49 protein-coding genes (1 of these 49 cut by a window edge) are annotated in these 57671 nt (G+C 51.9%); 22 read left to right on the top strand and 27 right to left on the bottom strand.

Features of this window, described 5'->3' with window-relative positions:
• Positions 1-446 precede the first annotated feature (446 nt).
• Complete coding sequence (locus HRU78_03815) at positions 447-1157, top strand: TetR/AcrR family transcriptional regulator (protein ID QOJ22883.1); 711 nt, start codon at positions 447-449, stop codon at positions 1155-1157.
• Positions 1158-1160: 3 nt separating this feature from the next.
• Positions 1161-2213, top strand: coding sequence for a metal-dependent hydrolase (locus tag HRU78_03810; protein QOJ22882.1), 1053 nt, complete (start codon positions 1161-1163; stop codon positions 2211-2213).
• Positions 2214-2311: 98 nt separating this feature from the next.
• Here the strand turns inward: HRU78_03810 and HRU78_03805 are convergent.
• The 4 genes from HRU78_03805 to HRU78_03790 all read right to left on the bottom strand — a co-directional run bounded on the left by HRU78_03805 (position 2312) and on the right by HRU78_03790 (position 5694).
• Positions 2312-3069 (bottom strand): IS5 family transposase gene (locus HRU78_03805; protein QOJ24904.1). Its coding sequence is split into 2 segments (ribosomal slippage): positions 2312-2754 and positions 2754-3069, totalling 759 coding nucleotides; the frame shifts between segments, so codons are not numbered across the junction.
• 39 nt (positions 3070-3108) lie between these two features.
• The gene (locus tag HRU78_03800) at positions 3109-3525 is read right to left on the bottom strand and encodes a DUF86 domain-containing protein (GenBank protein QOJ22881.1); all 417 of its coding nucleotides are present in this window, start codon (positions 3523-3525) and stop codon (positions 3109-3111) included.
• On the bottom strand, positions 3513-3968 hold the full coding sequence (locus tag HRU78_03795; protein ID QOJ22880.1) for a nucleotidyltransferase domain-containing protein: 456 nt from the start codon (positions 3966-3968) through the stop codon (positions 3513-3515). The genes HRU78_03800 and HRU78_03795 overlap by 13 nt, the downstream gene beginning before the upstream one ends.
• Positions 3969-3987: 19 nt before the next feature.
• On the bottom strand, positions 3988-5694 hold the full coding sequence (locus tag HRU78_03790; protein ID QOJ22879.1) for a glutamine--tRNA ligase/YqeY domain fusion protein: 1707 nt from the start codon (positions 5692-5694) through the stop codon (positions 3988-3990).
• 230 nt (positions 5695-5924) lie between these two features.
• On the opposite strand from HRU78_03790, the gene rplM reads away from it, so the two are divergent.
• The 6 genes from rplM to erpA all read left to right on the top strand — a co-directional run bounded on the left by rplM (position 5925) and on the right by erpA (position 9560).
• Positions 5925-6359 carry a 50S ribosomal protein L13 gene (gene rplM / locus HRU78_03785; protein ID QOJ22878.1) on the top strand — a complete coding sequence of 145 codons (435 nt, stop codon included), beginning with the start codon at positions 5925-5927 and terminating at the stop codon, positions 6357-6359.
• 5 nt (positions 6360-6364) lie between these two features.
• Positions 6365-6757, top strand: coding sequence for a 30S ribosomal protein S9 (rpsI, locus tag HRU78_03780; protein ID QOJ24903.1), 393 nt, complete (start codon positions 6365-6367; stop codon positions 6755-6757).
• 103 nt (positions 6758-6860) lie between these two features.
• Positions 6861-7889, top strand: a complete 1029-nt coding sequence (locus tag HRU78_03775; protein ID QOJ24902.1) for an N-acetyl-gamma-glutamyl-phosphate reductase — start codon at positions 6861-6863, stop codon at positions 7887-7889.
• Positions 7890-7952: 63 nt separating this feature from the next.
• Entirely contained in the window at positions 7953-8687 is a 735-nt protein-coding gene (locus HRU78_03770) for a hypothetical protein (protein QOJ22877.1), read from the top strand.
• Positions 8688-8697: 10 nt separating this feature from the next.
• Positions 8698-9156 (top strand): polymer-forming cytoskeletal protein, encoded by a 459-nt coding sequence (locus HRU78_03765; GenBank protein QOJ22876.1) that lies wholly within the window; start codon positions 8698-8700, stop codon positions 9154-9156.
• Positions 9157-9215: 59 nt separating this feature from the next.
• Positions 9216-9560, top strand: a complete 345-nt coding sequence (gene erpA, locus HRU78_03760; protein QOJ22875.1) for an iron-sulfur cluster insertion protein ErpA — start codon at positions 9216-9218, stop codon at positions 9558-9560.
• A 34-nt stretch (positions 9561-9594) separates the two neighbouring features.
• On the opposite strand, the gene HRU78_03755 is transcribed toward erpA, so the two are convergent.
• Together HRU78_03755 and HRU78_03750 are read right to left on the bottom strand one after the other, a co-directional pair.
• Positions 9595-10695 carry an anhydro-N-acetylmuramic acid kinase gene (locus tag HRU78_03755; GenBank protein QOJ22874.1) on the bottom strand — a complete coding sequence of 367 codons (1101 nt, stop codon included), beginning with the start codon at positions 10693-10695 and terminating at the stop codon, positions 9595-9597.
• 95 nt (positions 10696-10790) lie between these two features.
• The gene (locus HRU78_03750) at positions 10791-12128 is read right to left on the bottom strand and encodes a peptidoglycan DD-metalloendopeptidase family protein (GenBank protein QOJ22873.1); all 1338 of its coding nucleotides are present in this window, start codon (positions 12126-12128) and stop codon (positions 10791-10793) included.
• Between the two features lie 155 nt (positions 12129-12283).
• On the opposite strand from HRU78_03750, the gene HRU78_03745 reads away from it, so the two are divergent.
• The 4 genes from HRU78_03745 to HRU78_03730 all read left to right on the top strand — a co-directional run bounded on the left by HRU78_03745 (position 12284) and on the right by HRU78_03730 (position 15909).
• Complete coding sequence (locus tag HRU78_03745) at positions 12284-13486, top strand: tyrosine--tRNA ligase (protein QOJ22872.1); 1203 nt, start codon at positions 12284-12286, stop codon at positions 13484-13486.
• 273 nt (positions 13487-13759) lie between these two features.
• Entirely contained in the window at positions 13760-15187 is a 1428-nt protein-coding gene (locus HRU78_03740; protein QOJ22871.1) for a DEAD/DEAH box helicase, read from the top strand.
• Positions 15188-15310: 123 nt separating this feature from the next.
• On the top strand, positions 15311-15493 hold the full coding sequence (locus HRU78_03735; protein ID QOJ24901.1) for a type II toxin-antitoxin system HicA family toxin: 183 nt from the start codon (positions 15311-15313) through the stop codon (positions 15491-15493).
• 11 nt (positions 15494-15504) lie between these two features.
• Positions 15505-15909: a type II toxin-antitoxin system HicB family antitoxin gene (locus HRU78_03730; GenBank protein QOJ22870.1), complete on the top strand. Its 405-nt coding sequence runs from the start codon at positions 15505-15507 to the stop codon at positions 15907-15909.
• Between the two features lie 102 nt (positions 15910-16011).
• Here the strand turns inward: HRU78_03730 and HRU78_03725 are convergent, their stop codons facing one another.
• From HRU78_03725 to rfbA, 4 genes are read right to left on the bottom strand one after another with little or no spacing between them, the layout of a single operon-like run.
• Positions 16012-16785, bottom strand: coding sequence for a ceramidase domain-containing protein (locus HRU78_03725; protein QOJ22869.1), 774 nt, complete (start codon positions 16783-16785; stop codon positions 16012-16014).
• Positions 16786-16820: 35 nt separating this feature from the next.
• Positions 16821-18170 (bottom strand): DNA repair protein RadA, encoded by a 1350-nt coding sequence (radA, locus tag HRU78_03720; protein QOJ22868.1) that lies wholly within the window; start codon positions 18168-18170, stop codon positions 16821-16823.
• 9 nt (positions 18171-18179) lie between these two features.
• A complete protein-coding gene (gene rfbC / locus HRU78_03715) occupies positions 18180-18728 on the bottom strand; it encodes a dTDP-4-dehydrorhamnose 3,5-epimerase (protein QOJ22867.1) in 549 nt (182 codons plus the stop codon).
• Positions 18729-18750: 22 nt separating this feature from the next.
• On the bottom strand, positions 18751-19644 hold the full coding sequence (gene rfbA, locus HRU78_03710) for a glucose-1-phosphate thymidylyltransferase RfbA (GenBank protein QOJ24900.1): 894 nt from the start codon (positions 19642-19644) through the stop codon (positions 18751-18753).
• 153 nt (positions 19645-19797) lie between these two features.
• On the opposite strand from rfbA, the gene HRU78_03705 reads away from it, so the two are divergent.
• Positions 19798-21462: an ATP-binding cassette domain-containing protein gene (locus HRU78_03705; protein QOJ22866.1), complete on the top strand. Its 1665-nt coding sequence runs from the start codon at positions 19798-19800 to the stop codon at positions 21460-21462.
• A 42-nt stretch (positions 21463-21504) separates the two neighbouring features.
• Here the strand turns inward: HRU78_03705 and HRU78_03700 are convergent, their stop codons facing one another.
• The 9 genes from HRU78_03700 to HRU78_03660 all read right to left on the bottom strand — a co-directional run bounded on the left by HRU78_03700 (position 21505) and on the right by HRU78_03660 (position 30942).
• On the bottom strand, positions 21505-22266 hold the full coding sequence (locus HRU78_03700) for an amidohydrolase (protein QOJ22865.1): 762 nt from the start codon (positions 22264-22266) through the stop codon (positions 21505-21507).
• Positions 22256-23632: a dipeptidase gene (locus HRU78_03695; GenBank protein ID QOJ22864.1), complete on the bottom strand. Its 1377-nt coding sequence runs from the start codon at positions 23630-23632 to the stop codon at positions 22256-22258. The genes HRU78_03700 and HRU78_03695 overlap by 11 nt, the downstream gene beginning before the upstream one ends.
• Before the next feature lie 71 nt (positions 23633-23703).
• Positions 23704-24279: a hypothetical protein gene (locus tag HRU78_03690; GenBank protein ID QOJ22863.1), complete on the bottom strand. Its 576-nt coding sequence runs from the start codon at positions 24277-24279 to the stop codon at positions 23704-23706.
• A 53-nt stretch (positions 24280-24332) separates the two neighbouring features.
• Positions 24333-25505 (bottom strand): hypothetical protein, encoded by a 1173-nt coding sequence (locus HRU78_03685; protein QOJ22862.1) that lies wholly within the window; start codon positions 25503-25505, stop codon positions 24333-24335.
• A gap of 70 nt (positions 25506-25575) precedes the next feature.
• On the bottom strand, positions 25576-26850 hold the full coding sequence (locus tag HRU78_03680) for a hypothetical protein (protein QOJ22861.1): 1275 nt from the start codon (positions 26848-26850) through the stop codon (positions 25576-25578).
• A 58-nt stretch (positions 26851-26908) separates the two neighbouring features.
• The gene (locus HRU78_03675) at positions 26909-27466 is read right to left on the bottom strand and encodes a hypothetical protein (protein ID QOJ22860.1); all 558 of its coding nucleotides are present in this window, start codon (positions 27464-27466) and stop codon (positions 26909-26911) included.
• A gap of 2 nt (positions 27467-27468) precedes the next feature.
• Entirely contained in the window at positions 27469-28755 is a 1287-nt protein-coding gene (locus HRU78_03670) for a hypothetical protein (GenBank protein QOJ24899.1), read from the bottom strand.
• Between the two features lie 85 nt (positions 28756-28840).
• On the bottom strand, positions 28841-29857 hold the full coding sequence (locus HRU78_03665; protein ID QOJ22859.1) for a hypothetical protein: 1017 nt from the start codon (positions 29855-29857) through the stop codon (positions 28841-28843).
• A 56-nt stretch (positions 29858-29913) separates the two neighbouring features.
• Entirely contained in the window at positions 29914-30942 is a 1029-nt protein-coding gene (locus HRU78_03660) for a hypothetical protein (protein ID QOJ22858.1), read from the bottom strand.
• A 546-nt stretch (positions 30943-31488) separates the two neighbouring features.
• Here HRU78_03660 and HRU78_03655 point away from each other — a divergent pair.
• On the top strand, positions 31489-31824 hold the full coding sequence (locus HRU78_03655) for a helix-turn-helix transcriptional regulator (protein QOJ24898.1): 336 nt from the start codon (positions 31489-31491) through the stop codon (positions 31822-31824).
• A gap of 73 nt (positions 31825-31897) precedes the next feature.
• Here HRU78_03655 and HRU78_03650 read toward each other — a convergent pair whose 3' ends face one another.
• The 3 genes from HRU78_03650 to HRU78_03640 all read right to left on the bottom strand — a co-directional run bounded on the left by HRU78_03650 (position 31898) and on the right by HRU78_03640 (position 36107).
• A complete protein-coding gene (locus HRU78_03650; protein QOJ22857.1) occupies positions 31898-33793 on the bottom strand; it encodes a polysaccharide biosynthesis protein in 1896 nt (631 codons plus the stop codon).
• Positions 33794-33809: 16 nt separating this feature from the next.
• A complete protein-coding gene (locus tag HRU78_03645) occupies positions 33810-34787 on the bottom strand; it encodes a glycosyltransferase family 4 protein (protein QOJ22856.1) in 978 nt (325 codons plus the stop codon).
• Between the two features lie 102 nt (positions 34788-34889).
• The gene (locus tag HRU78_03640; GenBank protein QOJ22855.1) at positions 34890-36107 is read right to left on the bottom strand and encodes an alanine--glyoxylate aminotransferase family protein; all 1218 of its coding nucleotides are present in this window, start codon (positions 36105-36107) and stop codon (positions 34890-34892) included.
• A 402-nt stretch (positions 36108-36509) separates the two neighbouring features.
• Between HRU78_03640 and HRU78_03635 the strand changes: the two genes are divergently transcribed.
• Genes HRU78_03635 through HRU78_03625 form a run of 3 tightly spaced genes read left to right on the top strand, consistent with a single transcriptional unit; the run spans position 36510 to position 43008 of the window.
• On the top strand, positions 36510-37937 hold the full coding sequence (locus tag HRU78_03635) for an AAA family ATPase (protein QOJ22854.1): 1428 nt from the start codon (positions 36510-36512) through the stop codon (positions 37935-37937).
• Entirely contained in the window at positions 37871-39754 is a 1884-nt protein-coding gene (locus HRU78_03630; protein QOJ22853.1) for a hypothetical protein, read from the top strand. The genes HRU78_03635 and HRU78_03630 overlap by 67 nt, the downstream gene beginning before the upstream one ends.
• A 20-nt stretch (positions 39755-39774) precedes the next feature.
• Positions 39775-43008, top strand: a complete 3234-nt coding sequence (locus HRU78_03625) for an NAD(P)-binding protein (protein ID QOJ22852.1) — start codon at positions 39775-39777, stop codon at positions 43006-43008.
• Between the two features lie 175 nt (positions 43009-43183).
• Here the strand turns inward: HRU78_03625 and HRU78_03620 are convergent, their stop codons facing one another.
• Positions 43184-43837, bottom strand: coding sequence for a PEP-CTERM sorting domain-containing protein (locus HRU78_03620; GenBank protein QOJ22851.1), 654 nt, complete (start codon positions 43835-43837; stop codon positions 43184-43186).
• A gap of 346 nt (positions 43838-44183) precedes the next feature.
• On the opposite strand from HRU78_03620, the gene HRU78_03615 reads away from it, so the two are divergent.
• From HRU78_03615 to HRU78_03595, 5 genes are read left to right on the top strand one after another with little or no spacing between them, the layout of a single operon-like run.
• A complete protein-coding gene (locus tag HRU78_03615) occupies positions 44184-45632 on the top strand; it encodes an amino acid permease (GenBank protein ID QOJ22850.1) in 1449 nt (482 codons plus the stop codon).
• 13 nt (positions 45633-45645) lie between these two features.
• Positions 45646-46371 carry an urea carboxylase-associated family protein gene (locus tag HRU78_03610; GenBank protein QOJ22849.1) on the top strand — a complete coding sequence of 242 codons (726 nt, stop codon included), beginning with the start codon at positions 45646-45648 and terminating at the stop codon, positions 46369-46371.
• A complete protein-coding gene (locus HRU78_03605) occupies positions 46368-47027 on the top strand; it encodes an urea carboxylase-associated family protein (GenBank protein ID QOJ22848.1) in 660 nt (219 codons plus the stop codon). The genes HRU78_03610 and HRU78_03605 overlap by 4 nt, the downstream gene beginning before the upstream one ends.
• A 20-nt stretch (positions 47028-47047) precedes the next feature.
• Positions 47048-50650 carry an urea carboxylase gene (gene uca, locus HRU78_03600; GenBank protein ID QOJ22847.1) on the top strand — a complete coding sequence of 1201 codons (3603 nt, stop codon included), beginning with the start codon at positions 47048-47050 and terminating at the stop codon, positions 50648-50650.
• Positions 50651-50670: 20 nt separating this feature from the next.
• Positions 50671-51333, top strand: coding sequence for a thiopurine S-methyltransferase (locus HRU78_03595; GenBank protein ID QOJ22846.1), 663 nt, complete (start codon positions 50671-50673; stop codon positions 51331-51333).
• A gap of 21 nt (positions 51334-51354) precedes the next feature.
• On the opposite strand, the gene HRU78_03590 is transcribed toward HRU78_03595, so the two are convergent.
• The 4 genes from HRU78_03590 to mrdA all read right to left on the bottom strand — a co-directional run.
• Positions 51355-54681 (bottom strand): PAS domain S-box protein, encoded by a 3327-nt coding sequence (locus HRU78_03590; protein ID QOJ22845.1) that lies wholly within the window; start codon positions 54679-54681, stop codon positions 51355-51357.
• A 481-nt stretch (positions 54682-55162) separates the two neighbouring features.
• Entirely contained in the window at positions 55163-56134 is a 972-nt protein-coding gene (locus tag HRU78_03585) for a septal ring lytic transglycosylase RlpA family protein (GenBank protein QOJ22844.1), read from the bottom strand.
• Positions 56131-57231 (bottom strand): rod shape-determining protein RodA, encoded by a 1101-nt coding sequence (gene rodA, locus HRU78_03580; protein ID QOJ22843.1) that lies wholly within the window; start codon positions 57229-57231, stop codon positions 56131-56133. Before rodA ends, HRU78_03585 begins: the two co-directional genes overlap by 4 nt.
• A gap of 37 nt (positions 57232-57268) precedes the next feature.
• Positions 57269-57671: the final stretch of a penicillin-binding protein 2 gene (gene mrdA, locus HRU78_03575; GenBank protein ID QOJ22842.1), read on the bottom strand. 1511 nt of this gene lie beyond the right edge of the window; only the last 403 of its 1914 coding nucleotides appear in the window; its start codon lies off the right edge, out of view — the gene reads right to left on this strand; its stop codon occupies positions 57269-57271.

Genomic DNA, 57671 nt, shown 5'->3' with positions numbered 1-57671 from the left:
CGTCAGCATCGTTTGCAATAAAAGCGATTGAGCTTTCATGATGTTTTCTCCTAATCCTTAAAATGGATGTAACGAGTATTCATTGCGTCGCAGTTAAGCGATCAACAAACCGCCCGTCTCATCCTGAATGTAACCACAGTAAAAATCTTCTTGTTTTTGTGCACGGCACTTTGTGTCAGATCTCACGACAATCATGCGAAATAAATTATACATTCATCAGATTACGAATACGTAAGAAAAAACTGATGTTCGCTTATCAAAAGATAATGCCCAAAAATACGCACACGCCCATAATTATCATTAAAACATAAAGATAACCATAGTTGACACTTCCCGTTTTACCAGGATATTCGTCATACTTTCGGGTATCGAAGTATTTTGAGTATGTTATAGTGACACCGGCAACACATCATGCCACTCCTATTAATGCTATATGGAGGATCAAGATGAAGAAAAGCAAATCTGAGCTACGTGAAGCGATCGTAGATACAGCTGTTACCATTGCGGAACGCTCCAACTGGGAAGCGGTTCGTTTGTTTGACGTAGCCACTGAACTAAACATTACGCTGGACGACATCCGCGTTTATTTCCGCGAAAAGGAGGATCTGGTCGATGCTTGGTTTGACCGGGCCGACCATCAAATGCTGCAGGCGGCGGAAACTGTCGAATTCCTGTCACTATCGTCGTGCGGACGTTTGCAGTACCTCATCATGTCCTGGCTCAATGCTTTGGCCGCGCATCGCAAGGTCACACGGCAAATGATCGGCGCCAAATTGGAGCCCGGTCATTTGCATATCCAGATTCCCGCCATCATGCGCATCAGCCGTACCGTGCAATGGATGCGCGAAGCTACGCACCGCGACGCCACCTTCGTGCGCCGCGCGCTGGAAGAAACCGCACTGACGACGATATATCTGGCAACTTTCGCCTACTGGATGCAAGACGACTCGGAAAATTCACAGAACACACGTGAATTTCTGGCGCACAAGCTGAAAATGGCCGAATCACTCGATCACATGGTATATAGAACCGGATATGAAGAAAACGAAGCCCATCCTTCCACTGAACCGGAACCAATCCCCGAAATCGCCGCCACATTTGAGTCTGCGCCAATAAGCGAAGCGGTTACGCAAGAAAGACAGGCAAAATCCGGCTAGACCGTGGATCCGCTTACGCATGCACTCAGCGGCGCTTTATTGGCGCGCGCCGCAGTGCAAACGCACGCGAAACAAACCGGCTTGCCGCTGCGCCTGCGTGTCGCCGCCGGTTTCGCCGCCGCGGCGTTTCCCGATGTGGATTTTGCGCTGCGGTTGATCGATACGCTCACGTACTTACATTGGCATCAAGGTCCGACGCATTCGCTGATTTTATTGCCGTTTTGGGCGTGGCTGCTGGCGCGTTCATTCGCGTGGCTTAGTCGCGGGCGTTATGGCTGGCGGTTGTTTTATCAACCGGTTAGCCTTGGTATCGCCATTCACATCGTCGGAGATCTGATCACATCGTATGGGCTAATGCTGTTCGCACCGTTCTCGATCGAGCGTTTTTCACTGCCGCTGGTATTTGTCATCGATCCGTGGTTCAGTTTGATCATCATCACCGGTCTGATCGCTTCATGGCGTTATCCGCAACACAGAATCCCGGCTATCGCGGCATTGCTTGTGTTATGCGGTTATGTCATCTTCTTGTCCACGTTGCACCGGCAAGCCATTCAACTAGCACAAGATTACGCAAAAAAGCAAAGCTTGGTAAATCCGCAGATCAGTGTATTACCCCAGCCGCTATCGCCGTTCCATTGGAAAATCATCATCCGGCAGAATGAAACGTACCACCTGGCCGATGTGAACCTGCAGCAATCCGGCAGTGAACCGCATACCGGCTCTTCTGCCTGGCTACCGGCCAGAATGGCGGCCGCCTATCGTCCCGTCGCAGAACATGACTGGCATATTCAACCGCAGTTCGGCAACAACCCGGCATACACCACTTTAGCCCGAGAAGCGTGGCACGACCCTGCTTTTACCCCTTTCCGTGCCTTCGCGCAGTTTCCGGTATTGGATTCCGTGGATACTCAGGAACATGGATTCTGCGCGTGGTTCTACGACCTGCGCTTCAAATTCCCGGAATTGCCGCCGTCGTTTCGCTACGGTGCGTGCAGAGAGAACGATCACGCGATTTGGCAGATGGTGCGGCAGCGGGGAGTGTTTTATATTGACTAAATTGATTTATCTTTACTATTGCAAGCTGCTTTCAAGGGAATAATCGGTCATAAGTACTCCCGTATTCACCCAAGTTTCTTGATTAGGGCCTGTTAACACTACCTAAGTGCTTCGACGATGAGAGCGAAATGGATGAATGAGAGAAAAATGACATCCAGTTTGTCGAATCTGGAGAATATTCGACGGAATCCCTTGAGTCTGCGGAATAATCTTTCGATCTCATTGCGTTTTTTGTACATGGCGCGGTCATATTCCCAGAGCTCCAGCCGATTAGTTTTGGGTGGGACAACCGGGATATAACCGAGCTCCAATGCAAGCTGTCTGGTTTGATCACCCTCATAAGCGCGATCCATCAGCAGATGAGTAGGAGAAGAGACGGGGCCGAGTGCTAACAGGAGTTGTCGTCCTTCCGGTGCGTCATGTGTATGCCCCGGAGATAAGGAAAAAGTTATGGCTGTTCTGGTATCTGCGGCAACCAGATGAATTTTAGTGGTCCAGCCACCTCGGGATTTGCCGATGGATTGCGGGCCGTTTTTTTTAATGCACCAGTACCATCAGGGTGCACTTTGATGCTGGTGCTATCCATCGAAACGGCTTCAATCTTGATGCGAATGATTTGTTGATGCTGCAGCTGCTCAAAAACTTTTTGAAGCACGCCGCTTTTCGTCCATCGATTCATTCGAGTGTAGATGGTATGCCAATTACCGAAACGCTTGGGTAGTCCGCGCCACTTGCAACCATGCTCGGTAACATACAGAATAGCATTGAGAATTTGTAGATTGGAATGACTGACATTGCCACGCTGGCGCGGCATGCAGTGTTCGATCTGTTGATATTGAGTTTCGGTGATTTCCATCACCATATTATATCAAATAGTGTTAACAGGCCCTAGTCACTACAAAACCGCATACCGGCAAATCTCCTGCGCAAACTGACGAAAATCCCGTAAAGAATTCCGGCAGATGGCATATACGATTTCCCAATTGATCACTTCGTAGTTGTGCACCGCAATGTTTCTGAAACCAACGGCTTTTTTTAAGCGCTCGCTGGTATCCAGTGAAATAGCGCCGAGTTCTTGCAACTTCGTAAAGACATCCCCCATCGTTTGCGGCATCGGCTGATTCGCCGAGCTGATGATATGACTGCCAATATCAATACTGATCTGCACAGCGCGGGTAAGATTGACAACCAGGATATCCTGCAAATCGATATCTCGAACCAAACTGCCGATATCCTTCGGTGTTTTATCTTCGATACGCTGCACGCAGCGCCGTAGCGACTCCAGTTTCTCTGCGAGAATCACTTGATCCATCGGTTACGTCTCTCCGTCAATATTCTTTGCTGTAGCGGAAAAAAATCGGCAACGTTCAGTAGATGCCGGTACAACAAGTTACCGCATACAGTATCGTCGCCCAGCAAGCGTATTCCACTGAGAGCCTGACCGGTGATCGGCTCCGGCACATGATACAGATCGACGATATCAACCGGACGGCCGAATTTGGCTCCAACCGTTTGCATCAATTGCAACTTGAAGTCTGCGCTGAGTGGCGCTTGCGCCAGGATACCGAGATCGATATCGCTGTCCGGGTGTACGTTACCACTTGCCTGCGAACCGAACAATAGCGCCAATTTGATCTGCGGAAATTGCAGCAATAGTGTAGTAAGCTGATCGATAAAGTTCTGATCACTTCCTCTATCAGGCTTGGGATGAACAGTAGAATGCTGATTATGCGTATGGCGAATCTGCCGGGTCATTGCTCACACACTCCATTTTTTAAGAACCGGCATCTTTCCCCCACGAATCGCGCAACGTCACGGCGCGATTGAATACCGACTTACCGGGTTTCATGTCGATACGGTCGGCAACAAAGTAGCCGTTACGCTCGAACTGAAAGCTTTGCTCCGGTGGCGCTTCGCATAAAGCCGATTCGACATACGCGCTGATGATCCGTTTGGAATCGGGATTCAGTGCGGTTTTGTAATCCTTGTCGCCGCTATCCGGATGCGGATCGGTGAATAACCGGTCGTACAGGCGCACTTCCGCCACATGCGCATGTTGGGCGGATAGCCAGTGGATGTTGCCCTTGACTTTGCGGCTGTCCGCGCCGGGCGTGCCGCTTTTGGTATCGGGATCGTAGGTGCAGTGAATCGCTTCAATCCCGCCTTGAGCATTTTTTTCGATACTGATGCACTTGACCAGATAGGCGTAACGCAAGCGCACTTCTGCGCCCGGCGACAGGCGAAAATAGCCTTTGACCGGCGTTTCCATGAAATCGTCGCGTTCGATATACAGCACTTTGGAAAACGGAATCGTGCGTTTACCCCACTCCGTTTTTTGCGGATGATTCGGCGCAAAGCAATCCTCTTGCTGATCATCCGGATAATTGTCGATGATCAGCTTCAACGGCTTGAGAACGGCAATGCGGCGCGGCGCATGCTCGTTCAGGTCGTCGCGCAGGCAATCTTCCAGCACATTCATGTCAATCCAGGAATCCGCTTTGCTGATGCCGATGCGTTCGGCGAACAAGCGGATCGAGCGCGGCGTGAACCCGCGGCGGCGCACACCGGCCAGCGTACTCAAACGGGGATCGTCCCAGCCGTCGACCAATTTCTTCTCCACTAACTCGATCAGTTTGCGCTTGCTCATCACGGTGTAGGTCAGATTGAGGCGGGCGAACTCGATTTGCTGCGGATGGCACGACACCTTGTCTACCAACTGATCGAGCACCCAGTCGTACAACGGGCGGTGATCCTCGAATTCCAGCGTGCACAAGGAATGCGTGATGCGTTCCAAAGCATCGGAAATGCAATGCGTGTAGTCGTACATCGGGTAAATGCACCACTGATCGCCGGTACGCTGGTGATGCACATGGCGGATACGGTAAATCACGGGATCGCGCATGTTGATGTTGGGTGACGCCATATCGATCTTGGCGCGCAGCACGTATTGTCCGTCAGCAAACTCACCGGCTTTCATGCGGCGGAACAAGTCGAGATTCTCGGCGATCGGGCGATCGCGATAAGGACTGTTTCTGCCGGGATTGGTCAATGTGCCGCGATATTCGCGGATTTCATCGGCCGACAAACTTTCGACGTAGGCTTTACCTTGCGTAATCAGGAATTCGGCAAATTCGTACAACTGCCCGAAATAATCCGACGAGTAATACAGGTGCTGGCCCCAATCGAATCCCAGCCAGGATACGCTGTCGCAAATCGAATCGACGTATTCCTGCGCCTCCTTCTCCGGATTGGTATCGTCGAAACGCAAATGACACACGCCGCCATAATCATGTACGATGCCGAAATTCAGACAGATACTTTTGGCATGACCGATGTGCAGATAGCCGTTCGGTTCCGGCGGAAAACGCGTTTCCACACGGCCGTTCCATTTACCGGTGCGATTATCCTCGTCGATGATATTGCGGATGAAATTGGTTGGGATTACCTCAACGGATGGATTGGTTTCTGATTTTTCTTTCAAAGCGGGTCTCTCGGCATGTGATTGATACGTTCAAATAGAGCGAACATCTCCAATTGATGAGATTATAGCGGCGATTAGCTTAAAATCCATCATTCTTAAACGAATCGCATCAATTCCGAGTCATGGAAAAATACGCCAACCCGGCAAAAAACAACGCATTTTGCGTTTGACTTTTGTTGCTGTCTGACTTAAAATTCGCGGCTCTTTTTGAATACGCAGGACAGGTTTTCGTGAAAACATTTTCAGCCAAACCACACGAAGTAAATCATGACTGGTTTGTCATCGATGCGACCGACAAAGTATTAGGCCGCCTTGCTTCGCAGATTGCTCACCGTTTACGTGGCAAACACAAACCCATCTATACACCGCATGTCGATACCGGCGACTATATTATCGTAGTCAATGCCGACAAATTGCGTGTGACGGGTAATAAAGCCGAAGATAAAATTTATTACCGTCATAGCGGCTACCCTGGCGGGATCTATGCAACCAGCTTCAAGAAAATGCACGCGCGTTTTCCAACTCGTCCGCTTGAGAAAGCCGTTAAAGGCATGTTGCCGAAAGGTCCGTTGGGATACGCGATGTTAAAGAAATTGAAAATATATGCGGGCGATACGCATCCTCACGCCGCGCAACAACCTAAACCACTCGAAATTAGAGCTTAATGTCTATGGCGACTCAATACAATTATGGCACTGGCCGGCGTAAAAGCGCAGTAGCGCGTGTTTTCATCAAACCCGGAAAAGGCGCGATCATCATCAATAATAAACCGATTGATGTTTATTTTTCCCGCGAAACGGGTCGCATGATTGCGCGGCAGCCGCTGGAACTGACAAATAATGCCAATACTTTTGATATCATGGTGAACATTCACGGTGGCGGCGAGTCCGGTCAAGCAGGTGCGGTACGTCACGGCATTACTCGTGCATTGATTGATTACGATGCAACCTTAAAGCCTGCGCTCAGTAAAGCGGGCTTGGTTACCCGTGATGCACGTGAAGTGGAAAGAAAGAAAGTCGGTTTGCGTAAGGCACGGCGGCGCAAACAATTCTCCAAACGTTAATTTTATACGTATGGATTACAAAAAGCCGCCTCTTCTCAGGCGGCTTTTTTATTGATTGTCAGGTAATACATCTGAACCAACTGGAAATATTGCGGGAGTGACAATGATCAATATCGGCATTGTAGGTGGAACAGGCTACACAGGTGTGGAGTTATTGCGCTTACTGGTGCAGCATCCGAAAGTCAAAATCAAAGCAATCACCTCGCGCAGCGAAGCAGGCATGAGCGTTACGGAATTATTCACCAATCTGCGCGGACATATCGATCTCAAGTTCAGCGATCCGGCCGATGCCAAACTCACCAAGTGCGATCTGGTATTTTTCGCCACACCGAATGGCATTGCCATGCAGCAAGCGGAATCCTTGCTGAAAGCCGATGTTAAAGTGATCGATCTGGCTGCTGATTTTCGCATCAAGGATGTCGCGGAATGGGAAAAATGGTACGGCATGCAGCACGCCTGCCCTGATCTGGTAGCCGAAGCCGTGTACGGCTTACCGGAAATCAACCGTGCGCAAGTCAAGAACGCGCGCTTAATCGCCAATCCGGGGTGTTATCCGACGGCAGTGCAACTGGGTTTCCTGCCGCTGATAGAAGCCGGTGTCATCGATATCAAGCACCTGATCGCCGACGTCAAATCCGGCGTTTCCGGCGCAGGACGGAAAGCCGAAGTGCATACCCTGCACGCTGAAGCATCGGATAATTTCAAAGCCTATGGCGTCCCGGGACACCGGCATCTGCCCGAGATTAAACAAGGACTTGCCAATGTCGCCCAAAAACCGGTCGGCTTAACATTCGTTCCGCACCTGGTACCGATGATTCGCGGCATTCACGCGACACTATATGCCAAACTGACCAAGAAAGTTGATTTGCAAGCGCTGTACGAGAAGCGTTACCAAGACGAAGCATTCGTCGATGTGCTGCCTGCCGGTAAACATCCGGAAACCCGCTCCGTGCGCGGCTCCAATCTGTGCCGTATCGCCGTGCATCAGCCGCAAAACAGCGACACGGTGGTAATCCTCTCGGTCACCGACAATCTGGTCAAAGGCGCGGCGGGCCAGGCGATACAGAATATGAACATCATGTTCGGTTTGCCCGAAACCCTCGGCATCAATCAGATTCCGCTCCTGCCTTGAGAACGTGCCACACCCCGGCTGTCGGGCACGGCTAGATCAAATACCGGCCGGTAAGGTATCGCAGTGTTGAAGATTTTTCAGAAAAAACCTCAGATTCTGTCCCCGCGCGTTGTAGTCCGCCCGCACCGTTCGTGGCAATTTTATTTGCTCACCGCTGCTGCAGTCTGCTCCTTGCTGATGTTGCTCTCCTGGGGTATGTACGAAGCCGGCAGACAATCGGTAAACGGTCACAATGATACGATCGTGGAAAAATCAACGTATTTATTCGATCCAGGCAGTTGCCGGCAAACCAAAAAACAGCAATTGTGCACGCAGATCGGTGACCTGGCTCAGCAATTGCAAATCAGCACGACTGCCAGTCAGAATCTCGCCGAAGAAGTAAAGTCGCTGGCCAGCGAAAACGATCAGTTGAAAGAAAAGCTGGTATTTTTCCAGCATCTGGTTGCCAGCAACACAAAAAGCGGGATTTCCATTTACCAGTTCAACCTAAAAGAAACGGAAACAGCGGGAAAATACCGCTACGCGCTCACCCTCATTCAGAGCGGGGAAAGGCCGAGCGATTTCAAGGGAAGCCTAAGGTTTAAGGTAAAATTGACACAAAACGGTCATAGCAAGCTAGTGCCCCTTACCAGCAACAATTCCAAGCAAGACTTTCCGGTTAATTTCAAATTTTTCCATCGACTGGAAGAACATTTCCAAGTAGCACCGGATACCGCGATAGAAAGTATCCAAGTGCAAATTTATAAAAATGGCGATAAAAAACCCTTGGTAACTGAAACTGTCCAACCGGCATCATGAAGGAGAAAAAATGTTCGGTCGAAAAAAGAAAAACCAGCTCCACCACCATATCGATACGCTGATTGGTGCAAACACAACGATCACGGGTGATATTCATTTTACCGGCGGCTTACGGATCGACGGGCACATTACCGGCAATGTCATATCTGCAGACGACGAGCAAAGTACCTTGGTTCTGAGTAATGCAGGCAGTATCAAGGGTAAAATAAAGGCTGCCAATATCGTCATTAACGGCACCGTCACCGGCCCGATCGATGCACCGGGGTATTTGGAATTACAGGAAAAAGCCAAGGTCTATGGTGATGTACAGTACGGTTCGATCGAAATTCAACTCGGCGCTTCCGTTGATGGAAAAATGATCCACCAAAACAAACCGGAAGCCGAGCCTGCGCAGCAATCCGAGAAAATGATAACATTGCTGCCACCCTCGTCCGATCAACCGCACATCCCGACTGAACAGGATGCATGATACGATCAGCTTACCGGCTGCCGATCTGCAACACCGATTAACTATGATGAGAAACGACTATGAGTACTGAAAATCACGCTCCTCTTTCATTTACTGAAAATGCCGCTCTCAAAGTCAAACAACTGATTGAAGAAGAAGGCAACAATAATCTTAAGCTGCGCGTCTTTATCAGCGGTGGCGGTTGTTCCGGCTTTCAGTATGGTTTTACCTTCGACGAAACGATCAATGAGGATGACACCGTAATGGAAAAAAGCGGCGTCAAGCTGCTGGTCGATCCGATGAGTTTTCAGTATCTGATCGGCGCTGAAATCGACTATCAGGAAAACTTGCAAGGTGCCCAATTCGTCATCAAAAATCCTGGCGCTACCAGCACATGCGGTTGCGGTTCATCGTTTTCGGTATAAATTTTATCCCGGCATTTCTAGCCGGATTGCAAATTCAAGCGGGATAAATCGCGCCTAAAATTCTGCTCCCTTTGGCTCCGGTAACTTCCGCCAAGTTGCCCGTTTTACGCAACATCGTTTGCTGCGCCAGCCAGGCAAATGCGAATGCTTCCACCCAATCCGCCGCCACACCCAACTGATCGGTCAGTGTTACAGGCCTTCCAGGCAAGCTATCAATCAAGCGATGCCGCAGCAGCCCGTTATGCGCCCCGCCACCGCAGAGATAAACTTCTGCAGCAGACGGGCAATGCACTTGTATCGCCCGGGCAATGGCTGTAGCGGTGAATTGCAGCAGAGTCGCCTGAATATCCTGCGGCGCTTCGTCACCACAAATCTTTTTCTCCAGCCACTGGGTATTGAACAAATCCCGGCCAGTGCTTTTGGGCGGTTGGCGTGCAAAAAAATCGTCCGCCAACAAATCCTCCAGTAAAGCGGGAATTACCCGGCCGATAGCGGCCCACTGCCCGTCTTCGTCGTATGTTTTTCCGGTATGACGCAAGCACCATGCATCCATCAGCAGATTTCCCGGGCCGCAATCGAAACCGATGACCGGCCCGGCGGGATCAAGACTGGTGATGTTCGCGATGCCGCCGATATTGACGATGACTCTATGGTACGTTGCATGTTTAAAAACAGCAGCGTGGAATGCCGGAACCAGCGGGGCACCCTGCCCTCCCGCGGCGATATCGCGGCTTCTGAAATCCGCAACCGCGGTAATCCGTGTCAATTCCGTCAGCAAGGCCGCATTGATCAGTTGTATGGTGTAATGCTTCCCGGCTTCGGGGCAATGCCGGATCGTTTGACCGTGGCAGCCGATGGCCGCGATCAGCTGCGCCGGTATGCCGGCTTTTTCCAGCAAATCCATCGTCGCTTGCGCATAGAGCCGGGACAATCGATTGCCAAGTACCGCGGCACGATCCAATTCATTGTGACCGGGTTGATGCAGAGCTAATAACTGCTCGCGTAATTCGGCGTCATAAGGACAAAAATGAGTTTGCAGCAAAACTGGAGCAGCCTGAGCGGAATCGACCAGAACGGCATCCACCCCGTCCAGGCTTGTACCCGACATGATGCCGATAAAATAAGCAGATTCCAATGATTTCTTACGGTATTAGCAGTGTTTCGGCGCGATAACAAAGCCACCAAGGGTTCATAGCGATAAACCGCTTGGTGGCGACATTCAAAGCGGTGTTATTCCAATGCAGCGAGATGAATACTGCGCATGATATTCAGGCGCGCCACCAAGGCATGAGTTTCCTTCTGAAAGGTGTTCAAGTCGCGCTTTGCAATCGGCGGAGCGGACGGTAAAACCACTTTCGTCGGATCGCGCTGCACGCCATCCACGCGCAATTCGTAATGCAAGTGCGGACCGGTCGCCATACCCGTCGAACCGACATAACCGACCACATCGCCTTGATTCACACGCTTGCCTTTGCTCATTCCGCTGGCAAAGCGCGATAAATGACCGTATGCCGATTCGAATTTGCCGTTATGCTTCAGCACCACCAGATTACCGTATCCTTTTTGTGAACCCGAGAACGCGATGATGCCGTTTGCCGTGGCTCTAACCGGTGTACCGGTCGGAGCGGCATAATCGATACCTTTGTGAGCGCGCCATTCTTTAAGAATGGGATGAAAGCGCGCATGCGTAAAACCGGAGGTGATGCGCGAAAAAGCAAGCGGTGACAGCAGGAATGCTTTACGCAGACTTTCTCCTTCCGGGGTGTAGTAACCGTCCGCGCCATTGGTAGCTTTGAAATAAATCGCTTGATACGATTTTCCCTTATTGACAAACTCAGCCGCTAAAACACGGCCGGTTTTGGCGCGTTTGCCATTATCGTTTGCAAACGTTTCGTAAACTATAGTAAAACGATCGCCCTGGCGCAAATCACGGTAAAAATCGATTTCCGAAGCAAATATTTCGGTCAGTTGCATCGCGATACTATTGGGGATGCCTGCATTGTCGGTTGCCGCAAACAGCGAACTGGTGATCTCGCCGGATTTCATATGAATGCGCGTATCCAGCTCGACCGGCTGCTCGCTCATTCTGAATTCATCGTCTGTTTTTTCCATCAAAAACAGTTCTTCGTTGCCGAAGAAATAGCGCAGTGTCAGCAGCTCACCGTCGGCTGTGGTTTGCGCATATACGGTTTGCCCCGGTTTCAATTGACGCATCGCACGGCTACCGCGCGCAGCTTGCAGGAAATCCGTCGAATCCTGATCACTGACATCCAGGCGGTTTAGAATGGCGGCAATCGTATCGCCGCGACGGATACTTTCCTGGCGCCAGAAAGTCTGATTATTCTGAGTTTCAGCGGTAACTTCGGCGATAGGCAGATCCAAAACCACTTCTTCAACCTGAATTTCTTCAAAAACGGGAGAATTAGGGGCGATGCCGAATGCCGTGACGATACCGAATAAGGGAATGCTGGATAAAGTTACCAGCCAGCGAATTGATTTTTTTGTTAGTTTTGATGATGATTTTTGAGCTAGAATCCTTTGCTTACTGCTAAGAAGTGTATTTAGCATCTATGAAGTACCTCCAGTCATTTGTCTCATTTTTGCAAACAGGCGCGAGTCTAACATGAAAATAGTTAATTTGTACTAGAAAACAACCAATTTTGTACTAAAAAGTTATCACAAATTATAATAATTTTAATAAAAATCATTAATTTAGCATTATCGTGAAAAAATCAATATTATCTGATCTTGAAATTATAAAACGCGGCAGTCACGAACTATTGGTAGAAACAGAGCTGGAAAGTAAGCTCATTTCCGGAAATCCATTACGCGTTAAGGCGGGTTTCGACCCGACCGCACCGGACCTGCACCTGGGCCATACGGTTTTACTGAACAAATTACGTCAGCTGCAGGAGATGGGACATCACATCCTGTTCCTGATCGGCGATTTCACCGGCATGATCGGCGACCCCAGCGGGAAAAACAGCACCCGCCCGCCGTTGACGCGCGAACAAGTCGCGGAAAATGCCAAATCCTATACCACGCAAGTTTTCAAAATCCTCAAACCGGAACATACCGACGTTGTGTTCAATTCCACTTGGATGGATAAACTGAATGCCGCCGATCTGATCAAACTGGCCGCCACGCATACCGTTGCACGGATGCTCGAGCGCGACGATTTCGATAAACGCTACCGCAACAACCAAGCAATCGCTATTCATGAATTTCTTTATCCGCTCATTCAGGGTTACGATTCGGTGGCGCTGAAAGCCGATCTGGAGTTAGGCGGCACCGATCAAAAATTCAATTTGTTAATGGGCAGGGAATTGCAAAAACATTTCGGGCAATCGCAGCAATGTATTCTGACGATGCCGCTGCTGGAAGGATTGGACGGTGTCAACAAAATGTCCAAATCGCTGAATAATTACGTCGGCATCACGGAAAACCCGCGGGATATTTTCGGCAAATTGATGTCGGTATCCGATCAACTGATGTGGCGCTACCTCGAATTATTGTCTTTTGAATCGCTGCAAACGATCCGCCAATGGCGCGAAGAAGTGGAAGCAGGCCGCAATCCGCGCGATATCAAAGTCAAGCTCGCGCAAGAAATCGTCGCGCGTTTCCATAGCCAGAAAGATGCCGAGGAAGCGCTGGCGGATTTTGAAGCGCGTTTCCGGCACGGCGCGTTGCCCGATGACATGCCGGAAAAAATCATCCAAACAGCAGATAGCGAAGTAGCGCTGGTGCAATTATTAAAACAAACCGGATTAACGGCGAGTACCAGCGAAGCGCTACGCATGATCGAACAAGGCGCAGTTAAACTGGATGGCGAAAAAGTGGAAAACAAATCGACCCAAATCAAACGCGGCGAAACCATCGTCGTCCAAGTCGGCAAACGAAAATTCGCCAAAGTCATCATCCAGTAATCTCACGCTGGAAAATTATTTGCGGGTCGCAACAGAATCCAGTATACTGCTCTGCCAAAGTCGATCCAGATATTTTCACGAATTGATCGACTTTGTCTATTCTCATCGTTCCTGGCCTCTCTTCAATTTTTCAAGTTTTTTCCAGAAAAATGTGCGGCACCTTTGGTTAGCGGCGATGCTTTTTTAATTGCGCTGGCAGGGTTATACACCGCTACTTTTTTGGCAATTTTTTCTTGCCGCTGCGCACTATTTTCATTTTTTTAGGAAAACAACGTGTCTTTTGAAGATTTAAAACTCCACCCTTCTATTATCAAAGCCATTAGCGATGCGGGATACACCGTCCCAACCCCGATTCAGCAGCAAGCAATACCCGAATTGCTATCCGGTCACGACATCATGGCATCGGCACAAACCGGAACCGGTAAAACCGCTGCCTTCATGCTGCCCGCATTGCATCTACTGGCAACACCGTCACAAGCGCGCAGCCGCGGACCGCGCATTTTGGTATTGACGCCAACCCGCGAACTGGCATTGCAAGTTTCCGAAGCTGCCAAAAAGTACGGTAAATATCTGTCGCGCATCAATGTCGTCAGCATTCTCGGCGGCATGCCATACCCGTTGCAAAATAAACTGCTGTCGCAACCGGTTGATATCCTGGTGGCCACGCCCGGACGGCTGATCGATCATATTCAACGCGGCCGCATCGATTTCAGCCGCCTGCAAATGCTGGTTCTGGATGAAGCCGACCGCATGCTGGACATGGGTTTTATCGAAGACGTCGAAACCATCGCCGCCGCGACACCGGCCACACGCCAAACCTTGCTGTTTTCCGCCACACTGGACAATGCCGTCGACAAAGTCGCCGCGAAACTGCTGAAAACACCGCAGCGCATCCAAGTGGCTTCGGCAAAAACCAAGCTCGACAACATCGAGCAACGGCTGCATTACACCGATGACATGTCGCACAAAAACCGCCTGCTCGATCACGTGCTGCGCGATGAAAAACTGAAACAAGCGATTGTATTCACCGCCACCAAGCGAGATGCCGACACCTTGGCCGACAACTTGTTCGCGCAAGGCTTTGCCGCCGCGGCGTTGCACGGCGACATGAACCAGCGCGAACGCAACCGCACGCTGAAACGGCTCCGCAGCGGCGGCTTACGCGTATTGGTGGCAACCGACGTCGCTGCGCGCGGCATCGATGTCGCCGATATCACGCATGTCATTAACTTCGACCTGCCCAAATTCGCCGAAGATTACGTGCACCGCATCGGACGTACCGGCCGCGCGGGCGCAGCCGGCGTGGCCGTCTCATTTGCATCCGTGAAGGACAGCCTCCACCTGTCAAGAATTGAACGCTACACCGGCCAGCGCATCGCGTCGCATATCATCCCCGGCCTGGAACCGCGCATCAAACCGCGTTTCCAGAGTAATGGCCCGAGAAATGCACCCAGCGTGACACAAAAACGCAAACGCTCACCCTTTGCAGGGCACGACAATCGCCCCGGCTTTGGCGCAACTACCCAAGAACCCGGCAGAAGCCGCAACGGCCAGCGTGGCAGGTCTTTCGATGACGATCGTTCCAATGGACAAAACCGTTCATTCGGACAGAATCGCCCATTTGAAAACGGCAATCGTGGCAATGCTTTCCGCAATAATGGCGGCAATAAAACCGGCTACCAGTTTGCACGTACGAAATAATCACCCTTAAAGTCGCTTTGCTCTGCTACAGTGGAGCAAAGCGATTCATCAAATCACATTTTCTCAACGCCAATAGTCGTCCGTTAACATCACTTCTTATTCATAGTGTGTATACTACACATGATGAATAGCGCAGAGATCATCAAGCAGCTCGAAAAAGCAGGATGGGTTTTACGTAGCGTTAAAGGTTCGCATCACATCTATACACATCCTGAACGAAACGGCCATATCACTATTCCTCATCCGAAAAAAGATTTAGGTATAGGTCTTGTTAATAAATTATTGAAACAAGCAGGGTTGAAATAAAGGAGCAAAAAATGAGATTTCCTATTGCGATTGAACCGGGTAATGAAAAACATGCTTTCGGTGTCGTTGTTCCCGATCTGCCGGGTTGTTTTTCAGCCGGTGATACTTTGGACGAAGCCATCGATAACGCCAAGGAAGCCATCGAATTGTGGCTGGAAGAAACTATCGACAACGGAGGCGCCATACCCGGGCCGCATCCCATCGCTGAACATCAATCCAATCCTGAATACTCAGGCTGGATATGGGCGATTGTTACGATTGATCTATCGGAATTATCGGATAAAGTGGAAAGGGTCAATATCACACTCCCTGCCCGCGTATTGCGCCGCATCGATGCGGCGGCGAAAGCAGCGGGGGAATCACGTTCGGGATTTATTGCCCGCCGGACACTACAGGAGGATTTGCATTTGGGGTGATGGCTATGACGAAATCAGAATAATTGGAAATAACTCATGACCGAATTCGAAAAATTTCATCGCATTAAACGGAACTCCCGATAATACCTTTCTCGTCAATCATCACTTCACTGCCTCTCTTTTCCGCAATATCTGCACAATCCTATAAGCCGCATATGCGGCAATCAAGTGCTTGAGCGTATGGCCGCTGATCCAGCCGTCTGTCCAGGCAAAAATTTGCGCATCCAGCATTTCAAATACCTTTGCGACCGCGTATAGCGCGATGATCTGATAGATGCCGTTGCCATGCGTGTAACGGGACGGAAAGCGCAAGCTGATCCAAACGATTAGCAGGATCGGATAAAACTGCATGACGATATAAAAATTCAGGTTACCCGCACCTTGCTGTTCCGTCCAGTACCAATACAACACGCTTAGCGCAGCCAGTGCAACGAGTAGCGGTAATATCCCAAGCCCTGCGGCTCGGCTTACGCGCTCAACCAGCGTGGCCGATAACAGCGCGGTTATGGCGACGACGATAGGCAGGCGATCCCATAGCAAGTGGTCGATATCCGGTGTCCAGTGGTAGTAAATGGAACCGCAGGCGACGGAAGCGATACCTGAGAACAGCACCCAATAAGGCAAACTTTCCCTGCGATCTTGAAAAGTGGTTTGCGCAGGATCTTGATGCACGCACCATAGAAATATCAAACCGGCGGCGCCGCTGAACAGAAAAGCCAGATTGGAGGCCACATCATTGAAATTCGGAATGCCAAGAAAACTGCGCCGGTCGGCGAAATGATGGTAGCCGGCAGGCTGTGCAAACGGCGGCAGCAACAGGGCGGTTACGATGATCAGAATCGATATTCCCGTCAGTATCCAGATGTGCCGGTTCATGGGTTTATGCGCACGGAAATTTTCAACGGCGGCTACTAATGCATGGACGCCACCGCATCCCTGATCCGCGCCACCGGAATGATGTTCATACCGGCAATCGCTTGTTTGGGTTTATTCGCCAGCGGAATAATGGCCTGTTTAAAACCCAGTTTCGCGGCTTCTTTCAGCCGTTCCTGCCCGCGCTGCACCGGGCGGATTTCCCCGGCCAAGCCGACCTCACCGATGACGATCATTTTTTCTGCCAGTGGTTTGTTTTTCAGCGACGACACCACCGCCAGCAACACCGCCAGGTCGGCGCCGGGTTCGGTGATTTTGACACCGCCGACGGCATTGACGAATACATCCTGATCGTAACAAGGAATACCGGCATGGCGATGCAACACCGCCAGCAACATCGCCAGGCGGTTCTGCTCCAAGCCGACGCACAAGCGGCGCGGACTGGGCGAGCGCGCCTCGTCGACCAGCGCCTGAATTTCCACCAGCAGCGGACGCGTGCCTTCTTGCGTCACCATGACGCAAGAACCCGGCACTTGCGTGTCGTGGTGCGACAGGAACAATGCCGACGGGTTTTTGACCTCGCGCAAGCCTTTCTCGCCCATCGCGAACACGCCCAGCTCGTTGACCGCGCCGAAGCGGTTCTTAAACGCGCGGATCATGCGGAAACTGGAGTGCATGTCGCCCTCGAAATACAGCACGGTATCGACCATGTGCTCAAGCACGCGCGGACCGGCCAATGCGCCTTCCTTGGTGACATGGCCGACCAGAATGATGCAGGTGCCGCTCGACTTGGCCAGGCGCGTCAGTTGCGCCGCGCATTCGCGCACTTGCGCAACCGATCCCGGCGCGGATTGCAGCGCCTCGGAATAAATGGTTTGAATCGAGTCGATCACCGCGACCGACGGTTTGCGTTCCGCGAGTACCGCCTGGATTTTTTCCAGTTGAATCTCGGCGTACAGATCGACCGACCGCACATCCAGCGTCAGGCGCTTGGCGCGCAACGCGACTTGCTGCGCCGATTCCTCGCCGCTGACGTACAGCACGGCATGTTGCGCCGACATGTACGACAGCGCTTGCAGCAGTAGCGTCGATTTGCCGATACCCGGGTCGCCGCCCAGCAGCACTACACCGCCCTGTACCATCCCACCGCCGAGCACCCGGTCCAGCTCCTCGATACCGGTGGGATAACGTGGTTCTTCGCGCGCTTCGATGGTGCTCAAGTTTTGCACCTGGCCGATTTCAGAAACCGGGCTGAAGCGCGACACGGATTTTTCTGCGATGGTTTCGACCAGCGTATTCCAAGCTTGGCAATGCGGGCACTGACCTTGCCATTTCAAGGTTTGACCGCCGCACTCGGTACAGGAATAAACCGTTTTTTGCTTAGCCATTAAAAAATACTAATCATAGACTTCGGCGGCAGCGAACTTCGCTCCGCGCGCGTCTTTTTCGGACAGCACCGGTTCCCCGGTAACCGGCCACGCAATAGCGAGCGCGGGATCGTTCCACACGATGCAACGCTCAAACTCCGGCGCCCAGTAATCGGTGGTGTTATATAAAAACTCGGCAGAGGCAGACAGCACCAGGAAACCATGCGCAAATCCTGGCGGAATCCAGAGTTGTTTTTTATTTTCAGCACTGAGCACTTCCCCCACCCATTGCCCGAAAGTCGGAGACGCGCGGCGCAGATCCACCGCCACATCGAAAACCTCCCCTGCCACCACACGCACCAGTTTTCCCTGCGCTTGCCGGATCTGGTAATGCAGGCCGCGCAACACATTGCGCACGGACCGGGAATGATTGCTTTGCACGAAGGTTACTTTCTTGCCAACCGCGGCATCGAATTCACGCTGATTAAAACTTTCAAAAAAGAAACCGCGCTCATCGCCAAAAACACGCGGCTCCAGCAACAAAACATCGGGAATGGCGAGCGGCGTAGACTTTAGCATGGCATGTTCATTCGCATATTGATCAAAATTCGCGTTTCAGCACTTGCAGCAAATACTGGCCATAACCATTCTTGGCCAGCGGCAGCGCCAATTGCTCGAGTTGCGCCGCATCGATCCAGCCTTGGCGCAGCGCAATTTCCTCCGGACAGGCGATTTTCAGCCCCTGCCGGTGCTCGATGGTGGCGACGAATTGACCCGCATCCAGCAGCGATTCGTGCGTACCGGTATCCAGCCAGGCATAGCCGCGCCCCATAATTTCCACGCTCAGCGCATCGTGTTCCAGATAAATGCGGTTCAAATCGGTGATTTCCAGTTCGTTGCGCGCCGACGGCCTCAGGCTTTTGGCGTAATCCACTACATGTGCATCGTAAAAATACAAACCCGTCACGGCGTAATGCGATTTCGGCTGCTCAGGTTTCTCTTCCAGATTCACGACCTTGCCATCGGCAGCGAATTCAACCACGCCGTAGCGCTCCGGATCGTGCACGTGGTAGGCGAAAACGCTGGCACCTTGCGTACGCTGCATGGCACTCAGCAGCAAATGATGAAAATCATGTCCGTAAAAAATATTGTCGCCCAGCACCAGCGCCGAATTATCGTTGCCGATGAACGATTCGCCGATCAGAAAAGCCTGCGCCAAACCGTCCGGCGACGGTTGCTCGGCATACGAAATATTCAAGCCCCACTGGTTTCCATCGCGCAGTAATTCCTGAAAATTGCCCGCATCGCGCGGCGTCGAAATCACCAGAATGTCCCGGATCCCGGCCAGCATCAGCGTACTGAGCGGGTAGTAGATCATCGGTTTGTCGAATACCGGCAGCAACTGCTTCGATACCGTCTGGGTCACCGGATAAAGCCGCGTTCCGGAACCGCCGGCCAGCACAATGCCTTTTCTTTGCGGCAGCGTGGGTTGCATATAGAGAGAATGAATCGTTTTCATCCGAGCCAATTCACTGAATCACTGAAAAATAGCGATTGTACTATATCCGCTTCACGATCCAGATAATTGCGCGTCGATCTGATCACGCAACCAATGATTCCGCGGCCGGTTCATGTAAAATCACGCACTATGATCGAGTTGCAACATTACCATCGCTTAGTCAGAAAACTGGCGTCTCACTGGAAATTACTTTTGCTGGCGTTAGGTGCCATGCTGATCATGGCGGCAACGCTGGCGTTATTGCCCATACTCGTCAAACACATGCTGGATGGCGCATTTATCCGGCAAAACCTGTCACTGATACAAACCACATCATTGACAATGATTGCTGTATTGATCGTGCGCGCACTGGCCAGCTATGCGAGCCGCTATGCTGCCGGTAAAGCTAGCGGAAAACTAGGCATCGATTTGCGCATGGCATTCTTTGACAAGCTGCTGACACTACCCGTCGATTGTTATGCACATTTCAATCAAGATCGCATCGGCGCACTGATAACCCATATCGACACGATCGCGCAGACCACAACCGGTCATTTCGCGCGCTTAACACAAGATTGCCTGACGGTCATAGCATTGGTCCTATGCACGCTATATCTCAATCAGGAATTCGCCATCCTGCTCCTGCTGGTGACACCGCTCATTGTCCTGATTCATCAGATGACACAGAGCCGTTGCAATAAACCCGGACAGAAAGGCGTACCGATAACAAACAATCTGATTGAACATCTGGCGCAATCGGTCGCGCATTACAGAAAAATCCGGCTGGATGGCGGGCAGAATCAGGAAAGCCAGCGCCTGAATAAAATTTCCGAATCGATTTTCCAGGCGGAAATGCAGCAAGTACAAACGCAAGCCATCACGACTTATGCCGGTCAGATCATCATTGTGATGATTATGATCGCCGTTGCTTACGTGCTTGCGTTACAAGCGATTAACGGCACGCTGAGTCTGCCGGAAATTGCGGCACTGATCACCATTGTTTTATTACTCATCCTCCCCATGCAACGCACCGCCAGCTTGCCCAGGCATTTACAGCACAATCATAAAGCGCTGGATGATTTTTTTGCATTTCTTGATCTGCAATCCGAACAAGATACAGGCACCCTTAGCCTCTCGAATGTCAGCGGCAGGTTAATATTCGATCAGGTGTATTTTGCCAGCGGCATGCCAGCCAAACCTGTTCTCAATCGCCTGCATTTCACCGTACGACCGGGAGAAGCCGTTGCAATTACCGGTTACAGCGCGGAAGAGAAAAATGCGCTGCTTGATCTGATACTGCGCTTGCGGCAGCCCACCGGCGGAAAAATTACACTGGATGACCATCCGCTGCCGGATATCCGGTTAAGTCAATTGCATGCCAATATCGCCTTGGTATCCTCGGATACCTTTTTGCTCGACGACAAAATTGCCGGCAATATTGCTTATGGCGCGATGCGCTGCAGCGACGAAGCCAAAATCACCTCGGCGGCCCAAACATCGCGCGCAATCGGATTTATCCGGCGCATGCCCGACGGCTTGCAAACAAAAATCGGCCCGGCAGGCACCGCAATCAGCAAAAAGCAAGCGCAACAGCTCGCAATTGCGCGTGCGCTGGTCAAGAACCCACCGGTACTCATTCTGGATGAATTATTTTCCCCGCCACAACCGGATGACGGAAACCTGCTCACAGCCTTAGAAGAGTTGATGCAGAACCGCACCACACTGATTTTCAACCAATCCGTTCCACAATTGCAAAGAATCGATCGGATCTTTGTCATGGAAAATGGCTGTATGACGGAAAACTTAAAAGGATAAAGCTGCTTTTATCATGTCATCAGTCGAACGCTGACCCAGCTGTTACTCTGATAGCGCCAAAAGACGCTGCTGCCTTTCGAATGGAAAAATCAGCCGCCGTGCATTGCCGCCAAGAATCAACGCCTCTTCCGCCGGCGGCAAACCGAGCAGTTTAATTTTGTAGAGCTCCAGCCCCGGATGCAGCCACGGACCGTCTGATCCGAAAATCAACTTGCCCGCCCCGGCGCGCCGGATTGCTTGCACCAAATAATCGAAACGCCGCACACCGGAGGTGTCGGCATAAACGTTTGGGTATCGCACCAACTGCTCGATCACCCGTTCGTGCGCGCGCCAGTCGTCGGCAAAACTGCCCAGGTGCGCGACGATGAAATTAACATCGGGGTACTGCGGTGCAAACATATCGATGACATGCGCCTTGCCGGCGACATCGACGATCACCGGCAAACGGAAAGCGCGGGCCGCTTCGCAAACTTCGCGCGTGGGCATCGCTTCATGGCCATGAACCTTGACGCCACGCAGCTTGAACCGCGTCACCGCCTCGTGCAGCATCTCATGCACCCGGCCCGCATCGTTCTTGGCATTAACCATTGCAAATCCGATCAAGCGTGGATGCCATCGCGCAACAATCTTCGACAATTCACGATTCGCCGCCGCGTAGTCGGTATGAAAAGCCGGAAATACCACCGTCCGTTCGATTCCGGCCCGGTGGGCGCGCCGCAAATAAGATTCCAGCGGCGCATCGGTATTCCACGGTGCTGTCAGCTGATCGCCTTGCCCGGCGTGACAATGACCATCAATCAGCATATTGCACCCCAATCGGTTTCAAGCCTTGTTTCCGGGTATGCTGCGATAGGTGGCCAAACTCCTCGAGGAAAGCCATACAGGTCAGGATACCGCGGTGAAAATTCTTCACACTGAATCTTTCATTCTGACCGTGCAGATTATCTCCGGGCGAAGCAAATCCCATCAAAACTGTCGGTATACCCAGCACATCCTGGAACTGGCTGACAACCGGGATGGTTCCACCCGAGCGCAACCAAACCGGCTCTTGACCGAATATACGCCGGTAAGCGGCTGCAGCGGCACGCATAGCCGGATTCTTCCGGTTTAGCAATACTGGACGCGCGCTGGTGTGTGTTTTAACACTGATGCGCACGGTAGACGGCGTTATGCGCTCGATATACCGGCGTACCAGTTGTTCAATTTCAGCCGGTTCCTGATCCGGCACAAGCCGGAAACTTAATTTAGCGATAGCCTGACAAGGAATCACGCCCTTCGGTCCAACCCCGCCATGCCCGCCTCGTATACCGGTAATCGCCAAGGAAGGCCGCAGTGTCACCCGTTCATAAAGAGAATAGCCCTGTTCGCCCCAAGCCGTAGATGCACCCGCTTCATGCAAGATATCCGCATCGCTTGGTCCCGTTTGCGCAAGATATCTGCGCTCACTGTTATCCCAGCGGCGAACCTTGTCGTAAAAACCCGGCACGGCGATATGCCCAGTGCGATCATACAAGCGCGCAATCACTTCGCATAAAGCCTGTAACGGATCGTGCACCGCACCGCCAAAATTACCCGAATGCAAGTCATGATCCGGTCCATGCACTTCCAATTCCAGCGCAAGTTGCCCGCGCAATGCATAGGTCAGCGCCGGCTGATCTTGACTGAGCATACGCGTATCGGACATGACAACGGCATCGGTTTGCAGCGCACGCCGATTGCGTTGAATGAACGGCAGTAAATTAGGACTGCCGATTTCCTCTTCCCCTTCTAACAGGCATTTAACGTTGACCGGAAGATGCCGGGTGGTTCTGAGCAGCGCTTCAATGGCCTTGATATGCGTAAACAATTGCCCTTTATCGTCGCTTGCACCGCGCCCATAGATAAAACCATCCCGAACAATTCCGGCAAAAGGAGGAATTTTCCACTCGCTTTCCGGTTCTGCCGGTTGCACATCGTAATGGCCGTAAATCAGGATTGTCGGTTTTCCGGTTGCGCCAAGCCATTCACCGTAAACAATTGGATGTCCGCCCGTCGGCAAAACACGCACCCGATGCAATCCGATGGTATGTAAATGCTGTGCCAGCCATTTCGCACATCGTTTGACATCCCGTGCTTTCTGCGGATCGGAGCTGACGCTGGGAATACGGATAAAGTCTTGAAGCTGTTGCACAGCCTGGGAATTACTTGCTTTTGCAAAATCGAAAGCGGATGAAAAGCTCTCAGCGCATGTACGATCAGATTTCACAAGAAAGCCTGCGGACGGCCCGTGCGGTTTTCCGTAAAAAACTGACCCAATACATAATCGATTTCGGCGCGCGCCGCGGTCAAATACCGGCGCACAAAATCATTATAAGCGGGTGTGTTGGGGCGCAATCTCCGCGCTTGTATTTCGCGGTTGAGATTGGCGTAATGGCGATCCCAAATTTCACGGATTTTGGCATTATGCAATTGACGCTGTCCGCGCTTCCGATCCCGTACCTGACTAGGCGATCGCACCCCGGCCGGCAGTTCGCGCGGAATCCCGCGCATGTTTCGGAAGCTGTTGAGCTCCGCCGAAGTAAATACACCCGGGAAACGCTCGAGCGCCTGAAGCTCGATGGCGTGATGGACTTGACCATGAGTATTCACACCAAGCCGCCGGGCATAACCCTTTTGCAGTCTGTTGAACTGTTTGCGCGCCTGGCGGGCTGCAGCAGCTTCTGACTCAAGCTCGAATGCGGCATCCAACAATTCCCGTTCGAATGCATTCCCGGATGCTTCCAACGCTCTGCCGGCCATAGCATGATCGGTTTCAAATTGCAGCCCGGCTCGCGACATTGGCATTGAGACATATGGCAACAAGAGTATCTCCCCGTCAATCGCCTACCTTATTACAACCGTCTCATTGCCATCGGCTGATTCCGCCGCCGCATTTCCGCAACCCGTGCAATTCCAGGCGAAGCATTGCTTACCGGCGGCACATCGCTGCCCCACGGCATTACCCGGTTGGCATCCATGCGCCGTGCCAAGCCCATCGATTGGGCACTGGTCAACCATTCTTCCGCAGGTTCGGCAATCTCCAGCAATAGCGCTTCAAACTGTCCGCGCTGCATTTTCATGATGTGCGGCTGCGCCAGCCAGCGCAACACTTCGCGTCCGGCGACAGCCATCCGTTGTCGCGGCGAGGTCACCAAGCGTTCGTTGTAGTAACGCACCAAAATCTCTTCGACCGTATCCCAAGCGCTGTCCGTACCGAAAAGATTTTTAACATCCTCCGCACCGAGAATCTTGAACGCTTCTTCCAGCAATTGCATCACTTCCACGCGCATCACGTTGAGGTGGCCAAAGGATGTGAATTTAAGATTGTTCCTCAAATCCAGCCCGGCCCGGCGCACGATGGCGATACTGCCGAAACTGGGATCGTAAGCACGCTCACGCATGACGTCGCTGATCCTCTTATCGCGCCAGAACAATGCCACTTGGTTAATGAAATGACCGAACTGATTGTGAAAGTCGACATTCGGAGTTGTCCCTTGCGGCACGGGCGCATTGCCGTAACCGAACGCACGGCGATATGCCATCAACCGCTCGTTCAGCGTGTAGCGCAATACATCGCGGCGATCGAATTGATACAGCAAAAACGCACCCTGACCGCTGGACAGACGTACCGCACCGGCATGAAACAATTCCTTCAGCTTGCGCACCACGCGGAACACACCGATCTTCTCATGCTGGTAGATATAGTACAGGTCACCCACGGCCACCAACCGTTCGGCAGCAACTCGCTCATCGTACTGATCGACGCCTTGTGGAATACGGGTTTTACCAAACTCATCCGCTGCATCGGGGCCCAAACCAGCCAGCTGAGACAAGCCCTTATCCGGCGGCGCCTTCGATTGCATATCCTGCTTCACCACTGCTTCCAGGATATCGTCGACCTGCTGCTTCAGCGCATCGGCCAACGCCGGATTACCCACCAGATCACCCGCAAAACGACTTGTCATCGCTTCACGCAATGCACCGATCCGGTTAATCAAATTTTGATAGTCATTTTCTTGTGCCATAGGTCTAACCCCACTTATCACTTATTGAATCTACTTACTTACAAAAAAGTTGATCTTCACTTTTTCCAGGTCATGTTGCTGTTGGCGCTAAAGACTGTTTTTTCTCGCAATCCTTGTCTTTTATTTCATCTGCAATAGCATGAGCTTCCGTAAGATAGTGCGCAATTGAGCTAAGCGCCTCAGTAACTCGACTGGCAAAAAATGCTTGTGGAAGTTTGTTGTTTATGTTTGATTGCTTAAATCCAGAAACTTTTTCCATTAAGTTTCTGAGTTCATCCAGCATTGAAGCAACCAATTTGACACCATCTTTACCGGAATTTTCGATTATTTGCGTAGCCTCGACAGCGGCAAAATGCTCAACCCAGCTCAACAAGTCGGCTACGGTAATTGGCTCAATCTTAGTAGATGGAGTAGATTCAGAAAATTTAAGAACTGTCACTTGTCGCTCCTCAGCTCCAAAAAAGACCGAATCCATGACTACATAAACTTCATGCACTGATTCGACAATCACCGCTAGTGTTTGTGAGAGACGTACGAGTTGTGTGCCCAAAAACTTATCTTTACCCGATTTAATCCGTGAGAAGAAGTCTTTCTGAGCTTCCCATGTTTGAAATAATGATTGCGTGTAATCAACCATAATAAGGAAATTAGTTAGGTTTTGTTCCTCAGCAACCGTCAGTACTTGACACCTATTCAGGCCAAAACGAGTAGCCAAATCACCCAAATGACCGCCTACCTTCTCAGTATCAATTTGGCTAGACTCTTTTCCAAGTAATTGAGTGAAATACCCACCTACTCGCTGAATCCTTGGACCACCTACTCTACCCAGTTCATTTACCAGCTCGTTTAATTCAAAGCGTACCATTGAACGCATAGATTCATTATCTTCCTTATCACTATCAGGTCGCATGGGCACCAGTCCATCTAATAGCGGTAAGGCGTGCTCAAGTGCCACTTTGGCTCTCGCATAGATACTTGCCTGTGCGCCGGTTACTGCACCTAAATCAGCCTGAACCATAAATGGGCGCGGCATCCACACCCACTCGGTACGGTCTCCAACCTCCTTTAAATCGATGGCTTTGTTCAGCGCAGCCAGAAATCCTTTCGGATCATCCTCGCGATAACGCCAGCCGAGCAAATCGCGCATCGCCCCTTGAGCTACGCTTGTCAGCGAACCGCCACCGGAAAAGCCTGCTGCTTCGCCACTTCGACTGCCACTGCTATAACCGCTGGCGTCTCTAATATTAATTGACGTTGGATAGATAACAGCTTCTTGTACAGCTTCGGCAATTTTTTTGATATCGCCGCTATCTTTTGTGTTGTTACCAGCACTATTCTTGTCCATAATCATCTCCATCCAATTGCATGCTCAATCTGTTCTATGTCGCCAGCTCTGCACCCAGTCAAGCAGCAGTACCTGCAAGTTTTGATTGATTTTCTCGCACAGTAACTTGCTGCCTAATGTCGGTATTCTGCATGAACACTAATCCTCGCATCATGCGCTGTGTCAGTTCATGCCAACAATGCAACAATTCGTCAGATACCATTTTGAGCGGTACCCAACATCGCTCCAAGGCCGTCTTGACTTCCAGGCTCCATTTACGCCACTCACGCCCACGTTCATTACCCATTTCAAGAAGCTTAGCGATAACGTCATGTGTACCAATTTTGCCGATATACTGTGCTATAAAGTGATTAACCGATGTGTGCGCCTTATACAATGCCTGCTGTGCTTGCTCCGATTGATCTGGAGATTTACTGCTCTGAACAGCTTCTAGCACATGCGCATCGATTTCCTCCAGTATGCCTAGCAAATCCGTAACTTGATCATCTAGCTGATCTATCAGAAATGGACGCTCTTTTTTCGGCATATCTTCGACAATGATTTGCAAAGTGGCAACTGCCTCCGATAAATTTGTCACCATACGCTGCAACGATTCAAATGCCGATTCCAGACTCATGGTTATCTCCTCGACAATTCGCTATAAAATTTTTCTTTGATTTTTTCCGCCGGCGCCAATTGATTATCCAGCGCAAAACGTGCGGCACCGATCAAGAAGCGCTCCGGCACGATACCGGGATCATCTCCGGTCGCTAACCGGCGAGCGGCTTCCTCGATCATGCGCTGTTCTTTCTGACCGAAGCGGTACACGTCGGCCAATGATTTGTCGCCAATCTCCTTGAAAGGCCGGTAGCACAGCGCATCGACCACCAATGCAATCGCGCGCGGCGCGCTGCGCAATAATTCCTGCGGAAGCAGACCTGGTTTCGGTGCGGGATAAAGCGATGTCCAAGCGCGCGCATATTTCTCCGCCTCCGCATCAAAACCCATGCGCCGCAGCAGTTCGACACTGATCAGCACACGCAAATAAGGTGTCGGATGCACGCCGTTCGGATCGAAGTGGTAGGTAATTTGCGGTGAACGGCCGACGACATCCATTAAAGACGCGACGATGCAAGGTCCGCCCAGCAGCAATCCGCTCAAGTCGGCGAAGGTCTCGCGGTTCCAGCGCACCCAAATCCGCGTAATATCCGGACTAAAACCGGCGCGCAACAAGGTTCGTGCGATGGCAAGCGGTACAGCACGCGACAAGCCGAGGTCGCTTTGGGTGTTATGGCTAACCTCGTGCAGCACCGCACCCAATGTCCACGGATTCACCATGCGGTGATACGGCAGCTGAATCAGCGGAAACGGGTTGTACTGCGAGCCAAGCTGGCGCAATTTGATGCCGCGGCGGTAAGTAGCCGGACCGAAACCGGTGCGCATATACGTAAACGGCGGCGGCGCCGGTACCGATTTTTCTTTACCGATACCAAGATAGGTCACCTGATAACAATCCAATGCGATGCGATCCGTGCTCAATAACCATTGACCGAAGTGCGATTGTCGCTGGCCGAATAGCTCAAAATAAAAATCCCAGATTTTCTCAATGTTTCGTACCCAGTCATGCGCATGATGTTTGTGTTCAACCAGCGCCGCAAACCGTTTTGTACTCGGCTCCCGCCTGGCGGCATTCGCCAGCAATGTCACATGGCGCGCATGCCGCTTCAATCCCGGACGCAATTTTTCCAGCAGCTGATTGACGGCCTGAATATGGCCTTCCGTGGGTGCTTCCGGCCCGGTACCGAATTCGTCGCGGTTAAAATTGCGCAGAGCTTGCGTATGCCGGGCAAGATTGAGCGCCTGCGCACGAACCCATGGTCCAAGCACTGGTTGGCTCTTACTGGTTGCATGCTGTGCCGCACTTATTTGGTCGAGCTCGCTTGGTTGGGCAAAGACAGGAGCATTCATGACAAGAAACTCGTATTAGTAAAGTCGGTAACAGAAAACCGGCTTAACGTCCACAAGCCGGGCAAACCCCAACCGGCTGGTAAGCGCAGCGGCAACCGCCGGTTGCAGGCGCCGCCATCCAGCCGGCAGCAGGAACCGTTCCATAAGGTGCTACACCGGCATTCGTGGCGGCGCGCACCGGCGCACCGGCAGGGCGGCCCAGAACCCGCCGTGTATGTTGATGGTAACGGTGATCAAGCGCCCTCGACCGCCGGTACGTTTGCACCAAAGTTTTCGGATTGCTTAAAGTCCGCACGGTCTGCTGCGCGAGCGTGCGTACCGCTTGTTGCGGTGTTATACGCTGCCCGGAAGCGATCTGTCGGCCAAGCCGGGTTATGGTTCCACGTGCGATGCGCGGCATGGCGTGCAATAGTGAACGCGTGGTCGGGTTGCGGTATAGCGTGCGCGTCATATTAGCCACACCGCGTGTCAGTTGAGGTGTAACACGTTTGATGAGTCGAGGAACGGCACGCCGCAACAATTGCCCGCCAATTTTCTTCGCCGCCATTCCACCAACTTTCTTGGCTGCTAGCCCCACCAGTTTCGGTACAATGAATTTCGCAGCCAAACCGATAAGCGGTAAGAAATGCTCCGCCGCTTCCTGTTCATTAGCCGCTTCGGCGGCGGCATGCCCCGCGTGTTCCATCATGGCGGCAAATTGAGCTATTTGTGCGGGCGAATATTCGTGCTCGAACTCATGTTCCAATTCCAGTTCACCTAACTCGCCTGCAAACTCCAATTCGCCTTCGCCGGCAATAACCGGCCACGGTTTACTTTGCCCCTTGAGCGCCGAACGCGCTGCCGCCAGAGCAATACGCCGTAATGCCTGCGAACGCCCGCTACGATCGGCCATCGCGGCTAAATGATTAAAGAATGCTTCATGCTCGGCCTGCTGCTCGTGTTCCAACTCAAACTCATGCACCAATTCGCTGGCAAGGCCGAGTTCGTGTTCAAGTTCATTGGCCAGTTCAAATTCACTTTCATTTTCAAATTCGAATTCTAATTCTGTGGCTGCAGACATGGCTTACTTCTCCTACCTTAAGTAAATGTCACTATTTTCTAGCATGCTACATGACATTAAATTGAACTTCTGCGGCGCACTGGCGCAACGACGGAACGTTGTCCCCCCACAGCTCTAGTAGCGCGAACATTTCTGCGCAGGACGGCAGCACAGTATTTCGGGCTGCTGAGTACACGCCGTGTCTGATTCGCCATCACGGCGCCTGCCAGTTTACGGGTAACCGGCCGTCCGGTGGCAGCGCCGCGTTTCAACGTACGCACGGTACGGCGCATGATCTCAGGCACCACCGGCACAAAGGCACGCGTTGCCCTGCGCATGCGTAAAATGCGCGCCAGAATTGCGGCACCACGCACCAAATTAGGCACCAGCGCACGCAAAGCCCGCCGGTCGCGCGGTGAAAGTGCAACCGTGGTCGCCGCCCCGATCAACGCTTCAGCTTCATGTTCGCTCTCGGAGAACGAAGCGTAATGTGCCATTGCCTCGGCGTGCGCTTCGTGCTCGGCCAATTCATGAGCCATTTCGTGCTCACCCAATTCATGTTCGCCTAATTCGTGTTCACCCAATTCGAATTCATGCGACTCCAGTTCGTGCATACCGCCCATTTCCATTTCGCGGATCTGCTGTGCTGCTAAAGTAGCCAGTTTTGACCCCAGCATCGCTCCGGCAGGACCGCCGAATAATCCTCCTACAGCTTTACCGGCGATAGGTGCGGCAATCCGCGCGACGCTTTTCAGCATCGGTGCGGCTTTTTTCGCAAGCCTCGCAATACGGCGGAAGATGCCGAATTGCTCGCCTTGTTCGTACTCGAACTCTAATTCACCCAACTCGTTTTCACCTTCGCCAAACAAACCGGACAGCACATTGCCAAGAAATTGCTCGCCTTGCTCATGCTCGCCCATTCCGGCTTCTGCTTCAAACTCACCCAGTTCGGTTTCAAACTCCAATTCGCCGAATCCGGTTTCAGCTTCAAACTCACCCAATCCGGCTTCATACTCTAATTCACCAAATCCGCTTTCATTTTCAAATTCGGCTTCCAATTCACTTTCGAGTTCGTTTTCAAGTTCGTATTCTTGGTTGGCTAGCATGTTTACCTCCGATTCCGCTATTGAGATTGGTAATACTTCTTCTGTGCCGGAATACTATTCCCAGAAAATTCATATCACTAGTCACGAATTATTGGGAGCTTATTCGCAGGAACTTAAATAGGGGACACTTACATGCAGTAGCGCAAAAATGTGTCGCACATACAGGTGATGTACGGAATGGAACAAGGCCGATATTATCTTGCCGGAAGTAAGTGCTGCGAATAAGAACCGAAACGATTACTGCAATTTGTTCCGGATAAAACCGATGCAGCAAGCGCTTAAGAAAAAACGATGGGACTACCTGTGACTTTTCTCACTGTCTTCTCAGTTACTTGACGCTAGCATATGCCAAGCTCAGTGCTTATTAGTGAACCAGTCAGACAGTCTACCGGCCCTGAAAACCTCGGAATACAAAAGAATAAGCCTATGGTAATGGTAGAAAAGAAAACGCTACGCCGCCGCTTAACGCCAGCAGCAAAATCTGACGAAGACCGGGCGCATTCACAGCGTGCCAAGCCAAATGAGCCCGAAGCCGATATTGCAGCAATGCTGGCAAACGAGCTGCTCAACAGTATGCGCAGCGGCAGCCATGCGCCGCCGAGCACTCCCTCTGATGTCCTTTTTGACCGCGAATTCAATGGCTACCGTGTTATCCTCATGCGCGGCGCAAGCGCCGGTGAATCCGCCGCGACACTCAGTCCGCGCGAGCAGGAAATCGCCCGGATGGTCGCCAAAGGCTATCCCAACAAAACGATCGCCGCTGTGCTCGAAATCAGCACCTGGACCGTCGGCACGCATCTGCGGCGTATGTTTGCAAAACTTGGCGTTAACTCACGAGCGGCGCTGGTGGCACAATTCATTCACTTGCGTGACGAGGAATAACATGTTGCACAGCGAAAAGAAGTGATTCTAGGAAGTCGGATTAAAAGAGCGAAAGCATTCGGGCAGGCGCATATTACTTAGCCCCCCACTCATTACTATGATATTCCGGCACCCAATTTACCAATTCATCCCGCACTTCCTGATCGCTTAATACCGAAATCTTGTTCAGCCACGCCGTCAGATCGGACAGCCACTGCTCATCGACTTGACGGGCTTGCACGATGCGTAATTTCTGATGCGGCGTCGGCAGCGTGTTTTCGCTGGTAGAGAGTAACTCTTCGTGCAGTTTTTCTCCCGGCCGCAATCCGCTGAAGACAATCCGGATATCGTCTTCCCCCAATCCGGACAAGTGGATCAGGTCATTAGCCAGATCGACGATCCGGACCGGATCGCCCATATCCAGCACGAAAATTTCCCCGCCGCCATTGGTACCACCCATTAACGCCGCTTGCAATACCAATTGCGCCGCTTCGGGAATGGACATGAAGTAGCGCGTCATATCCGGGTGGGTGATGGTAATCGGGCCGCCCTTGGCAATCTGTTCGCGAAATTTCGGTATGACACTGCCGGTGCTGCCCAGCACGTTGCCGAAGCGCACCATCACAAAACAAGTCGGGTGCGATCGGCCAGTTTGATCTGATCGAGTAGTGTTAGCCGCATTGGTTTGCTGCAAGGCTTGGCATACCATTTCCGCCAAGCGTTTGCTGGCGCCCATGACGCTGACCGGATTGACCGCTTTATCGGTCGAGATCAGGACAAATTTTTCCACGGCGAAATTGATCGCGACCTGTGCCAGCACGTACGTACCAAGCACATTGTTCAGCAGCGCCTGGCAGGCATTTTCCTCCTCCATCAGCGGCACATGTTTATAGGCGGCGGCATGAAAAACCACCGCAGGGCGGAATTGCGCGAACAATTGCGTCATGCGTGCGCGATCCTTGATGTCGCCGATCACAAACGACATGTTCATAGCGGGAAAACGCGGCAAAAATTCTTCCTGAATGCTGTAAAGCGCAAACTCGTTCAATTCCAGAAAAACGATGCGATCCGGTTCGAATGCGGCCAGCTGGCGGCACAGTTCCGAGCCGATCGAACCGCCCGCCCCCGTCACCAGAATCACTTTCCCCGTCAACAAACCGTGCAGGCCGTCATCGTCCAGAACCACGGGCGCTCTGCCGAGCAAATCGTCCAGCTGGATTTCACGGATATTCGTCACGGTTGCTTTGCCGCTGATCAAATCCGCGTACGACGGCACCGTCATCGCTTTCACGCCGATTTCCGAGCACATTTCCAAAGCCTGACGGTGTATCCGGTGGGAAACCGACGGTGTGGCGATAATCACGTGCTCAACGTTCAGTTTCTGTATCCAGTGCGGCAATTCGTCGATCCTGCCCAGCACCCGGATACCTTGCAAGCGCGTACCCAATTTGCGCGAATCATCGTCCAGCATGCCGACCACATGCCATTCACGGCTTCCTGTCAAAGCTTTGACCAGATTGACCGCGGTGCTGCCCGCTCCGATGATCAAAACCAATTTGGCCTCGTTGCTTTCCAAACCGTACAAGCGGCGCTCTTTCCAGGCGCGATAAATCATACGGCTGCCACCCATGATGAGCATCAGCAGCAAGGGCACCAGCAGGATAACGGCGCCCGGAATTTTAGCCAGCAAATCAAACAACCAGAGGATCGACACCAGCGTGGCGGTACCGGATAGCACGGCAACAAAAATCCGTTTTAAATCGGGCAGACTGGCATAACGCCACAACCCCCGGTAAAGCCCGAGCCACAAAAAAAAGCCGCCTTGAATTAGCACCACCCAAGGCAAAATTTCCAGCAACAATTGCACCGAAGCCGCGGGAATCTCAAAATTGAAACGGAGAAAATAAGCCAGCCACCACGCGGCGGCGATCGCGACAAAATCATGCGTAAAAGCAATAAACGTGCGTATTCCGTATTTTTTGAGAAACATCCTATCCCCGGTTGGATTAATTTTTTTGATTCCGGTCAGCAATAAACATGAACAACAAATAAATATTACCCCAGACCATTGCAGTCCAGCCTTGCACCCACAACTCCTGTCCGCCCGCCCATACCGCGCAACCGCCAACAGCCAGCATCAGCGCATAACCCGCTAATGCGGTATTGCGATGCCCCGCCCCGCTTTGTACCATGCGCTGATAATAGTGCTCACGGTGCGCTTGCCAGATTTTCTCGCCGCGCAATAAGCGCTTGATCAGTGTCACTGTCGCATCCACAATGAACGGCGAAAATATCAGCAGGGGTACCCACAGTGACCATAGCTGGTTAAGCCATCCCAGTATCCCCAGTGCCGCAGCCAGAAACCCAAGCGGAATGGCACCGACGTCGCCCATGAAGATACGCGCAGGATGAAAGTTGTGCAACAAAAAAGCCATTGCCGCAGCCGCTATCGAAAAATTGATCGCGGCAAAATCGCTATCGCCGGCCAAGTATGCCAACAAGCCATAGTATCCGAACCCGATTGCCGTCATGCCACCTGCCAACCCGTCCGAACCGTCCATAAAATTATAGAGATTGCACATCCAGATAACCGCTGCCATAACAAACAATGCAGCCAGCCAGCCATACGCGGTCAGCAAAAAAACTGCGGAAAACGCAGCCGCAACCAGGCTGTGTATCAATAACCGGCACCACACCGGCACATGCCGGATATCGTCCAGCAATGATATTACCATCAGCAGGCCGATACAGGCCCAGATAATGAGCGGGATCTGTGCAGAAATGCACAGCCACGTAACGGCCACACCCAATAACAAACCCAATCCGCCGGTGCGCGGAACCGGTACGGTATGCAGCGAGCGCACGTTGGGATGATCCAGCCCCCAGCCGGCTTTTCTTTTAATTAACCATGCGATGGAAAAAAATGATAAAACAAACGATAACAGCGGCGCTGTGATAATTGTCACGGGAAAATCCAACACCATAATGACCGGATTGTCCAGGATGAATCAGTAAAAAGATAAAACCACTTTCTCATCGCACAGGACAAGAAAGTGGTATGAAAAACAATTTAGCGACGTGCGCCCTTAGAACATAGGGTTAGCCGCATAACGCTGGTGAGCAGCCGCTGCTGCTGCACCACGCTGTACCTTCATGCCCATGTCGGACAAAATGGTTTCCAGCGCATTCAAGCAGAAAATTACATTCTCGACACGGCAAGATGTGCCCATCAAGCCGAAACGCCATACTTTTCCGGCAAAATCGCCCAATCCCGCGCCGATTTCCAGATTATAGTCATCCAGCAAACGGCGGCGCACTTCTTTTTCATCGACACCGGCCGGTACAAACACGGAATTCAGTTGCGGCAAACGATGTTCTTCTTTCACCACATAATTCATACCCAAGGCCGCAAAACCGGCTTTCAGCGCTTCATAGTTGTAGCGATGACGCGCCCAGGAATGTTCCAGTCCTTCTTCGTATAACATCAACAGCGATTCATGCAATCCATACAATGCGTTGGTCGGTGCGGTATGGTGATAAGTCCGAGTGGACGATCCCCAGTAATTCAGCAACAGGCTGATATCCATGAACCAGCTATGCACCTTGCTTTTACGGTTTTTCACCAGCTCGGTCACGCGCTCGGAAAAGCTGACCGGAGACAAGCCCGGCGGACAGGATAAGCATTTCTGGCTGCCGGAATAAATCGCATCGATACCCCATTCATCCACTCTGATCGGTGTTCCGCCCAGTGAAGTCACGGTATCGACAATCGTCAAGCAATTATATTTGCGTGCAATCTCACACAGGGTTTTGGCATCGGATTGCGCGCCGGTCGAGGTTTCCGCATGAACAAACGCAACAATCTTGGCGTCCGGGTTCTTTTTCAAGGCATCCTCGACTTTCTGCGGATCAACCGGCTCACCCCATTTGTCGTCGACCACCACCGCCACGCCGCCATGACGTTCCACGTTCTCGATCATACGCCCGCCGAACACGCCATTGCGACACACAATCACTTTATCGCCAGGTTGGATCATATTGACGAAACACATTTCCATGCCCACCGAACCCGGGCCGGAAACCGGGAAAGTCATACGGTTTTTGGTTTGAAACGCATAACGCATCAAACCTTTAATTTCTTCCATCATTTCCGTGAAAACAGGATCCAGGTGACCCAAGGTAGGACGCGCCATGGCATTCAGCACGCGCGGATGCGTATCCGACGGCCCAGGGCCCATCAAAACACGTTGCGGCGGATAAAAAACAGTGGCTTTTTTTTCGGGGCGAAAATCTTCGGTATTCATGAACAATCCTAAATTAATAATAGAGTCTGATTTATTTTTGAAAAAGGGTGATTCTAACAAGTGAACGCAGAGTTTACTATAAACAATGATGTGCTCAATAAATTATCCTTATGGATACACAAAGGAAATTTCATAACCGTAAGAATTTAAAACACTCCGCTCCGGAAAATAGCAGTATTTGCGTTTCGATGGCCCAGCTTTTGGCGGCACCCACCCGGAGAATTTAATGGCGCAGTACATAAAACTAACACTCACGGAGGTCCGGACAAAGGTAAAATGCATTTATCCGATCTGTCGGCCAATTTGTGAGTTAAAAAATATCCGGTTAGCATGAAGTGTAGAAAGTGTAGCTTTGTAAATCCCGACAGTGCGCGGTTTTGCAGTAATTGCGGATCGCTGCTGATGCAAATAAAAGAATCCTTGGAAAAAACACTACCCGAGCGCCGGCAGTTGACGGTACTTTTCTCGGATATCGTGGGTTCAACTTTTCTTTCCGAGCAGCTGGATCCGGAGGATCTGCGGGAAATCATCCGGAATTACCAGAATGCCTGCACCGGCGCGATATTCCGCTACGAAGGTTATCTGGCGAATTTTCTCGGCGATGGCGTCCTGGCATTTTTTGGCTACCCTACAGCGCATGAAGATGATGCGTATCGCGCTATTCAAGCGGGTCTGGACATTATCAATTCCATCAAAACGCTCAGCAAACAAATTGAAAAAGAGCTTGGCGTATCGCTGAAAGTACGAATCGGCATCCATACCGGGCTCGTTGTTGTCGGCGATATCGATAAATCCGATACGCTGGAATCCAGAACAATTTTTGGACAAACCCCCAACCTCGCCGCGAGAATCCAGGCTACCGCCGAGCCCAATGCCGTCCATATCAGCGCGGATACGCACAAACTCACCCGCGGCTATTTCGACAGCAGCGATTTGGGCATGCATAACTTCAAAGGCATTTCGCAGGCGATAGCGATCTACCGCGTTAACCGTGCCGCCAATGTATTTAGCCGGCTGGACGCCAATAACAATCGACTGATACCGTTCGTGGGCAGGGAAGCTGAACTCGGCCTGTTGCGGGAAAAATGGCAGCACGCTCAAACGGGTAAGGGACAAATTGTACTGTTGTCGGGCGAAGCGGGTATCGGGAAATCACGGCTCGTTCATTCCCTGAAAGAATATGCAGGGCAAGACACCGGATTCCAATCGATTGAACTGAGAAGCTCACCCTACCACCAGACCAGCTCGTTCTATCCCATCATAGATTTTCTGGAACACAGTGTTTTTCAGTTCGAAAAAAATGATGCATTGGATGAAAAGCTTGCAAAAATCGAAAGATTCCTGAAACAGTACGATATGCCTTTAGCGGACTCAGTACCGCTCGTTGCATCACTCCTTTCCATCCCGCTCAGCAAAGAATACGCTCTACCCGCCCTGACACCGCAAAGGCAAAAGCAAAAAACCATCGAATTATTGAATTCCATCTTCCTTCATCAGGCCAACCAGAAATCCGTTCTCTTTATTCTTGAAGATCTGCACTGGATTGACCCCTCGTCCCTGGAAATCATCGATCAACTGATAGAAACTTGCAGTCAGCATAAAATTCTCATCGTGCTTATTTACCGGCCATATTTCAAACCGGCATGGCAACCGAAAAATAATATGCTTACTTTGGAATTGACGGGTCTTTCAGAAACGAATGCCAACGAAATTATCGGTCGCATCTCGAATACCAAGGCACTTCCCAGTGAAGCTCGATACCGATGGCGTGCTGCGGATATATCGCGGGTCGCATCTCGAATACCAAGGCACTTCCCAGTGAAGCGGTAAAACATATCATCGAAAAAACGGATGGCATACCCTTATTTCTTGAAGAATTAACAAAATCGGTTATCGAATCCGGCATGCTCATCGATACGGGGGACAAATACGAACTATCCGCGGCTTTTCACACGTTCGGAATCCCGGCAACGATTCAAGACTCCCTCACCGCCAGGCTTGACCGCTTCCCGCAAGCGAAGCAAGTAGCGCAACTGGCCTCCGTCATCGGCAGAGAGTTTTCGTACAGCGTGTTAGCGTCTATCCCCGGAGAACACCAGGAAAACTTGCATCGCTATCTCAATACGCTCGTTGGCGCAGGCATACTTTTCGCGCATGGATCATCCACCAATATGCTGTATTCGTTCAAGCACGCGCTTATTCAGGATACCGCTTACTCATCGCTGCTGAAGAGCGCGCGAAAAAGCTATCACAAACTGATCGCGGAATCTATCGAAGCAACTTCACCGGAACTTGTCGAGACACAACCCGAACTGATCGCGCAGCACTATACCAAAGCGACCGAAAACGAAAAAGCCATACCATTCTGGCTTGCCGCCGGTTTGCGCGCACTACAGCATTCCGCCAACTTGGAATCCATCGTACACCTGAAACAAGGCCTCGAGCTCGTCGATTCCGTCAGTGACAATTCGTTGCGCGTCTCATTTGAGATGCAACTCTACTCGACACTGGGTCCGGCCATTATCGCCACACGGGGATTTGGCGATACCGAGGTCGGCGATACCTATCATAAGCTGGGTGAACTTCCACAATTACCCGGCAATAAGCCGCATATCAAATTTGCAGTGTGGGGGCAGTGGGTTTATTCACTGGTTCGCGGAGAACTGGCAAAAGCGCACTCGCTTTCACTGAAGATGCAGCAAGCCGGACAAGATACCAATGACGCGGAAATACTGATCGAAGGGCATTGGATGCTGGGCGATACGCTTTTCTGGCTGGCCGATTTCAATACCGCACAGCATGAACTCGAACAAACAATTGAGCTCTATAATCCGGAATTGCACCATACCCACGCCTACATTTATGGGCAGGATCCCTGCGTGGCTGCGCATTGTTATCTGTCATGCACACACTGGTACTTAGGAAACCTCGATAAAGCTTATGCCGAAAATGCAGTAGCGATTCAGCTTGCCAATTCGCTGCATCACCCGTTCAGTATCGGCTGGTCACTGGCTTTTACCTTCATGATTCGCATGTTCGGCAGGGAATTTCAGGAAGCGAAGGAATGGTCGGAACGTACCATCGCCTACTGCAATGAGCAGGCATACCCCTTCTGGATAAACGCAGCAACAATTGTGCATGGTTGGGCAACCTGTATGCTGGGCGATGTTAAATGCGGATTGCTGCTAATCGAGCAAGGCCTTGCCGGCTGGGATAATATCGGTTCTATTATTGTCCGCCCCATGTTTATGGGGCTTCATGCCGAAGCACTGGGACTTGGCGGCAAGGAACAAACTGACAATGCGCTGAGTATTGTCGACAAAGCGATTGCACTGGCAAAGGAACATCACGAAGTTGCATCGGAACTCGATCTACACCGGATTAAAGGTGAGCTGCACAAAAAAAACGGCAACTTGATAGAAGCAGAAGCTTCATTCCGCCACGGCATCGCGCTATGCCAAACCTATCGCTCGCCCGCAAGAAAGCTGCAGGCAGCAACCGCTCTCTATCAGCTACTCAAAGATTCTGAGAAGAAACAAGAAGCCGCAGATATGCTGAAGTCCGCGCTTGCGGTATTCGATGAGGGACTCAATAGAAGCATCATAAAAGAAGCAAAGGCATTAGTAGAGAATTCGTCCATCCATTAACCAACCGGGGAGAAAAACCGATGAGCACAGCAAAATACAGAGACCGTGGAGGAGAGCTGGTATTCATCCCGCCCTTCAAAACAGACCCGGTTGATTTCTATGGCTTCATTCTCGACGCCGATATCGATAGCCTGACAGCGCTGTGCGACAAATACTTGAATACGCCGCTCGGCCGCTATGACGACAACCGCCGTTTTGTTCCCGCGGGCGGATTCGTATTGGTTGCCTGCATCGATATCCCGAAAATGTATTCCGGTACCGCTCCCTACAGCAACTGGGGATGGTTCAAGGAACGCGAGATCGGGTTCTGGGTGCTCATCATCGATCAAGACCAGGATGCAATGTACTGGCACATGCCCTATCTTTGGGTGGATAACCCGTATGCGATGGCAATGGGAAGAGAGCTGTACGGTTTCCCCAAAGGCATCGGCAACATCGTGTTGCCCTCCTCACCGCACAATCCCGATCAATTTGCAGTCGATACCCTAGTATTACCGGTCTTTTCGGCAAATACCGAAGGCGTTGTCAAGCGCCTCGTCGAAGTGCAAAAAACTTCACAGAAAGTGAAGTATGGTAGAACGGTGTCTGATTTCGATACCCTTATCACCGAGCTTTTCCACATCCTGCACCAGGAAGAAGAGATAGAATTTATCGACCTGATCGTCAACGAATGGGAGGATTTCCGCCATAAGAAAATGCCGATGCTGTTCCTTAAGCAATTCCGAGACGTCACTCAGCCGGCCAATGCTTGTTATCAATCCATCGTTGAAACGAAGCCGACCGCGCAAAATTTTAAAAATATCGAGATATACGATCATCTCTATGAAATAAAAATTTTCCCTTGTGACAGTCATCCCATCATTCGCGAATTGGGGCTCAAGCCCGGAGCGAACCATCAGATCACCTCCAATGTCAGCTTCCATATCAATTTTAATTTTGAGATAGACACGGGTACAGCCACAGAAACAAAAGCGCAGCGTAACCTGAAACCGAAGAAGCTCGCCATCGTCGGCGGCGGCGTTGGCGCCATGACTACCGCATTTGAAATCACCAACAACCCCGACTGGAAAGAGATTTACGACAGTATCACAGTCTACCAAATGGGCTGGCGCCTTGGCGGCAAGGGCGCAAGCGGCAGAAGCCGGGAAGAGGGTGCGATCGAAGAACATGGTTTGCATATCTGGCTCGGTTTTTACAATAACGCTTTCAAGGCCATGCAGCACGCTTATCAGGAACTTGGTCGAGCACCGGAAGCTCCCCTCGCGTCCTGGACAGACGCCTTCAAAAAACACAGTTACATTGTGTTAGCGCAGCAATTCAAAGAACAATGGCACCCTTGGGAATTCAACTTTCCCGAGAATTGCGACACTCCCGGCCAAGGGGGTCCGCTGCCGACTTTATGGGATTACATCGTTTCCACGACCGAGTGGATCGAAAGCACCCTGCTCGATTCCGAGTATAGCCCGTGCGCCAAAGCAAAAACCACCCCGGAAAAAAGTGCAAGCGTCCTCGATGAGTTCATGCAAAATTTCATTCAAACCATCGATCAGGCCGTACCGGGCAATGTCCGTCTGGCTCTGGAAACCGCCCGTTTTGCCATGAAGGGAGCACCTTCTCCCGCCGCGGTACTGGAAGTCGCCCGTCTGGTTTTAAGAACCGCGCGCCATGCAGTGAAAAATGGGCCTTTTCCCAACATGGCGCTGGAAATCGCCCACCTCGCGTTAGGGATTGCCCGGCCGCTGATCGAATCGCACTTCAAAAGCATCACCCTGCACCTGCATGCCATGGGCCATGATGTCAGTCAACATACGGAAGCACAATACAACGCTTTCCTGGAGCTGCTCATCCAGTTGAAGACATTGTTATTCCCCATTCTGAAAGGAATGGTCGATTCCGATCTTGAGTCAAGACGTTTATTTATCTTACTCGACACCGGTTTTACCGGCGTGATCGGTCTGCTCCGGGATGGCGTCCTTCATCACGAAGAAAAACTGAATAAACTCGACACCGAAGACCTGCGGGAATGGCTGCTGCGCCACGGCGCAGCGGAAATCACCGCTTACTCGCCGCTGATGCAAGGGCTCTACGATCTGGTCTTTGCCTATGAAAACGGCGAAGTATCAAAACCGAACTTCGCCGCGGGCACAGCCATCCGCTGCATATTCCGCATTTGCTTTACCTACAAGGGCGCCATCTTCTGGAAAATGCAGGCCGGCATGGGCGATACCATTTTCACTCCGCTGCATCAGGTGCTGGCGCAAAGAGGTGTGGAATTCAAATTCTTCCACCGCGTTAAAAATCTCGGTATCAAAGTATCCGCTACCGGGGAAAAAAGCATCGACACCATTTCCATCGGCAGACAGGCAACGGTTAAAGACGGCAAAGCCTACGACCCGTATGTCACCGTTCGCGACTTGCCATGCTGGCCCAGCACGCCCAATTTCGATCAGCTCGTTGAAGGCGATGCCTTAAAAAACGGCAACATCAACCTCGAATCTTTCTATACCCCTTGGCAAGACGTGGAAGAAATCACGTTGCAATCGGGCAAGGATTTCGACGATGTGCTGTACGGCGCATCGCTGGCCACCATCCCCTATCATTGCTCCGAATTGGTTAACGCGGATAGTAACTGGAAAGCTGCGGTCGATAAGGTAGGCACTGTGCGCACGATGGCGTTTCAAACATGGCTCAATAAAGACTTGCAGGAACTCGGCTGGGAAAAAGCAAGCCCGGTGATGGATGCTTTTGTCGAACCGATGAATACATGGGCCGATATGACGCATCTTTTGCCGCGCGAAAACTGGCCCGCTTCAAGCAATATCAGAAATATCGCCTATTTTTGCGGTCCTATGGAAGGTGGCATCGCCCCAGCGACGCAAACGGATGAACCGGCGCAAGCGCTCGATATCGTGATCACCGAATCCAATCGTTTCTTAAATAACGATATCAAAGTCTTCTGGCCGCAGAGTGTCGACGCAGGCGGCACATTCGACTGGAATTCCGTGGTCAGAAAATTCGACCGCGCCAACATCGACCCGACGGAACGCTATGTACTGTCGCTGAAAGGCAGCACGCAGTATCGATTGGACGGCCGGAACTCGGGATTTTCCAACCTCTTTCTGGCCGGGGATTGGACGATTTGCGGACTGAACGCCGGCTGCGTCGAAGCAGCCGTCATTTCCGGCATGCTGGCCTCGCATGCCATGACCGGATACCCGGAGCTCGATTCCATCGACGGCTGGCAGGATGTTTGACGGAGACTCGATTTTTTGAGCAAAGCTTCTCTGGGAATATCTGTTTTTCTATTGAGTAGCGGATACTGGATTTTGGTAGATTTTAGTAATAAAGCACCCCGCCGCAAGCAGCGGGGTGCTAATTGTGCTTTTCAATCTGCTAGTTTTTAACTAGCCTTCGCCCCGACGGGGAAGATTAAACCTTCCGGCGGCGCGCAGCTATACCCAGTAGGCCTATACCCGCCAACAGCATGGCATAGAACTCTGGTTCAGGCACTACTGAAACCAGACTGATACCACTATAAGCCTCCGGCGCACCAAAAATTGACATCCTCCCGTTGATGGTGGTATCTGACGGATTACCGTTAAGCGCATTTTCCGGCAGAAGCGGATCAAACGAATAATCAACTACCGCTGACGTTAGCGCGAAGCTAAGTTGCATTTCGTCAAACTCCAATCCCGTGGCCAATGATATGGCGTTGGTACCGACATGAACCCATTGCATCGTCGCTGCCACTTCACTCGTAAAAAAAACATTGGTGCCATTGTTGCGTAACACAAGATCAAAATCACCTGTCCTAATTGCAGACTCGTTGACACCGAATGCACCCAAAGGGAAGAAACTGTCACCGGTATCGACACGCCAGAAGCTGGAAGCATTAGTATGCAGATTCCAAGTGTACGTATCGCCAGGCTGCAGATTGGTACCAATAGGATCGTCGCTGCCCGTTTCAAGAGAAGTGCTGCCACCGCCATTATAAAGAATATCGAAGTTGTAGCTGGCTGCGAATGATTGCTCAACCAGCAAGAAAACCGCCAATATACCGACTACGGATGTTAATTTTTTCATCTTTTCTCTCCTGAATAAGTAGACTAAATATAGCACAAGTAGTGTCAGATTCCAGGAAAAAGGACATACACGTTCTAATTGCTTTTTCCAAACTGCACAATTAAAATGCTATCCATTACTTGCTTCTCAAAAATACCGTTTGATTGAACGATTAACGGTATAGTTACTGAACAAGTGGTAACTCAACGGGAAACTAGGGTTCCGGCCAATGCAGTTTCGGTGTCTGGTCCGAGAGTTTCCGGTCTCGTAAAACGAGGCTCCACGGAGGGATAAAAGCCCGGGAGATCAGGTGATGTACTTTTTGGTACATTACAATCCCGAAAACCCTTTGGTATGGAGACTGGTTATGTCAGGTTCAACAAAACAGATCGCTTCCCCTCAAGATACGCATGCAACCGGCGATGCACTCAATCGCAGCATGAGCGTATGGCACAGTTTTACGCTGGGTTTTGCGGTGGTCTCACCGGTAGCCGGGCTGTATGCCATCATCGGCGTGCAAACGGTCGTCGCCGGCGGCGGTTGGTTTGCGGCACTGGCGGTCTGCTTGGTCATGCAGTTGCTGGTAGCGACTGTTTACGCCGAATTGTCTTCACAGTTCCCGATTGCCGGCGGCGCCTATAAATGGGCGCGGCAGCTCGGCGGTGCGATAGCCGGGCAATATGCCGGTGTAATTTATATTTGCTCCACCATCGCCATGGTCACGACAACCGCTTATACCGGCGGGTTCTGGCTGGCTATCTTCAGCGGACTGCCGCATGACGGCGGCGGCATGATGGTGCTGTGGGGGGCGCTATTTCTGTTGCTTTGCACGCTCCTCAATCTCGCCCCGGTCAGTATTTTCAATCTGGTGATCAAGCTGGGTGTCTACGCGGAAGTCGCCGGATCGTTCGGTGTGGCGCTCTTGCTGTTTCTTTTCTTCCGTCAGCATCCTGTCATGGAATTGTTCCAGCACATGGGTACCGGCACGGCACCCGGTGAAATGGCTGCTTTTCTGGCGGCATTGGCGATTTCCGGCTGGGCTTTTATCGGTTTTGATGCCTGTTCCACTACCGCCGAAGAAACTCATCAACCGAAACGCATGGTTCCTCGCGCCATTTTCATGTCGCTGCTGGTTGTCGGCACGGTGGTTTTATTCAATTCGGCCGCGCTGATTCTGGCTTTTGAGCATGACACCTTGAGACACTCGAGCCATACCGCCGATCCGGTCACGCCGCTGATTGCCAGCAGCATCGGCGATTGGTTCGAGAAACCCTTCCTGGCCATTGTGATGACGGCTTTTCTCGCTTGCGGCGCATCGATGGTCAAATACACCTCGCGCATCGTTTTTTCCATGGCGCGCGAAGGCAATATGCCCGCAGTATTGAGTCAAGTCACGGCGAGCAAAACGCCGCGTAACGCGGTTCTCTTTACCGTTCTGCTGGCGGGTTGCGGATTGATTTTCGGGCTCAATGACGATGCCGTGGCCACCATCATCGCGTTCGGCACCGGCGGTTTATACGCCATGTTCACGTTCACCACCGGCTTTGCCTTGTTTGCCCGGCTTACTGGGCGGTGGAATCCCGCGCTGGGCGAATTAAAGCTGGGCGCGTGGGGATTGATCATCAATGGCCTGGCGTTTATCTGGTCATTGTTTGAGCTCATCAACATCGCCTGGCCGCGCCCTTATGCCATTTCCGCGGATGCGCCTTGGTGGCAGTTATGGGCGACGCCGCTGGTGCTGGGATGTATTTTAACCTGCACCACACTGTACATCCTGTGCAAAAAATGGATGCCCAGCAAGTCAACCCATTTTTAATGAGGAATTCATCATGAATCAACACAATAAACCCATCTGGCAACAACTCATTCCGGGCGGATGCCACTGGTCCGGTGTATTGCGCCGCGGAACCACACTGCGTCTCACCGATGTCAACGGAGGCGCGAATGCTGCTGTGCTATTCTTCAATCAGGAAGAAAAGCTCGAGCGCTATAACATGGCGGACACCCTGAAATCGCAGCATACTTTCCGCCTTACCAAAGGGCACGCGTGCCATTCGGATATGGGGCGGATATTTTGTTGCATCACAGCGGATACCGCCGGTTGGAACGATACCGTATGCGGCCTGAGCGACGCCAATCTGATCCAGCAAAAATACGGCACCGCGCGTTATCAGGAGCACCGCAATCAGATGTTCCGCAGCGGTCTGGACGGCATGCTGATCGAACTGGGGAAATGGGGGCTGGGTATGCGCGATGTGGTCGCCAACATCAATTTTTTCAGTAAAGTGACCGCCGATCACTTGGGAGAACTGCAATATCAGGTCAATCACAGCAAAGCGGGCGATTATGTCGACCTCAGTTTTGTCATGAATACCCTGATGATATTGTCCGCCGCACCGCATCCGCTGGACCCGGGAAAGCCGTATCAGCCCGGCGCGGTCAATCTGGAACTATTCGATACGCCAGCGGATGCAGCCAGCGAATGCCTGCATATCGCCGAAAATATCCGCGCGCTGCAGAACGCGCAACACTTTTATTGCGAGGGTGAACAATGAACACCTCTACTCAATTTGCCAGTCCGCTCGACCCCAGCCAAGCGCTGATCAATGAAATTTGCCCGGCCGGTGAGCCGTGGGTCAAAGCAATCAAACGCGGACAAACCTTCCGCATCGTCGACTTGGAAGGCAATCAAGCAGTCGATACGTTGTTTTACAACGCGCACGATGCGTTGGAACGCTACAGCGCGACCGATACCATCAGCCGCCAGAAGAAACTGTATCTGACGGCCGGCAGCGAGCTGTATTCCAATTTTGGCAATGTCATGCTCACGATCACCGCCGACACTTGCGGACGGCACGATACCTTGGGCGGCGCTTGTGCGGCGGAAAGCAATACCGTGCGCTATGCGCTGGAAAAATTTCCGATGCACAGTTGCCGCGATAATTTTCTGCACGCCTTGGCGCACGATCCGTTGTGCCAGCAACTGGGCATGAGCAAGCGCGATCTGCCTAGTAACATCAATTTCTTCATGAATGTGCCGGTCACGGAATCCGGTGGACTGGAGTTTGCCGATGGTGTCTCGGCACCCGGTAAGTATGTCGAAATGCGTGCGGAAATGGACGTCGTGGTATTGATCTCGAATTGTCCGCAATTGAACAATCCGTGTAACGCGTACAATCCGACACCGATACGTTTGCTGATCTGGGATTAATCCGATAGCGGAGGAACCGTATGTTCACCAAAGTACTGATCGCCAACCGCGGCGCGATCGCGTGCCGCATCATACGCACGCTGCGCCGCCTGAATGTCGCCAGCGTGGCGGTATACACCGAGGCCGATGCCTTGTCGCGCCATGTCAGCGAGGCGGATGAAGCTTACTGCATCGGCGATGGCATAGCAGCCGAAAGCTATCTGCGCACGGATAAAATCTTGGCCATCGCGCAAAAAACCGGCGCACAGGCCATTCACCCCGGCTACGGATTCCTGAGCGAAAATGCCGACTTCGCCGAGCAGTGCGCGGCGCACGGCATTTGTTTCATCGGCCCGGCGCCGCAACAGATGCGCGCGTTTGGCTTGAAACACACGGCACGTGCTCTGGCGCTGGAAAACGGTGTGCCGCTGCTGCCGGGAACCGGTTTGCTGGCAAGTCTCGACGATGCCTGTCATCAAGCCAAGCACATCGGCTACCCGGTGATGCTGAAAAGCACCGCGGGCGGCGGCGGTATCGGCATGCGTTTGTGCTGGAATGAACATGAATTGACCGGTGCGTACGAGTCGGTCAAGGACTTGGCACAAAACAATTTCAAGGATGCCGGTTTATTTCTGGAAAAATTTGTCGATCAAGCGCGCCATATCGAAGTGCAGATTTTCGGCGACGGCAAGGGCCAAGTAGTTGCCTTGGGCGAGCGCGACTGCTCAATGCAGCGGCGCAACCAGAAAGTCATCGAGGAAACACCGGCGCCCCATCTCGCCCCGCCACTGCGCCAGGCATTGCTGGACACGGCGGTGCGTCTCGGCCAAGCGGTCAATTATCAATCCGCTGGCACGGTGGAGTATATTTTTGACGCCGCCAGCAACCAGTTTTATTTCCTCGAGGTCAACACGCGCTTGCAGGTGGAACATGGCATCACCGAGGAAGTGACCGGCATTGACCTGGTGGAATGGATGGTGCGGCAAGCCGCGGGCGATTTGCCGCCGCTCGATTCCTTCACCATCGAACCCCGCGGCGTATCGATTCAGGCGCGGGTTTATGCTGAAAATCCGGCCAAAGACTTTCAACCTTCCAGCGGCACACTCACGGCGGCGGAATTTCCCACAGCGGCGCGCGTCGAGACTTGGGTCGAGCGCGGCATCGATGTATCCGCGTTTTACGATCCGATGCTGGCGAAAATCATCGTGCATGCGCCGGACCGGGAAAAAGCCATCGCGCGGTTGCAGGCTGCATTGGAAAGCAGTTCGTTGCAAGGCATCGAAACCAATCTGGAATATTTGCAGCAAATTCTGCATAGCGCCGCTTTTCAGAACGGCCGGTACACCACCGGTTTTCTCGGCGGCTTTCACTATCGCGCACACACCGTCGATGTGTTAAGTCCCGGTGTGCAAACCACCGTGCAGGACTATCCCGGACGGCTCGGTTATTGGCAGGTCGGCGTACCGCCATCCGGCCCGATGGATGCGCTGGCGTTCCGCTTGGCCAACCGGCTGGTTAATAATTCCGAAGACAAAGCGGCGCTGGAAATCACATTGACCGGCCCGACATTGCGCTTCAACAGCGATTGCCTGATCGTCGTGACCGGCGCGGCGATCGAAGTCTATTTGGACAGTGAGCCGCTGCCATTGTGGCAAACGCACGAAATCAAGGCAGGCGCCATAGTGCAACTGGGTAAAATAAAAGATCAAGGCTGCCGCGCTTATCTCGCCGTGCAAGGCGGATTCAAAGTGCCGGATTATCTCGGCAGCCAATCGACTTTCACACTGGGGCAATTCGGCGGTCACGCCGGCCGTGCGCTAAGAACCGGCGATGTATTGCATATCGCCGCACAATACGAAGCGGTGCAAACCGCTCTGGCGCCCGAAGCCATTCCGCACTACATGCAGCAATGGGAAATCGGTGTTCTGTACGGCCCGCATGCCGCACCGGATTTTTTCACCGCCGCGGACATCGAGATGTTTTTCAGCACCGACTGGAAAGTGCATCACAATTCCAGCCGCACCGGCGTGCGCCTGCTCGGCCCGAAACCGCAGTGGGCGCGCAGCGATGGCGGCGAAGCCGGCCTGCATCCGTCCAATATTCATGACAACGCCTATGCCGTCGGCGCGGTCGACTTCACCGGCGACATGCCGATCATTCTGGGGCCGGACGGCCCGAGCCTGGGCGGCTTTGTCTGTCCGGTCACCATTGCGCACGCGGAATTATGGAAAACCGGACAGCTCAAGCCGGGCGATCAAATCCGTTTCCGGCTGATGACGATGGAACAAGCTCAGGCACTGGAAAAGCGGCAGAATGAATTTATCCGCTCGCTCAACTCACCGCCGGAGCAACACGTTGCGACCGATAGCACGATACTGCCGAGTCCGGTCCTGCATCGCAGTGCAGCAAGTCCGCGGCAGATGGAAGTCGCCTACCGGCAATCCGGCGACCGTTACGTGCTGGTGGAATACGGCCCGATGGTGCTCGATCTGGATTTGCGTTTGCGCGCGCACGCCCTGATGGAGTCGATGCAGCAAGCGAACCTGCCGGGCATCATCGATCTCACGCCGGGAATCCGCTCGCTGCAAATTCATTTCGATGCGCAAATTCTGCCGCGCGATGACTTGCTGAAATTCTTGCTCACCGCAGAACAATCGCTGCCGGATAGCGCCAGCATGACCGTGCCGTCGCGCATCGTGCACCTGCCGCTCTCCTGGGACGATGCGGCGACGCGCCTGGCGATCGAGAAATATATGCAATCGGTACGCAGCGATGCGCCGTGGTGTCCGAGCAACATCGAATTCATCCGCCGTATCAATGGGCTGGACAGTATCGAAGATGTACATCGCATCGTGTTTGACGCCAGTTATCTGGTGCTGGGTTTGGGTGACGTGTACTTGGGCGCACCGGTTGCCGTGCCGGTCGATCCGCGCCATCGCCTGGTCACTACCAAATACAATCCGGCGCGCACCTGGACGCCGGAAAATGCCGTGGGCATCGGCGGCGCGTATTTATGCATTTATGGCATGGAGGGCCCGGGCGGTTATCAATTCGTCGGCCGCACGCTGCCGGTATGGAACCGCTATCGCCGGACCGCCGATTTCAAGGACGGTAAACCGTGGCTATTGCGCTTCTTTGACCAGATCCGCTTCTATCCGGTCAGTGAAAGCGAGCTGCTGAAACTGCGTAAGGATTTCATCAGCGGGCAATTTAAACTGCGCATTGAGGAAACCGCGTTCAGCTTGCAGCAACATCACCAATTTTTGCGGCAGAATCAAGCTGCGATCCAGAACTTCAAGGCCCGGCAACAAGCAGCCTTCGAAGCCGAGCGCGAGCGCTGGAGAATCAACGGTCAAGCGGAGTATGTCAGTGAATTTGATCTGGACGAAGCCGACGCGCAAAGCGAATTGGATTTGCCCGAAGGCAGTCATGCGGTCGCTGCGCCGGTTACCGGCACGGTATGGAAAATATTGGCAACGGAAGGGCAGCAGGTCAGTACAGGTGATGTTTTGATCGTCGTCGAAGCGATGAAAATGGAAATTGCCGTGGAGACCCCGGTAAGCGGCACGATCAAGCGCATTTTGTGCCGCCAGGGTGAAAGTATCGCCGCCGGGCAACTCCTGGTGATTTTGCAAATGGATTAAGGAAGAGCTGCGAAACTGAAATGAAAAAAGAATACTGGTTGGAACGCTGGCAGCGGAATGACACCGCTTTCCATCAGAGCGAAATCAATCCTTATCTGCGCGAATTCTGGCCGCGTTTGCAACTAAGCCCGGCCAGCACGGTGCTTGTGCCGTTATGCGGAAAAAGCCGCGATATGCTCTGGCTGCGCCAGCAGGGACATGCCGTGTTGGGTGTTGAGTTAAGCGTCAGCGCGGCGCAGGCATTTTTCGCCGAGAATGAACTGGTATCGCATGGCGATGCGGGTGACCGGTTCACGCATTTGGAAACAAATGGCGTGCACGTTTGGTGCGGTGATTTTTTCGATTTAACCGCCCAAGACACCGCGGCTGTCAGCGCCGTATACGATCGCGCCGCATTAGTGGCATTGCCGCCGGACATGCGCCGGCGTTATGCGCATCATCTGCTGCGGATTCTTCCGCTGGGCACGCAAATCCTGCTCGTCACGCTCGATTATCAGCAACACGAAATGGCCGGTCCGCCTTTTGCGGTGTCCTTCGATGAGGTAACTGCACTTTTCGGAGCTCGCGCAGAGATCACGCTGCTATCGCAACAGGATGTCCTGGCACAAACCCCACGTTTTCAGGAGCGCGGATTGAGCCAGTTACAGGAATGTGCGATTCTGCTGAAAATAGGCGTACGATGACCTGCGGATAAACCGGCAGGCTTACGCTTTTTTCTTTTCTTCCTGCTCAAACAACAATTGTTCAAATACCGGCTGCGCGACCGGGGTCGAATAGAGAAAACCCTGCACATAATCGCAGCCGAAATGCGCCAGCAAATCTTTCTGCGCTTCGGTTTCAACCCCTTCCGCAATGGTTTTGATATCCAGTTTATGCGCCATGATAATGATCGCTTCCACCAATGCGCGGTCTGTGGCATCCGCCATCAACTGGTGCACGAAAGAGTAATCGATTTTAAGAAAATCGATATCGAATTTTTTCAGATAAGAAAGCGAGGAAAATCCCGTACCGAAATCATCGATGGAAACTTCAACACCGTTATTGCGCAGCTCCAGCAGATTCTGCTGCACCACATCGGAATCCTTCAGCAACAGACCTTCGGTAATTTCCACATTGATGCAATCCCCGGGCAAACCGAGCTGCGCCAGATTGTCGAGCCAACGATAGCCGTTCATATGCTTGAACTGAACCGGCGATATATTCACGCTGATTTGAATGACATAGCCGAGCTTGCGCCGGCACTGTTCAATCAAGTCGATCGAATGCTTGAACACCATCTCACCGATTTCCAGAATTAAGCCGCTTTCTTCCGCCAGCGGGATAAATACAGCCGGGCTGATCATGCCTCGCTTCGGATGATTCCAGCGCAACAGCGCTTCGGCCTTGACAATGCGCTCGCTAAACAAATCCAGGATCGGTTGATAAAAAACATGCAGTTCGTTCTTTGCAATCGCTTGGCGCAAGTCGTGTATCAGCATCATCTTCTCGTGCACTTCCTGCTCCATGGAAGGTGTAAAGTAACAAAAACGGTTGCGCCCTTCCAATTTTGCCGCATACATCGCCTGGTCCGCGTGCTTCATCAAGCTTTTCCTGTCGACTCCATCGCGGGGATAAAACACGATACCGGTGCTGGCGGAAATGTAGTAGTCAGCCCGATTCTGCTTGAATTTCAGCGGTTTTTTCAATTTCTGCGTGATTTGTTGCGCGATCGTCTCAACCGACCCGGTGTCGCCGCATTTCGACAAAATGACCGCGAATTCATCCCCGCCCAAGCGTGCAACGATACCTTCCTTACCGGCACAAGACTTGATGCGGAATGCCACTTCCTTGAGCAATTCGTCGCCCCGGTCATGTCCCAGCGTATCGTTGATATCCTTGAAGTGATCCAAATCCATCAGCAGCAGTGACAGCGGCGCCTTGCTGCGTTGCGATTTCTTTATTTCCTGATCCAGAAGCTCTTTAAACAGATTACGGTTGGGCAAGCCGGTTAACGGATCGTAGTTGGCTTGAAACAAAATGATTTCGTCTTTTTTCTTTTTCTCGGTGATATCGGAAAACTGCGAAACATAGTAATGCGCGCGCCCATCCGGATAGCGGATGACACTGATATTGAGCCATTTGGCATGCACCGTGCCATCCTTGCGCCGGTCCCAGATTTCACCCTGCCAATAGCCTTGCTGCGCAAGGTTATGCCAAATCTCCTTGTAAAAGGCCTCATCGTGCCGGTCCGAGCGGAACATCACCGGATCCTTACCGAGAACATCCGCCAACTCATAGCCCGTCATGCGGGTAAAGGCCGGATTCACTTGGATGATGCGGTTGTTCTCGTCCATCACCATAATGGCTTCATTACTCGACTGGTAGATTGCAGCGGCAAGCCGCATCGAGTCATTCGCCTGTTTTTGTTTGGAAATATCCTGATAGATCCCGAGTACACCGATAATCTCCTTTCGCGTGCTGAGCAGCGGCACTTTGGAGGTTTCTATCCAAATCATTTCCCCGGCGGCGTTGTTCAGCGGTTCTTCGTAGTAAAGCATGGGTACCCCGGAGCTGATCACTCGCCGGTCGTCATTCCGGTAGTGATCCGCCTGCTCCTTGGTCCAGCTTAGCTCATAGTCGACCTTACCGATGATTTCCTGCGGCGATGCCATCCCGGCATCGTGTGCAAACATGGGATTACACCCGAGATAACGCGATTCCTTATCTTTCCAGAAAATACGCGCCGGGACTGTGTCAACGATGGTTTTCAACAGGCTGCGCGACTCTGCCAATTCTGTCTCTTTCATTTTCTGGCCGGTTATATCGGTGATGGTACCCACATAACCCCGGACATCGCCATTCTGATCGCATTCCGCTTGGGCTTGACCCAGAATCCAGGTGGTTGTTTGCTTTTTTGTCTGAAAGCGATATTCGGATATAAACCGCTGCTGCTGCCGTATCGCCTTATTCCATTCCCTGGTCACTTTTCCCCGGTCATCGGGATGAATCGCGGCTACCCATCCATCGCCCAAAGCTGCGGCAACATCCAAACCGGCTATCTCGCACCAGCGTTCGTTCACGTACAAACACCGGCCTGCTGCATCAGTGCGAAAAATGCCGACCGGAGCTGCTTCGGTCAGGCTGCGAAAGAGTTGTTCATTTTCACGCAGCGCGATTTCCATTTGTTTTTGCCGGGTAATGTCAACCAGCACGCCCTGCCAGCGCGTCTTGCCGTCCGCCTCGCGCTGCGGCATCGAATGACCGCACAGCCATTTCTCTCCAAGCGGTGTGTGCAGTGGAAATTCGTAAAACCATGGCGTCAGCTTTTCCATCGAGTCACGAATGGATTTTTCTAAAGCCGGTACAGCCTGAGCCGGCACCATGTGAAACAAAATTTCAGCATCCGCCATACAGTCGGTTGCAGCGCGTCCGGTCAAATCGGCAATGCCTTCGCTCATGAAGGGGAATGAGCGGTGGCCGTGAGCATCGACACAAAATTCATACACCGCTCCCGGTATGCTGGCAACCAGATTGCGAAAACGTTGCTCGCTTGCTTGCAATTCGGCGGTTCGCTGTATCACGGTATGTTCGAGATTGGCTTTCAGCGTCAGAATTTCCGCTTCCACCGCCTTGCGTTCCGTGATATTGCGGAATATGCCGCGCGTTGCGACCGGCTTGCCGTCTACGGTATATAGACTGACATTGCCTTCCACAATGATGGTTCGCCCATCTTTTGTCAAAAAAGGGATTTCAATTAATCCGGCATATTCGCCCGCCATAATCCGTTGCATGAATTTCTGGCACTGCGCATGATGATCCGGATGAATGACACTGAAAATATTCAGTGCCACCACTTCAGCCGGCGTATAACCCAGCGCTTCGCGCCAAGCGCGATTGACAAAGAGAAGGCTGCCATCCGGGGTAACACTCTGAATTAGATCTTTCGTGTCATCGAACAATTCACGCAACTGTTCATCGCTCAGGACAATGGAGGTCGGAATTACTGTATCGTTGCTTGCAGGATCTTTCGAAACCTGATCATCACTATTCATACAGCTGATTTACAATAAGAAAAATTTGAGGTTGGGTGTGAAAGCTCAATTTTTGGAACATGAAGAAAGATAATTTTTTCTAAAATACAAAAACCATTGAATTATAGGGGATATGAAACCGCTAAAAAATAGGGAATTTATCCTATTGAAATCGTGTAAAAAAGCAATTTTTGTCACTATCAGTAAGAAAATTGATCGCAGTTAAACTAATTTATCCTAAGTGTGACAAAAGTCACAATCATAATTCAGATTTAGGGGTATATTTCCCCCCTGTTTTCATCTTCAAAAGTACTCAGTAGGTATTAAACTTAAAATCAGTTATCGCAATATCGATAGAAATATCGAAACCGGAATGTAAAAATTGTTGTAATACTTTTACTGAAGAAGATGTTTTACATTCGACCGTAGCTTGCGATGAATGATTTTATGACGAGGCCCTTTAATCCCTATTGCTTGCAATAGGGATTTTTTTTGCCTTCATCTAATCGATCACTATTACGGGTGTTATTGCCAGTTGCTGACTAATGGTATTGGCCGCGAGTTTTGCGACAGCGTGATCGGGATAAGGACCCGCGTGTATTTTATATAAACCCTTATTTTTCGTAATACTGACAGCATCCTTGAGCGACGGCAGTTTTCGCTGTACCTGCGTGAGAAAATTATGTGCATTATCCGGTGAACCGAACGCGCCTAATTGCAGGTAAACCATATTCATCACGGCGTCGTTATCCGGCGCAGGCTGCGCTACGGATGGTTTGACGGCAGCCAGTGTGGTCGAATCATCCGGCACGATGCTTTCAACTTCAACGCGACCGCTACCGCCTGCCAATATGCCCAATTTGTACGCTGCGGTGTACGATAAATCAATCAAGCGATCGGACAAAAACGGTCCGCGATCATTCAAACGCACGATGACGGATTTGCCATTATCCAAATTGGTCACCCGGGCATAACTGGGCAGCGGCAACGTAGGATGCGCCGCTGTCATGGCGTACATATCGTAGACTTCGCCCGAAGCGGTATTGTTGCCATGATAGCGGCGGCCATACCAGGAAGCGACACCGCGTTTTTTATACGGCGTTAATTCCGTCATCGGTTTAAATTGCTTTCCCAACGCGACATAAGGTTGCATATTGGCCTGCCGCAACGGCTCGGCCTTGGGCACGGCGTCCGGTACCAAATGCAAATCGGTCGGCGGATTATCCTCCGGACCGTCATCCAGATAATATCCCCCGCCTTTTCTGGCAGTTAAACCGGAACTCTTTCCTGCGTCCGCTGTTGACGCAACCCATTTATCTTTTTGCTTGGATGCGGAAGTACCGGGATGGTGCGGTGTGCTGCTGCATGCGGTCAATACTGCCAAAACGACCGCGGACGCCATGCCGCTTGCCGGAAAAGCTCTCAGAGGTAAATATCTACGTGCTTTTTGGAGTCTGGGATAAAGGCTTGTCATGTCTTTACTAATTTAGGATGTGTTTGAATACTCATCAAAATACCAAAACCGAGCAGCATTGTCACCATCGACGTGCCACCGTAGCTGATCAAAGGAAGCGGAACCCCTACAATCGGAAGGATACCACTAACCATTCCCATATTAACGAAAATATAAGTGCAAAAAGTCAGCGTAATTGAACCGGCGATCAACCGCGTAAACTGCGTCGAGGCGTTGGCGGTAATCACCAGACAGCGGCCGATCACCAGCAAATACAGCAGCAACAGCACGGTATTACCCATCAATCCGAACTCTTCGGAAAAGACGGCAAAGATAAAATCGGTACTTTGTTCCGGTAAAAAATCCAGCTGCGTCTGCGTGCCGTTCTGCCATCCTTTGCCGACAACCCCGCCGGAACCGATCGCGATGGAAGATTGGATGGTGTGGTAGCCGGCACCCAGCGGATCCTGCGAAGGATCGAGCAAGGTGATGATGCGCTTGCGCTGGTAATCGTGCATAAACATCCAGAACACCGGCAAGCTGCCCGCCGCTACCACCCCTAATCCGGCAATGATGCGCCACGACAAACCGGCCAAGAACAGCACATAAAAACCGCTGGCGGCAATCAAAATGGCCGTACCCAGATCCGGTTGCCGCAGAATCAGCAAAACCGGCAACAATAACAATACCGTGGCACCAAAATAATCTTTCAGACGCAAGGCGATTTCGTGCTTATCGAAATACCAAGCCATCATCAGCGGGATCGCAACTTTCATCAATTCGGACGGTTGAATGCGGGTCACGCCGATGTTCAACCAGCGCCTGGCGCCATTGTTGATCTCACCGAATAAGGCGACGCCGATGAGTAAAACCAGCCCCAGGACATACATGGGCAAGGCCAGCCGCATCATCTGCTGCAGTGGAATATTCGCAACCAGCCACATAATCACCAACGCAATCAGCATATTGATCGCCTGGTTGCTGACCCTGGCGATATTCGCCCCGGTGGCGCTGTAGAGCACGACCAGCCCTACAACCATCAATGCCAGTATGCCGATCAGTAAAAAACTATCGACATAGCGTGTCAGAAAATGCCAGATTTTTCTAATTTCGGTCATGCTGCGCTGAAATCAGGTTCAAAATGCTCATTACCACTCATAAATGCTCATGATCGTGATCCGCATGCGGCTCTGTCAATTGCGCAACGGCTGCTTCAGCCGGTTTTCCCAGCAAAAAATAATCGAATACCTGGCGTGCGATCGGCGCCGCGGTAGAGCCGCCGGTGCCGGTATTTTCCACCAAAACGGCCAATGCGATCTTGGGATTTTCCGCCGGTGCATAGGCAATAAACATAGCGTGATCGCGATGCCGCTCGTTGATCGCTTTTTCATTGTAGCGCTCGCCCTGTTTGATCGCGATCACTTGCGACGTGCCGGTTTTACCGGCAAAGGTGTACGCCGCATTGGCACCGGCTTTGGCCGCCGTGCCGCCGGGGCGGGTAACATCCACCAGCGCATTCTTGACGACTTCCAGATTTTTCGGTTTCATGTACACGCTA

This window comes from Gammaproteobacteria bacterium (assembly GCA_015709635.1).
Classification (GTDB): domain Bacteria; phylum Pseudomonadota; class Gammaproteobacteria; order Burkholderiales; family Nitrosomonadaceae; genus Nitrosomonas.
This window is presented reverse-complemented; position numbering and strand designations above follow the sequence as displayed.

Bases quoted from the DNA above. Each gene is read 5' to 3' on its own strand.
- HRU78_03815 (QOJ22883.1), top strand. From the start codon at position 447: ATGAAGAAAAGCAAATCTGAGCTACGTGAAGCGATCGTAGATACAGCT.
- HRU78_03800 (QOJ22881.1), bottom strand. From the start codon at position 3,525: ATGGATCAAGTGATTCTCGCAGAGAAACTGGAGTCGCTACGGCGCTGC.
- HRU78_03795 (QOJ22880.1), bottom strand. From the start codon at position 3,968: ATGACCCGGCAGATTCGCCATACGCATAATCAGCATTCTACTGTTCAT.
- rpsI (QOJ24903.1), top strand. From the start codon at position 6,365: ATGGCGACTCAATACAATTATGGCACTGGCCGGCGTAAAAGCGCAGTA.
- HRU78_03775 (QOJ24902.1), top strand. From the start codon at position 6,861: ATGATCAATATCGGCATTGTAGGTGGAACAGGCTACACAGGTGTGGAG.
- HRU78_03765 (QOJ22876.1), top strand. From the start codon at position 8,698: ATGTTCGGTCGAAAAAAGAAAAACCAGCTCCACCACCATATCGATACG.
- erpA (QOJ22875.1), top strand. From the start codon at position 9,216: ATGAGTACTGAAAATCACGCTCCTCTTTCATTTACTGAAAATGCCGCT.
- HRU78_03750 (QOJ22873.1), bottom strand. From the start codon at position 12,128: ATGCTAAATACACTTCTTAGCAGTAAGCAAAGGATTCTAGCTCAAAAA.
- HRU78_03735 (QOJ24901.1), top strand. From the start codon at position 15,311: ATGAATAGCGCAGAGATCATCAAGCAGCTCGAAAAAGCAGGATGGGTT.
- HRU78_03730 (QOJ22870.1), top strand. From the start codon at position 15,505: ATGAGATTTCCTATTGCGATTGAACCGGGTAATGAAAAACATGCTTTC.
- HRU78_03725 (QOJ22869.1), bottom strand. From the start codon at position 16,785: ATGAACCGGCACATCTGGATACTGACGGGAATATCGATTCTGATCATC.
- radA (QOJ22868.1), bottom strand. From the start codon at position 18,170: ATGGCTAAGCAAAAAACGGTTTATTCCTGTACCGAGTGCGGCGGTCAA.
- rfbC (QOJ22867.1), bottom strand. From the start codon at position 18,728: ATGCTAAAGTCTACGCCGCTCGCCATTCCCGATGTTTTGTTGCTGGAG.
- rfbA (QOJ24900.1), bottom strand. From the start codon at position 19,644: ATGCAACCCACGCTGCCGCAAAGAAAAGGCATTGTGCTGGCCGGCGGT.
- HRU78_03705 (QOJ22866.1), top strand. From the start codon at position 19,798: ATGATCGAGTTGCAACATTACCATCGCTTAGTCAGAAAACTGGCGTCT.
- HRU78_03700 (QOJ22865.1), bottom strand. From the start codon at position 22,266: ATGCTGATTGATGGTCATTGTCACGCCGGGCAAGGCGATCAGCTGACA.
- HRU78_03690 (QOJ22863.1), bottom strand. From the start codon at position 24,279: ATGTCGCGAGCCGGGCTGCAATTTGAAACCGATCATGCTATGGCCGGC.
- HRU78_03685 (QOJ22862.1), bottom strand. From the start codon at position 25,505: ATGGCACAAGAAAATGACTATCAAAATTTGATTAACCGGATCGGTGCA.
- HRU78_03680 (QOJ22861.1), bottom strand. From the start codon at position 26,850: ATGGACAAGAATAGTGCTGGTAACAACACAAAAGATAGCGGCGATATC.
- HRU78_03675 (QOJ22860.1), bottom strand. From the start codon at position 27,466: ATGAGTCTGGAATCGGCATTTGAATCGTTGCAGCGTATGGTGACAAAT.
- HRU78_03665 (QOJ22859.1), bottom strand. From the start codon at position 29,857: ATGTCTGCAGCCACAGAATTAGAATTCGAATTTGAAAATGAAAGTGAA.
- HRU78_03660 (QOJ22858.1), bottom strand. From the start codon at position 30,942: ATGCTAGCCAACCAAGAATACGAACTTGAAAACGAACTCGAAAGTGAA.
- HRU78_03655 (QOJ24898.1), top strand. From the start codon at position 31,489: ATGCTGGCAAACGAGCTGCTCAACAGTATGCGCAGCGGCAGCCATGCG.
- HRU78_03650 (QOJ22857.1), bottom strand. From the start codon at position 33,793: ATGTTTCTCAAAAAATACGGAATACGCACGTTTATTGCTTTTACGCAT.
- HRU78_03645 (QOJ22856.1), bottom strand. From the start codon at position 34,787: ATGGTGTTGGATTTTCCCGTGACAATTATCACAGCGCCGCTGTTATCG.
- HRU78_03640 (QOJ22855.1), bottom strand. From the start codon at position 36,107: ATGAATACCGAAGATTTTCGCCCCGAAAAAAAAGCCACTGTTTTTTAT.
- HRU78_03635 (QOJ22854.1), top strand. From the start codon at position 36,510: ATGCAAATAAAAGAATCCTTGGAAAAAACACTACCCGAGCGCCGGCAG.
- HRU78_03630 (QOJ22853.1), top strand. From the start codon at position 37,871: ATGGCGTGCTGCGGATATATCGCGGGTCGCATCTCGAATACCAAGGCA.
- HRU78_03625 (QOJ22852.1), top strand. From the start codon at position 39,775: ATGAGCACAGCAAAATACAGAGACCGTGGAGGAGAGCTGGTATTCATC.
- HRU78_03620 (QOJ22851.1), bottom strand. From the start codon at position 43,837: ATGAAAAAATTAACATCCGTAGTCGGTATATTGGCGGTTTTCTTGCTG.
- HRU78_03615 (QOJ22850.1), top strand. From the start codon at position 44,184: ATGTCAGGTTCAACAAAACAGATCGCTTCCCCTCAAGATACGCATGCA.
- HRU78_03610 (QOJ22849.1), top strand. From the start codon at position 45,646: ATGAATCAACACAATAAACCCATCTGGCAACAACTCATTCCGGGCGGA.
- HRU78_03605 (QOJ22848.1), top strand. From the start codon at position 46,368: ATGAACACCTCTACTCAATTTGCCAGTCCGCTCGACCCCAGCCAAGCG.
- uca (QOJ22847.1), top strand. From the start codon at position 47,048: ATGTTCACCAAAGTACTGATCGCCAACCGCGGCGCGATCGCGTGCCGC.
- HRU78_03595 (QOJ22846.1), top strand. From the start codon at position 50,671: ATGAAAAAAGAATACTGGTTGGAACGCTGGCAGCGGAATGACACCGCT.
- HRU78_03590 (QOJ22845.1), bottom strand. From the start codon at position 54,681: ATGAATAGTGATGATCAGGTTTCGAAAGATCCTGCAAGCAACGATACA.
- HRU78_03585 (QOJ22844.1), bottom strand. From the start codon at position 56,134: ATGACAAGCCTTTATCCCAGACTCCAAAAAGCACGTAGATATTTACCT.
- rodA (QOJ22843.1), bottom strand. From the start codon at position 57,231: ATGACCGAAATTAGAAAAATCTGGCATTTTCTGACACGCTATGTCGAT.